Origin of the sequence: Herpetosiphon llansteffanensis, from assembly GCF_003205875.1 — a bacterium.
Classification (GTDB): domain Bacteria; phylum Chloroflexota; class Chloroflexia; order Chloroflexales; family Herpetosiphonaceae; genus Herpetosiphon; species Herpetosiphon llansteffanensis.
Genome location: NZ_PUBZ01000125.1, coordinates 1 through 56,569, shown reverse-complemented (window position 1 = coordinate 56,569; position 56,569 = coordinate 1). Strand labels below are relative to the sequence as shown.

59 protein-coding genes and 2 pseudogenes (1 of these 61 cut by a window edge) are annotated in these 56,569 nt (G+C 51.7%); 19 read left to right on the top strand and 42 right to left on the bottom strand.

Annotation, left to right across the window (positions count from 1 at the left end):
• Both C5S61_RS20125 and C5S61_RS20120 read left to right on the top strand, forming a co-directional pair.
• On the top strand, positions 1–1,006 hold the 3' portion of the coding sequence (locus C5S61_RS20125; protein ID WP_110517946.1) for an MFS transporter. Its footprint begins 236 nt before the window's first position; the window shows 1,006 of its 1,242 coding nt (coding positions 237–1,242); its start codon lies beyond the left edge, outside the window; the stop codon is at positions 1,004–1,006.
• 10 nt (positions 1,007–1,016) lie between these two features.
• Positions 1,017–2,192 carry a cysteine synthase family protein gene (locus tag C5S61_RS20120; RefSeq protein WP_110517944.1) on the top strand — a complete coding sequence of 392 codons (1,176 nt, stop codon included), beginning with the start codon at positions 1,017–1,019 and terminating at the stop codon, positions 2,190–2,192.
• Positions 2,193–2,242: 50 nt separating this feature from the next.
• On the opposite strand, the gene C5S61_RS20115 is transcribed toward C5S61_RS20120, so the two are convergent.
• From C5S61_RS20115 to C5S61_RS20090, 6 genes are all read right to left on the bottom strand, one after another.
• Positions 2,243–3,142: a manganese catalase family protein gene (locus tag C5S61_RS20115; RefSeq protein WP_110517942.1), complete on the bottom strand. Its 900-nt coding sequence runs from the start codon at positions 3,140–3,142 to the stop codon at positions 2,243–2,245.
• 107 nt (positions 3,143–3,249) lie between these two features.
• The gene (locus tag C5S61_RS20110) at positions 3,250–3,849 is read right to left on the bottom strand and encodes a cysteine hydrolase family protein (protein ID WP_110517940.1); all 600 of its coding nucleotides are present in this window, start codon (positions 3,847–3,849) and stop codon (positions 3,250–3,252) included.
• A 108-nt stretch (positions 3,850–3,957) separates the two neighbouring features.
• Entirely contained in the window at positions 3,958–4,416 is a 459-nt protein-coding gene (locus tag C5S61_RS20105) for an SRPBCC family protein (RefSeq protein ID WP_110517938.1), read from the bottom strand.
• A 56-nt stretch (positions 4,417–4,472) separates the two neighbouring features.
• Entirely contained in the window at positions 4,473–6,998 is a 2,526-nt protein-coding gene (locus C5S61_RS20100; protein WP_110517936.1) for an MGH1-like glycoside hydrolase domain-containing protein, read from the bottom strand.
• Positions 6,995–7,975 (bottom strand): TIGR03885 family FMN-dependent LLM class oxidoreductase, encoded by a 981-nt coding sequence (locus tag C5S61_RS20095; protein WP_110517934.1) that lies wholly within the window; start codon positions 7,973–7,975, stop codon positions 6,995–6,997. The genes C5S61_RS20100 and C5S61_RS20095 overlap by 4 nt, the downstream gene beginning before the upstream one ends.
• Positions 7,976–7,998: 23 nt before the next feature.
• Positions 7,999–9,165, bottom strand: a complete 1,167-nt coding sequence (locus C5S61_RS20090; protein ID WP_110517932.1) for a zinc-dependent alcohol dehydrogenase — start codon at positions 9,163–9,165, stop codon at positions 7,999–8,001.
• A gap of 552 nt (positions 9,166–9,717) precedes the next feature.
• Here C5S61_RS20090 and C5S61_RS20085 point away from each other — a divergent pair.
• A pseudogene (locus tag C5S61_RS20085) lies at positions 9,718–10,092 on the top strand (LuxR C-terminal-related transcriptional regulator); the annotation flags it as partial.
• Positions 10,093–10,329: 237 nt separating this feature from the next.
• On the opposite strand, the gene C5S61_RS20080 reads toward C5S61_RS20085, so the two are convergent.
• Genes C5S61_RS20080 through C5S61_RS27475 form a run of 5 tightly spaced genes read right to left on the bottom strand, consistent with a single transcriptional unit; the run spans position 10,330 to position 13,055 of the window.
• The gene (locus tag C5S61_RS20080) at positions 10,330–10,893 is read right to left on the bottom strand and encodes a sensor histidine kinase (RefSeq protein WP_338066660.1); all 564 of its coding nucleotides are present in this window, start codon (positions 10,891–10,893) and stop codon (positions 10,330–10,332) included.
• Positions 10,894–10,902: 9 nt separating this feature from the next.
• Positions 10,903–11,709 (bottom strand): PAS domain-containing protein, encoded by an 807-nt coding sequence (locus C5S61_RS20075; RefSeq protein WP_110517929.1) that lies wholly within the window; start codon positions 11,707–11,709, stop codon positions 10,903–10,905.
• Positions 11,710–11,716: 7 nt separating this feature from the next.
• Positions 11,717–12,331, bottom strand: coding sequence for a CheR family methyltransferase (locus tag C5S61_RS20070; protein ID WP_164689683.1), 615 nt, complete (start codon positions 12,329–12,331; stop codon positions 11,717–11,719).
• Complete coding sequence (locus C5S61_RS20065) at positions 12,325–12,885, bottom strand: chemotaxis protein CheB (protein ID WP_110517925.1); 561 nt, start codon at positions 12,883–12,885, stop codon at positions 12,325–12,327. The genes C5S61_RS20070 and C5S61_RS20065 overlap by 7 nt, the downstream gene beginning before the upstream one ends.
• A gap of 35 nt (positions 12,886–12,920) precedes the next feature.
• On the bottom strand, positions 12,921–13,055 hold the full coding sequence (locus tag C5S61_RS27475; RefSeq protein ID WP_276309114.1) for a hypothetical protein: 135 nt from the start codon (positions 13,053–13,055) through the stop codon (positions 12,921–12,923).
• 332 nt (positions 13,056–13,387) lie between these two features.
• On the opposite strand from C5S61_RS27475, the gene C5S61_RS20060 reads away from it, so the two are divergent.
• From C5S61_RS20060 to C5S61_RS20045, 4 genes are all read left to right on the top strand, one after another.
• Entirely contained in the window at positions 13,388–13,945 is a 558-nt protein-coding gene (locus C5S61_RS20060) for a dihydrofolate reductase family protein (RefSeq protein WP_110517923.1), read from the top strand.
• 29 nt (positions 13,946–13,974) lie between these two features.
• A complete protein-coding gene (locus C5S61_RS20055) occupies positions 13,975–14,628 on the top strand; it encodes a class I SAM-dependent methyltransferase (protein ID WP_110517921.1) in 654 nt (217 codons plus the stop codon).
• 24 nt (positions 14,629–14,652) lie between these two features.
• Entirely contained in the window at positions 14,653–15,669 is a 1,017-nt protein-coding gene (locus C5S61_RS20050; protein ID WP_110517919.1) for a phosphotransferase enzyme family protein, read from the top strand.
• Between the two features lie 65 nt (positions 15,670–15,734).
• Entirely contained in the window at positions 15,735–16,310 is a 576-nt protein-coding gene (locus tag C5S61_RS20045) for a cysteine hydrolase family protein (RefSeq protein ID WP_164689681.1), read from the top strand.
• Positions 16,311–16,369: 59 nt separating this feature from the next.
• Here C5S61_RS20045 and C5S61_RS20040 read toward each other — a convergent pair whose 3' ends face one another.
• Positions 16,370–16,927 (bottom strand): hypothetical protein, encoded by a 558-nt coding sequence (locus C5S61_RS20040; RefSeq protein WP_110517915.1) that lies wholly within the window; start codon positions 16,925–16,927, stop codon positions 16,370–16,372.
• A gap of 141 nt (positions 16,928–17,068) precedes the next feature.
• Between C5S61_RS20040 and C5S61_RS26935 the strand changes: the two genes are divergently transcribed.
• From C5S61_RS26935 to C5S61_RS20030, 4 genes are all read left to right on the top strand, one after another.
• On the top strand, positions 17,069–17,242 hold the full coding sequence (locus C5S61_RS26935; RefSeq protein WP_164689680.1) for a hypothetical protein: 174 nt from the start codon (positions 17,069–17,071) through the stop codon (positions 17,240–17,242).
• Between the two features lie 35 nt (positions 17,243–17,277).
• Positions 17,278–17,598: a hypothetical protein gene (locus tag C5S61_RS20035; RefSeq protein WP_124033475.1), complete on the top strand. Its 321-nt coding sequence runs from the start codon at positions 17,278–17,280 to the stop codon at positions 17,596–17,598.
• A gap of 50 nt (positions 17,599–17,648) precedes the next feature.
• The gene (locus tag C5S61_RS26930) at positions 17,649–17,822 is read left to right on the top strand and encodes a hypothetical protein (RefSeq protein ID WP_164689678.1); all 174 of its coding nucleotides are present in this window, start codon (positions 17,649–17,651) and stop codon (positions 17,820–17,822) included.
• Between the two features lie 208 nt (positions 17,823–18,030).
• The gene (locus tag C5S61_RS20030) at positions 18,031–19,179 is read left to right on the top strand and encodes a hypothetical protein (protein WP_110517910.1); all 1,149 of its coding nucleotides are present in this window, start codon (positions 18,031–18,033) and stop codon (positions 19,177–19,179) included.
• A gap of 118 nt (positions 19,180–19,297) precedes the next feature.
• Here C5S61_RS20030 and C5S61_RS20025 read toward each other — a convergent pair whose 3' ends face one another.
• The 3 genes from C5S61_RS20025 to C5S61_RS20015 form a co-directional block, all read right to left on the bottom strand.
• Complete coding sequence (locus tag C5S61_RS20025; protein ID WP_110517907.1) at positions 19,298–19,783, bottom strand: hypothetical protein; 486 nt, start codon at positions 19,781–19,783, stop codon at positions 19,298–19,300.
• A gap of 244 nt (positions 19,784–20,027) precedes the next feature.
• Positions 20,028–20,510 (bottom strand): DUF1579 domain-containing protein, encoded by a 483-nt coding sequence (locus tag C5S61_RS20020; protein ID WP_110517905.1) that lies wholly within the window; start codon positions 20,508–20,510, stop codon positions 20,028–20,030.
• Between the two features lie 158 nt (positions 20,511–20,668).
• A complete protein-coding gene (locus C5S61_RS20015) occupies positions 20,669–21,118 on the bottom strand; it encodes an SMI1/KNR4 family protein (RefSeq protein ID WP_110517903.1) in 450 nt (149 codons plus the stop codon).
• Between the two features lie 77 nt (positions 21,119–21,195).
• Between C5S61_RS20015 and C5S61_RS20010 the strand changes: the two genes are divergently transcribed.
• The gene (locus tag C5S61_RS20010; RefSeq protein ID WP_110517901.1) at positions 21,196–21,642 is read left to right on the top strand and encodes a hypothetical protein; all 447 of its coding nucleotides are present in this window, start codon (positions 21,196–21,198) and stop codon (positions 21,640–21,642) included.
• On the opposite strand, the gene C5S61_RS20005 is transcribed toward C5S61_RS20010, so the two are convergent.
• Entirely contained in the window at positions 21,643–22,554 is a 912-nt protein-coding gene (locus tag C5S61_RS20005; RefSeq protein ID WP_110517899.1) for a helix-turn-helix transcriptional regulator, read from the bottom strand.
• A 130-nt stretch (positions 22,555–22,684) separates the two neighbouring features.
• Between C5S61_RS20005 and C5S61_RS20000 the strand changes: the two genes are divergently transcribed.
• Positions 22,685–23,629: an alpha/beta fold hydrolase gene (locus tag C5S61_RS20000; protein ID WP_110517897.1), complete on the top strand. Its 945-nt coding sequence runs from the start codon at positions 22,685–22,687 to the stop codon at positions 23,627–23,629.
• A gap of 48 nt (positions 23,630–23,677) precedes the next feature.
• On the opposite strand, the gene C5S61_RS27595 is transcribed toward C5S61_RS20000, so the two are convergent.
• Together C5S61_RS27595 and C5S61_RS19995 are read right to left on the bottom strand one after the other, a co-directional pair.
• Positions 23,678–23,743 carry a hypothetical protein gene (locus C5S61_RS27595; protein WP_369128093.1) on the bottom strand — a complete coding sequence of 22 codons (66 nt, stop codon included), beginning with the start codon at positions 23,741–23,743 and terminating at the stop codon, positions 23,678–23,680.
• 115 nt (positions 23,744–23,858) lie between these two features.
• A pseudogene (locus C5S61_RS19995) lies at positions 23,859–24,245 on the bottom strand (glycoside hydrolase family 127 protein); the annotation flags it as partial.
• Positions 24,246–24,568: 323 nt separating this feature from the next.
• On the opposite strand from C5S61_RS19995, the gene C5S61_RS19990 reads away from it, so the two are divergent.
• Genes C5S61_RS19990 through C5S61_RS19980 form a run of 3 tightly spaced genes read left to right on the top strand, consistent with a single transcriptional unit; the run spans position 24,569 to position 27,297 of the window.
• A complete protein-coding gene (locus tag C5S61_RS19990) occupies positions 24,569–26,257 on the top strand; it encodes a tetratricopeptide repeat protein (RefSeq protein ID WP_164689676.1) in 1,689 nt (562 codons plus the stop codon).
• Positions 26,258–26,875: a hypothetical protein gene (locus C5S61_RS19985; RefSeq protein ID WP_110517891.1), complete on the top strand. Its 618-nt coding sequence runs from the start codon at positions 26,258–26,260 to the stop codon at positions 26,873–26,875.
• A gap of 20 nt (positions 26,876–26,895) precedes the next feature.
• Complete coding sequence (locus C5S61_RS19980; RefSeq protein ID WP_110517889.1) at positions 26,896–27,297, top strand: Imm10 family immunity protein; 402 nt, start codon at positions 26,896–26,898, stop codon at positions 27,295–27,297.
• Here the strand turns inward: C5S61_RS19980 and C5S61_RS19975 are convergent.
• The 5 genes from C5S61_RS19975 to C5S61_RS26925 form a co-directional block, all read right to left on the bottom strand.
• Complete coding sequence (locus tag C5S61_RS19975; protein WP_110517887.1) at positions 27,289–27,882, bottom strand: hypothetical protein; 594 nt, start codon at positions 27,880–27,882, stop codon at positions 27,289–27,291. The genes C5S61_RS19980 and C5S61_RS19975 overlap by 9 nt on opposite strands.
• Positions 27,883–27,965: 83 nt before the next feature.
• Positions 27,966–28,736, bottom strand: coding sequence for an MBL fold metallo-hydrolase (locus C5S61_RS19970; RefSeq protein ID WP_110517885.1), 771 nt, complete (start codon positions 28,734–28,736; stop codon positions 27,966–27,968).
• A gap of 54 nt (positions 28,737–28,790) precedes the next feature.
• A complete protein-coding gene (locus C5S61_RS19965) occupies positions 28,791–29,003 on the bottom strand; it encodes a DUF4287 domain-containing protein (protein WP_110517883.1) in 213 nt (70 codons plus the stop codon).
• Between the two features lie 44 nt (positions 29,004–29,047).
• Complete coding sequence (locus C5S61_RS19960) at positions 29,048–29,347, bottom strand: MGMT family protein (protein WP_164689674.1); 300 nt, start codon at positions 29,345–29,347, stop codon at positions 29,048–29,050.
• Positions 29,308–29,832 (bottom strand): MOSC domain-containing protein, encoded by a 525-nt coding sequence (locus tag C5S61_RS26925; RefSeq protein ID WP_164689673.1) that lies wholly within the window; start codon positions 29,830–29,832, stop codon positions 29,308–29,310. Before C5S61_RS26925 ends, C5S61_RS19960 begins: the two co-directional genes overlap by 40 nt.
• Positions 29,833–30,440: 608 nt before the next feature.
• Here C5S61_RS26925 and C5S61_RS19950 point away from each other — a divergent pair.
• Positions 30,441–31,682: a beta-propeller domain-containing protein gene (locus C5S61_RS19950; RefSeq protein WP_110517878.1), complete on the top strand. Its 1,242-nt coding sequence runs from the start codon at positions 30,441–30,443 to the stop codon at positions 31,680–31,682.
• Positions 31,683–31,774: 92 nt separating this feature from the next.
• On the opposite strand, the gene C5S61_RS19945 is transcribed toward C5S61_RS19950, so the two are convergent.
• The 3 genes from C5S61_RS19945 to C5S61_RS19935 form a co-directional block, all read right to left on the bottom strand.
• Positions 31,775–31,903 (bottom strand): helix-turn-helix domain-containing protein, encoded by a 129-nt coding sequence (locus tag C5S61_RS19945; protein ID WP_338066658.1) that lies wholly within the window; start codon positions 31,901–31,903, stop codon positions 31,775–31,777.
• Positions 31,904–32,097: 194 nt separating this feature from the next.
• Positions 32,098–32,562, bottom strand: coding sequence for a helix-turn-helix domain-containing protein (locus C5S61_RS19940; RefSeq protein WP_110517876.1), 465 nt, complete (start codon positions 32,560–32,562; stop codon positions 32,098–32,100).
• An 8-nt stretch (positions 32,563–32,570) separates the two neighbouring features.
• Complete coding sequence (locus C5S61_RS19935; RefSeq protein WP_205701439.1) at positions 32,571–32,957, bottom strand: helix-turn-helix domain-containing protein; 387 nt, start codon at positions 32,955–32,957, stop codon at positions 32,571–32,573.
• Positions 32,958–33,022: 65 nt separating this feature from the next.
• On the opposite strand from C5S61_RS19935, the gene C5S61_RS19930 reads away from it, so the two are divergent.
• Both C5S61_RS19930 and C5S61_RS19925 read left to right on the top strand, forming a co-directional pair.
• Complete coding sequence (locus C5S61_RS19930; RefSeq protein ID WP_110517874.1) at positions 33,023–33,703, top strand: hypothetical protein; 681 nt, start codon at positions 33,023–33,025, stop codon at positions 33,701–33,703.
• A 161-nt stretch (positions 33,704–33,864) separates the two neighbouring features.
• Positions 33,865–34,521, top strand: a complete 657-nt coding sequence (locus tag C5S61_RS19925) for a hypothetical protein (RefSeq protein WP_110517872.1) — start codon at positions 33,865–33,867, stop codon at positions 34,519–34,521.
• A 182-nt stretch (positions 34,522–34,703) separates the two neighbouring features.
• Here the strand turns inward: C5S61_RS19925 and C5S61_RS19920 are convergent, their stop codons facing one another.
• The 16 genes from C5S61_RS19920 to C5S61_RS19845 all read right to left on the bottom strand — a co-directional run bounded on the left by C5S61_RS19920 (position 34,704) and on the right by C5S61_RS19845 (position 56,419).
• Positions 34,704–38,609, bottom strand: coding sequence for a tetratricopeptide repeat protein (locus C5S61_RS19920; protein ID WP_110517870.1), 3,906 nt, complete (start codon positions 38,607–38,609; stop codon positions 34,704–34,706).
• 9 nt (positions 38,610–38,618) lie between these two features.
• Positions 38,619–39,092: a hypothetical protein gene (locus C5S61_RS19915; protein ID WP_110517867.1), complete on the bottom strand. Its 474-nt coding sequence runs from the start codon at positions 39,090–39,092 to the stop codon at positions 38,619–38,621.
• A gap of 109 nt (positions 39,093–39,201) precedes the next feature.
• Entirely contained in the window at positions 39,202–41,592 is a 2,391-nt protein-coding gene (locus C5S61_RS27355; protein ID WP_164689672.1) for a tetratricopeptide repeat protein, read from the bottom strand.
• 76 nt (positions 41,593–41,668) lie between these two features.
• Positions 41,669–44,335 (bottom strand): tetratricopeptide repeat protein, encoded by a 2,667-nt coding sequence (locus C5S61_RS19905; RefSeq protein ID WP_110517863.1) that lies wholly within the window; start codon positions 44,333–44,335, stop codon positions 41,669–41,671.
• A gap of 51 nt (positions 44,336–44,386) precedes the next feature.
• On the bottom strand, positions 44,387–44,818 hold the full coding sequence (locus C5S61_RS19900) for a hypothetical protein (protein WP_110517861.1): 432 nt from the start codon (positions 44,816–44,818) through the stop codon (positions 44,387–44,389).
• A gap of 245 nt (positions 44,819–45,063) precedes the next feature.
• Positions 45,064–45,519 (bottom strand): type II toxin-antitoxin system VapC family toxin, encoded by a 456-nt coding sequence (locus C5S61_RS19895; RefSeq protein WP_110517859.1) that lies wholly within the window; start codon positions 45,517–45,519, stop codon positions 45,064–45,066.
• Complete coding sequence (locus C5S61_RS19890) at positions 45,516–45,731, bottom strand: hypothetical protein (RefSeq protein ID WP_110517857.1); 216 nt, start codon at positions 45,729–45,731, stop codon at positions 45,516–45,518. Before C5S61_RS19890 ends, C5S61_RS19895 begins: the two co-directional genes overlap by 4 nt.
• 15 nt (positions 45,732–45,746) lie before the next feature.
• Positions 45,747–46,325 carry a recombinase family protein gene (locus tag C5S61_RS19885; protein WP_110517854.1) on the bottom strand — a complete coding sequence of 193 codons (579 nt, stop codon included), beginning with the start codon at positions 46,323–46,325 and terminating at the stop codon, positions 45,747–45,749.
• Positions 46,326–47,005: 680 nt separating this feature from the next.
• The gene (locus C5S61_RS19875; protein ID WP_240614544.1) at positions 47,006–49,933 is read right to left on the bottom strand and encodes a tetratricopeptide repeat protein; all 2,928 of its coding nucleotides are present in this window, start codon (positions 49,931–49,933) and stop codon (positions 47,006–47,008) included.
• Positions 49,934–50,415: 482 nt separating this feature from the next.
• Complete coding sequence (locus C5S61_RS19870; protein WP_240614543.1) at positions 50,416–51,174, bottom strand: hypothetical protein; 759 nt, start codon at positions 51,172–51,174, stop codon at positions 50,416–50,418.
• 347 nt (positions 51,175–51,521) lie between these two features.
• Positions 51,522–52,010, bottom strand: a complete 489-nt coding sequence (locus C5S61_RS19865; protein ID WP_240614542.1) for a DUF7919 family protein — start codon at positions 52,008–52,010, stop codon at positions 51,522–51,524.
• A 294-nt stretch (positions 52,011–52,304) separates the two neighbouring features.
• Positions 52,305–52,727 (bottom strand): hypothetical protein, encoded by a 423-nt coding sequence (locus C5S61_RS19860; RefSeq protein ID WP_110517848.1) that lies wholly within the window; start codon positions 52,725–52,727, stop codon positions 52,305–52,307.
• 150 nt (positions 52,728–52,877) lie between these two features.
• Positions 52,878–54,557, bottom strand: coding sequence for a leucine-rich repeat domain-containing protein (locus tag C5S61_RS19855; protein ID WP_164689670.1), 1,680 nt, complete (start codon positions 54,555–54,557; stop codon positions 52,878–52,880).
• Positions 54,554–54,874 carry a hypothetical protein gene (locus C5S61_RS26665; RefSeq protein ID WP_124033473.1) on the bottom strand — a complete coding sequence of 107 codons (321 nt, stop codon included), beginning with the start codon at positions 54,872–54,874 and terminating at the stop codon, positions 54,554–54,556. Before C5S61_RS26665 ends, C5S61_RS19855 begins: the two co-directional genes overlap by 4 nt.
• Positions 54,875–55,121: 247 nt before the next feature.
• A complete protein-coding gene (locus C5S61_RS19850) occupies positions 55,122–55,631 on the bottom strand; it encodes a hypothetical protein (RefSeq protein ID WP_110517844.1) in 510 nt (169 codons plus the stop codon).
• Positions 55,632–55,882: 251 nt separating this feature from the next.
• Positions 55,883–56,419, bottom strand: coding sequence for a transposase (locus tag C5S61_RS19845; RefSeq protein WP_110517842.1), 537 nt, complete (start codon positions 56,417–56,419; stop codon positions 55,883–55,885).
• Between the last annotated feature and the right edge of the window lie 150 nt (positions 56,420–56,569).

Here is a 56,569-nt window from a genome sequence, read left to right as displayed (position 1 = left end):
GTGTGGTGGCGTTTTGCTACGAGCGGTCGGTTTTGCGAGCTTGGCGTGGGCCAACACCATTCCGAGTCTTTTTGCTGCATTAGTGGTTTCGGCCTTGGGTGGGGCCTTGTTCGAAGTTCCCTATCAGGCCTCGATTGCCATGCTGACCACCGATGAATCGCGGCCTCGCTACTATGCGCTGAGCAACCTTGTGAGTGGCGTGGCGACGACGCTTGGCCCGCTGATCGGCGTATGGCTGCTACGCTTTGATTTTCAATGGGTTTGTTTGAGTGCTGCAGCCTGCTTTTTGGTGACGTTTGTGATTGCAGTGCTGGTGCTGCCAGCGGTGCGCACTGCCAATTCAAGCAGTAAGCTTGGGGCTGGCTATGTGCTTGTGTTGCGCGACCGACGCTTTTTGGCCTTGACGGCGCTGCTCATGGGCTATTGGTTTGTGGCAGTCCAAATTAATATCAGCCTGCCAATTATGGTCGAACGCTTGACCGGTAGCAGCGATGGCGTTGGGGTGATGTTTGCGCTCAACGCTGGCATGACTGTCTGTTTGCAATATCCAATGATTCGTCTGCTGGAGCCACGGCTCTCAGCTCGGGCAATTCTGGTTATTGGGGTTGGGCTAATGGCCTTGAGCATGGGCGCAGTTGGCTTGATCGATAACTTTAGCCTGTTACTTGGCTGTGTTGGTTTTTTTGCCTTTGGTTCGCTACTGACCCGGCCAACCCAACAAAGTTTGACGATTGCCTTGGCCGATTCGCAAGCGCTTGGTACCTATCTTGGGGTCAGTTCGTTGGCGTTGGCGATTGGTGGTGGCTTGGGCAATGGCATTGGCGGCTGGCTGATTGATTTGGCTCAAGCGCATGCGTTGCCATTGTTGCCATGGTTGGTGTTTGCAGCGGTGGGGCTGGTGAGCGCAATTGGCTTAGTGCTGTTGCCGCTGCCCACGCCAAAACTTAATTCTGCTGCCGCTACTGAAACGCATTCCGAGGGCGAAACGACTGCCGCCACAGCTTGATGGAGAACCTATGCTTACGATTGTTGATACGATTGGTCAGACTCCGCTGGTGCAACTGCAACGCCTGACCCACGCCAATGAGGCGCGAATTGGGCTGAAGTGTGAGCGCAGCAATCCAGGTGGCAGCGTCAAAGATCGTCCGGCGCGGTTTATCATCGAAACTGCTGAGCGAGCTGGCTGGCTTAGCCAAGGCGGTACGATCATTGAATCGTCGAGTGGCAATTTTGGCATTTCGCTGGCGATGCTAGGGGCAGCCAAAGGTTATCGGGTGATTATTCTGGTTGATCCAAAAATCACTCCAACCAATTTAGCCTTGCTTGAAGCTTATGGCGCTGAGGTCGAGATTGTGACCGAGCAAGATGACAGCGGCAGCTATCACAAAACCAGGATTGCTAGAGCCAACGAATTGGCCCGCCAGATTCGCGGGGCATTTCGGCCAGACCAATGCTTCAATTTGCTCAACAGCGAGGCCCATGCCAACTCAACTGCGCGCGAGATTCTGGTGCAGGGCGGCGATTCGTTGGCCATGGTGATTGCTGCAGTGAGCACTGGCGGTCAGCTTGGCGGTATCCTGCGTCAGCTCAAACTGGTTGCGCCGCATGTACAGGTCGTTGGAGTCGATGCAGTTGGCTCGGCGATTTTTGGCGGCGCGGCCCATAGCTATCTGATGCCTGGGGTTGGGCTAGGCTGGACTCCCGCCAATTTGCCGTTGGCGTTGCTCGACCATGCCTTCAATGTGCCCGATGAAGCTGCCTTCTTGGCCTGTCGCACCTTGGCACGCCATGAAGGGATTATGGTTGGCGCTTCGAGCGGAGCGGTGCTGTTGGCCGCCATGTTTTTTGCCCAGCAAATGCCTGCTGGCGCACAGATTGTGGCAATTGCTGCCGATAGTGGCGAGCGCTACCTACAAACTGTCTATAACGATGCGTGGCTCGCTGACCATGGGCTTGGCATTGATTGTAGCCCTGCGGAATTGCGCGCGCGTGCCCGTAACTTGCGCCCGTGTGCGTTCCACGAGGGTCAAGTTGGTACAGTCCAAGCCAATTTAGCCGAAACGCTGCAAGTTCCTGCCTCGACGCAGCAGATGAATCAGCTAGTGCAGGAACAGTGGCAGCAGCGCTCAGCATTACAATTAGGTTCGGCGTTTGCCACCCGCCAAGCGTTGCTGCAAGATGTTTATTGTTGAGATTTAAAAAAACGCCACTCGCTGATTGTTCAGCGAGTGGCGTTGATCGTTTATTTGCTGTCGCCCATTGCGGCGATTTGATCAACTAGTTCTTTGAGTTCTGGTGGCAAGCCTGGGCCAAACTCCTCTGGCCGTTCGGGGGCGGGCTGCATTGGGAAGCCGGTTGGTGGGCTATCGGTGGTTTCGACGGTCGCGCCATCGTTGGCTGGCGATGAGCCACTGAAAATCTTGGCCATTTCCGAGCCATCCAAGCGCCAATGATGTTGTTGCAGGTGCAAGCCTGTATCCATCAATTTGCGCACTTCGGGAAATTGGGTTGCATCAAAATTGGGAATCGGCAAGATTTTGCCCCAATTCACGCCCAACGATTCCAAGGCTTTGGCAAATACCAGCTCGTGGGCATGGTCGCGCACAATCAAATAGGAAATCGTTGAGCGGGCCGTGGCATTATCGGTCATTTCGTAAATCCGACACTTTTGCAAGCGCCCAGTCGATTCGAGCATTAAGTTATACAGCAAATCGAGGGTCAAATTGCCGCTGTTGTAGACATACGAGCCAAGCCATGGGTTGGCCGCTGCATCGACCGGCATTGCACCTTGCGCGCCAACTAAGAAATGGTGAATATTGCCCTCGGAAAGCGCATTTTTCAAGGGCGTGCCACCTTTGCCAGCGCCCATTTTAGGCAAACTCTCTGACGCACCATCAAGCAGGCGGCTAATGGTAGTCCCGATTAATTCAACATGGCTTATTTCCTCAACCGCAACCGCGTGAATTAGGTCGTGGTAGGGCTTGGCTTTGCCGCGAAAATTAATGCTCTGGAAAAGATATTGCATCATCGTGCGCATCTCGCCAAATTGACCACCCAAGCCTTCTTGCAGGGCATTGGCTGCCGCTGGATCTGGTTGATCGACCGCAATTTCGTTGATTAATTGTTGGGTATGAAAATACATGAGTTCAATCCTCTGAACATAATCCAGTAAAGGATGATGTTCCTAAACGTAATTCATCAGCCCCAAGCAACGATGGTGAGCGCAACGGCGGGGAAATAGCTACGAGTTTAGCGATTGTTAAGCTGCTTGATTAGCATTGCAGTTGTTGGCGTGGCACTTTGCAAGGTTGTGTTGCAATAATCAAGCGTTGTTTGGCTCAGCTCCTCGGTGTGAGCCGTAACCGCATCCTTAGGAATGATGATTTGAAAATCGCGCATATAGGCATCGATTGCGGTAAATAAAATGCACATATGGGTCGTCATGCCTGTCAAAATCAGGGTTTTGGCTTGCAGCGATTGCAACAACAGATCGAGTGGGGTTGCAAAAAAGGCCGAGTGTTTGGGCTTGAGCAGCATCACGCTGTCGTCCAAAGGTGCTAAGGCTTCGACAATTGGGCGACCTTTGCTCGTTGGCGCTGCGGCTTTTTCAAGCAACTCAGCGCGATCCATCGTCCATGTGCCTGCTGTATCGTTGACATACACGACCTTGCCACCAGCTTCTGCCAACCTATCGCGCAATTGCACAATCGTAGGCACAATTGCAGCACATTGTTTGGCAAGCAGGTTGCCATCTTCGAAACGAAAATCACTGATCATATCAATGATTAGCAGCACGCTGGTGGCTGGCTCAAATGCTGGTTCTGCTGAATGCTGCTGGGGTTTAGTCATGGCTGGTTCCTTCTTCAATCAGTTCATCCGTTAGATGATTCACTCACCATGGATTGGTTTCCCCCTCTCCTGTGTTCAGTGGGAGAGGGGTCAGGGGTGAGGGGCTAATTATGCTTTACCACCATGTTCGCGGCTGCTGGTGGCTTCGATATGTTGTTTGAACTGTTTGAGCACGTGTTCAAGCGCGGTGGCTGGGTTGGCAATCACATGGGCCAGTGCTTCACCAAGCGCGCCTGCTGGTGGATCGTATTGGAAGGTGACGGCGACATGAGTTTGATTGTCGGCTAATGGTGCCAACACAATTTGGCCGCTGGTGGTAAGCGCACTTTGCTGGCGGCTATTCCAGGTTACTTGGTGATATTTTTCTTGCGTACTAATATCGGTGCTGAGGTTGAGCGTTGCGCCGAGTGGCCCCTTAAGCTCCCATTGCAGTTGATCCGGCGTGCTGGTATCAACCGAAGTAATTGCAGAGAAAATGCTTGGGTAGTGGGCAAAGTTGGTCAATTCGCTATAGACGCGCTCGATTGGTGCACCAATATGAATAATTTGGGTTGTTCGCTGTGGCATAATCAAATCCTCCTAAATAAACCACTGTTTCTCATAGCCAATAGCTGTTGCAGAAACTATGCCGTGCTAGCGCTTTTTAGGTCGACGTTCCATAAGCCAGCACAGTGAATAATCGCCGCGATGCTTGCTGTCCAGCCGTGTTGGTGGCTGGCCCCAAGGCCTTTGCCTGTTTCGGCATGAAAATATTCGTGAAACCAAGGATGTTCATGCCAGGTTGATTCTTGCTGAAACAAGGCTTGGTTGCCAAGATAGGGCCGTTGGCCTTGCTCGTTGACCACAAAAATCCCAACCAAGCGCTGAATCAAGCTATCGCGGGCTTCAGTTAGATTGGCAAACGCTTCGGAATGCCATGCTTGTTGCTGCACTCCGCTTTGCAAATTGTGGACTGCTTCGAGCAGCAGTTGATTGAGCGGCAGCCAGATTGGCCCGCGCCAATTGGAATTGCCGCCAAACATGCGATCAGGCGCTTCGCCTGGCTCGTACACAACTTCATACTGTTCTTGCTCAAGCGTTAATGCTGCTGGATGTTCGGCATGCACCAATGAAACTGAGCGAATGCCATAGGGGCTGAGAAATTCAGCTTCATCGAATAATGCGTTGATCAACGGTTTCCAGTGTTGGCCAACGGCGGTCAGCAATAATTGCTCCGATTGATCGGCAGCTTGATTGAGTTTCTTCAATCGCGCCGCGACATGTGGAACCTCGCTCAGGCTGTTGCGATCGATGACTGCGGTTGCCAGCAAGGGCACAAGCCCCACCAACGAACGCACTTTGAGGCTGGTATAGGTATCATCTTCATTGACCAAGGCATCATAGAAAAAGCGATCCTTGCTATCCCAAAGCGTGTTGAGGGCCTTGCGAATCGCGAGAAATTCGTCGAGAAAATGACAAGCATCGGCATCATTGCCCAACACAATCGCCATTTTGAGCAACATCAGCGCATATTGAGCCAGCCAGCCCGTCGTATCGGCCTGCACCAACCGATAGCCTTTGGGCAGCTTTTGGCGATCGATCAGGCTGATGTTATCCATGCCCATAAAACAGCCAGTAAACAGGCCATCTGCTTGGCGATGCTCGCGCGTCCACCAGCTAAAATGACGTTTTAAGCTCGGGTAGGCTGCTGCCAAAAACGCATCATCCTGATCGCAGAGATGGTAGATTTGCCAAATTGCCCAGCCATGAATTGGCGGATGCGGGTTGGCCCACGCGCCTTCCGTCGCCGGAATTGCCCCGTTGGGATGCTGATAGCGCTCATTCAAAAGCAACAAGGCTTGCGCTTTGGCAAAGGCTGGATCAACCAAGCCCAAGGTTACAATCTGAATATCCAAATCCCACGTCGCCAAGATTGGAAATTCCCAGCGATCAGGAATCGACACCAGATCATTCGCCCGCAGATGGCCCCATTCTTTGTCTGGGTGATCTGGCATTGCGCCATGATCGCCAGTTGCGCTTGCGAGCCATTCCTCTACCTCAAAACGATAGGCCAACTTGTTCCAATTCAGGCCAGCAAATGCTGCTCGTTGCACAAGTTGCAAATCACTCTGCTGTGAAGAATGACTAATTGATGCATAAAACTCAGCAGCCTCAGCCCGCCGTTGGCGCAAACATTCGTCAGCATTCATTAGCGGATTGGCTGCTGAGCTTGGGCCAAAGCCAAGCGTGATCGACCAAGTTTCGCCTGGCTCAAGCATGTGCTGGTAATGGGCACTGGCTTGGGTTCCATTGCGCTCAGCATTAAGCAAATCAGGCTTGCCCTGAACAATGCAGCGCTGGATTGCATCTTTGGCCGAAGCTGGTTTGGCTTGGTCGTACAACGCATGCGTATTGCTCTGATAGTCGTTGAAATAGACCGTTGCTGCGTCATCAAGCCACCAGCGATATTGCTCCACGTTTGGGTGTTGCAACACAATCGTCTGATCTGCGTGTTGGCTCATGCGGGCCTGCGCAATTTCTGGATTGAATGGCAACCAGAGTTTGGGCACAATGTGCAACGGCGCTGGATCAGGGCCGCGATTGATGGCGCTAATGCGACAGAGCATCACATCGGGCGCTGGCTTGGCATATTCAATCGTGATGTCGAAAAAGCGTTGCTCGCGAAATGTTTGCGGTAAGGCATCGATCAGGCAAAATTCTGGCTCGCTTTGGCTGCGCAGTTTATTCTCTTGGCGCAGGCGTTCGTAGGGAAAAGCGACCTGCGGATAGAGATAGCGCATGCGATAATACGCGCCGCTGGGCAGCGCCTCGCTATACCAATAATATTCCTTGACATCCTCGCCGTGGTTGCCTTCTTGGTTGCTGAGGCCAAAAAAACGCTCCTTGAGCCGATCGTCCTCTTCATTCCAAAAGGCGATTGAATGACAGATTTGCTGCTGAATATCGCACCAGCCTGCAATGCCATCCTCTGTCCAGCGATAAACCCGTTGTTGGGCTTGCTCCCACGGGAAGGTTGCCCATGGATCAGCACTTGTCGGCGCGCTTTCGCGAATCGTACCCCAGGCGCGATCGCCGAGATAACAACCCCAGCGCCGCCACTGAGCTAGCTGATCGGAATCTAAACGGTGATGCTCAGCGGTTTGCTTCATACAGACGACTCCTTGCGATCAAGGGTGGGCAAAACATGCTCCCCAAAGGCATGCAGGAACGGGAGTTGTTCCTGATTAACATTGTGGATATAAATCCGTTCAAAGCCGAGGTCGATATCCTGCTGCAACCATTCGCGATGCTGGCCTAAATCTGCCGAGATGCGAATGTGCGCGGGCAGTTTTTCGCGCGGAATTAAATCGACCAATTGATCAAACTGACTGGGCATGCGCAATTCGGTGCTGATGCTGCTTGGCAAGGCTGCATTGCGCCATTGATCGGATGCGCCTGCTAGCGCGGCATCGTCGCTTGCAGCATACGACGTTTGGGCTTGCAAAAACATTGGCTTATGCTCGCCGCCATGCGTGCGAAATGCCTCGATAAAGGCTCGTTGTTGGGCAAGCGGTTTATGCACGGTAATAATGCCATCGGCCCAACTAGCGACCCACGCCGCTGTTTCGGGCGTAATGGCCGCACCCAAAAGTAGCGGCGGTTTGGCGGGCCGCGTATAGAGATAGGCCTCATCGACCTGAATTGCCGCGCCTGTATACGAAACGGTTTCGCCGGCCCAGAGCGCCCGAATGACCTCAACACATTCCAACAATCGAGCGTTGCGTTCAGCCTTGGTTGGCCAGCGTTGGCCAGTGATGTGCTCGTTCATCAGCTGGCCAGAGCCAAAGGAACACCACAAACGATCGGGAAACATCGCAGCGAGGGTTGCCGCAGCTTGGGCAATAATCACCGGATGATAGCGCTGGCCTGGGGCATTGACCATGCCAAACGAGAGTGACGTTGCTTGCATGGCTGCGCCGAGCCACGACCACACAAACCCGCTTTGGCCTTGGCGTTCGCTCCACGGGGCCAAATGATCGGAGGCCATAACGCCCGTAAATCCAGCTGTCGCAGCAACCTGCACATAATGCAATAAGGCTTGCGGGGTAAATTGTTCATGCGAAGCGTGATAGCCGATTTGAACCACAAGTCGCTCCTTCTCGCAATAGCTTAGAATGTGATCATATATTTGATACTTTGGTTTTCTTTGGTGCGAAACTGCTCGTAGGCCTCGGGCACGTCGTCAAGGCCGATGCGATGGCTGACGATGAACGAAGGATCGATCTTGCCGCTAGTAATCAGGTCGAGCAGCGGTTCGAGGTAGCGTTGGACATGGGTTTGGCCCATTTTGAAGGTCAGACCCTTGCCAAAGGCCGCGCCAATTGGCATTTTGTCGATCAAGCCACCATATACGCCAGGAATCGAGACCGTGCCACCTTTGCGACAGGCCATAATTGCTTGCCGTAATGCGGTTGGGCGATCGCTTTGTAAACGCACAAATTGCTTAGCTTTATCGTACAGCGCATCAAGGCCATAGCCATGAGCTTCCATGCCAACAGCATCAATACAGGCATCGGGGCCGCGACCGCTGGTTAGGGTTTTGAGCACTTCATCAACATCAGCATCAGCATAATTGACTGGAATTGCGCCAGCGCTGCGGGCGAGTTCGAGCCGTTCAGGAAAACGATCGATTGCAATCACCTGTTTTGCGCCAAGCAAGATGGCTGAGCGAATGGCGAATTGACCGACCGGGCCGCAGCCCCACACCGCAACCGTATCGTTCTCACCGATGTTGCAATTTTCCGCTGCCATATAACCAGTTGGGAAGATGTCGCTCAAGAACAACACTTGATCATCGCGCCAGCCGGTTGGCACTTTGAGCGGGCCAACATCGCCATAGGGAATGCGCACATATTCTGCTTGGCCGCCAGCATAGCCGCCAAACAGGTGCGAATAACCAAACAAGCCTGCTGGTGAAGCACCATAGACTGCTTTGGCTGCATCGGCGTTGGGGTTCGATTCGTCGCAGGCCGACCACAAATCGCGCTCGCAGAAGAAACAGTGGCCGCAAGAAATGGTAAATGGCACAACCACTCGCTCGCCAATTGCTAGGTTTTTAACTTCTAAGCCAACCTCGACGATCTCGCCCATAAATTCATGGCCAAGAATATCGCCCTCTTTCATCGATGGGATGTAGCCATCGTAAAGGTGCAAGTCGGAACCGCAAATTGCGCTAGCGGTGATTTTGAGAATAATATCGCGGGGGTGTTCAATCTTTGGATCAGGCACAGTATCAATTCGGACATCGTGGACTCCATGCCAACAAGCAGCTTTCATCACATACTCCTTCCGTATCTATACGATATGCTGGCAAATCGCAAGATCTGTTCCCAAATGGCTACTTCGTGTGCGACGCGAGGGGTTGGAGGTCAGGGGCTGGGGATCGGGTTCCTAGCTAATGCCACCATTTCCATCTAAACCCCGATACTCAAAAGCCAAGCGCCTAGAGCCAATTTCTCTTCGTGTGCTTCGCGGTTTCTACCCTGACACCTGCTCCCTAACAACTGACCTCTCGCCCCTCGTTTTGCCACCCTTCCGTCCCGCCGCCGGCGTATAGGTTAAAATGTTATGGTGTTTTCTCAATCCCCAACCTTCACCTGCCCCTTATCCTTGTACCCAATCCCCAACCTTCGCGATCTTCGTGGTTTCTCGGTCTAAACCCTGATATTAAAAAGCCAAGCGCCTAGAGCCAATTTCTCTGCGCGGTTTCTTGCGAGGGGTCGGGGGCTGGATCCCTTCCAATGCCACCACTTCCGCTTTTTGGGGATCGCGCTTGCGAGATACATTCCTCCTAAATTGCATTTTTCAACACTCTTGGTTAATCGGCGTGGAGCTTCAGGTTATGTGCTCAAACGCGCCGCCTCAGAAACCTTGATTCAGGCAATTCGGGCGATTGCCATGGGTGGCTTGTATTTTGACCCAGCCCTTACGCCCTATTTAACCTCAACTGAAACGAGTGCATCAATGAATCACTATCCTAGCGAAGTAAACGTATTAAGCGATCGCGAAACGGCGGTGTTGCAACTGATTGCCCAAGGCTATACTAATAAAGAGATCGCCGCTCAATTAGATCTCAGCATGAAAACTGTCGAAACCTATAAAATGCGCGGCATGGAAAAGCTCAACTTGAACAGCAGGGTCGATTTGGTTCGCTATGCGCTGCTCATCGGCTGGTTGCAAACCGACGAAACCATGTCAGGTTAATCCCGACACGCAAGCGGGGATTAACTGACAGACAACTACGAACTACGGTCGTATACTAAACATAATGATAGCAGCCAAGCCAGCGTCATCGTTCACTTGCTTTCTGCACACTCCTTCCCCTACTCGTACAAAAATCCATGTACTGGTTATTACGCCACGAGTCTGCATATTGGAACTCCGCGTTGGTGCCTTGTTCGCATGCGAATAAATTGCTAATGCTGAATTCTAGGGAACTCGCTATGCTCGCCTATCAGACTCCCATCGCCGCACCAGCCCTTGCTTTTCAGTATCGACGCTTCCACCAAGCAAAAGCACGCGCTCCTGAATGCCTTGGATACCAAGGCTTTGCTGCGGATTGGCTTGGATAAATTGCTCGTAGGCAAAGCCAGTGCCATTATCTTCGATGATTAAGCGCAGATGCTTTGGGCTATGGTGAATAACAAGGCTCACTTGGCTGGCTTGGGCATGTTTAATAATATTGGTTAAGGCCTCTTGGGTAACGCGATACATCGTGGTTTCGATCGCTGGTGAAAAGCGCGTCGATAGACCAACATTGAAATGCATTGCTAGCTTGATGTCGGTGCACTCTTGCCATTGTTCATCATAACTGCGCAGCGCCGTCAGCAACCCCAAATCATCAAGCACGCTGGGACGCAAACTCAACGCCAAATTATGGGTTTCATAGCCAAGAACATGCAAATGTTCTTGAATCGCATTCAAAATGGTGCGCGCTTCTGGCATGGCGGTCAAGCTATCGAGCCGCTGTATATCAAGCCGAATTGCCGTCAGCTGCTGGCCAATATGGTCGTGTCATTCGCGCGCTAAATGCTTGCGTTCATCTTCTTGGACGGTAACAAGTTGACGTAATACTTCTTGGCGCGCTTTTTGGGCCTCAACTCGATGATTGATCTCGGTTTGCAAGGCGGCGTTGGCAGCGACCAAGGCAGCCGTGCGCTCCTGCACGCGGGCTTCGAGAATTGTATGCGCCTTGTTGAGTTCCTCTTCGCTTTTGCGCAGCGCCACTTCGGTTAATTTGCGTTCGGTAATATCAATGAAGGTAATCACCACCCCATCAATCCGATCTTCCAATGTGCGATACGGCAGCAGGCGCATAATGTACCAATGGCCATGGCGGCTTGAGACTTCGCGGGTAACTGGAGCCAAGGTTTGAAGCACTTGCTCCACATTCTGCATCAGATCAGCATAGAGCAGTTCATGGGTTACATGGGCCAATGGGCGTTCAAGATCGGCGGGAATCAGGTTGAAAATGCTTTGGACACTGGGCGTAAAGCGTTTAATGCACAATTGGCGATTAAGGAAAATTGTGCCAATTTGGGTTGACGTAATCAGATTTTGCAGATCGTTGTGCGCTTGACTGACTTCTTCAACCTTATGTTTAAGTTCAACGTTTAAGGTCGTTAGCTCCTCGTTAACCGATTGCAGCTCCTCTTTGCTGGTAACCAACTCTTCCGACGCAGCTCGCAGTTCTTCGTTGATTGCTTGGAGCTCTTCGTTGATTGCTTTATATTCTTCCACAGCAGCCTCGTATTGATCAACGGTCGTGCGCAATTGAAAGCGCGTGTGTTCAAGTTCGGCTTCAAGTTCAGTCAGCAACATGGATGAATCACTGTGAGCAAATTCGACGAGAGCCGCCCTTCATCAAAATGCAAGAAACTGCCCATGCTCCGCCCAAGATGGATATTGAGCGCAATCGAGTTGTTGGTTGTGCCTGGCAAACGCTGAAAGATGCGATATTTTTGTCAACCGCCGTAAACAGATTCAGCGAGCCATCAAGCGATTCGGAACTGCCAAGCAGCAAATAGCCGCCAGCGCGCAAACTAAAATGAAAGGCCTGAATCACCTTGGCTTGCGCTTCATGATTGAGGTAAATCAGCAGATTGCGACATGTGAGCAAATCAACGTGCGAGAAGCGTTGCAAACGATCCTCACGAATATCGCCAGCAATCGTCGCTGGGTAAATTGCCTGCCGCGCAATCGTAATTGCATCGTCGTCAATATCGGTTGCAAAAACTTGAATTTTAAGCGGACGATCCATGGTATCGGCAAATTCGCGCAGCAACATGGCAATTGTATAGGCTTCTTCGCCCGTTGCACAGGCCGAAACCCACACCCGAATTGGAATTGTCGCTTGCTTGCGGGCAAAAATCAGCGGCAGAATCGCTTCGACCGCCCGCCAAGCTTCGTGATCGCGAAAGAAATTGGTGACACTAATTAGCAAATCTTGAAATAAGGCTTGAATTTCGTCGCTGCCCGTGGCATTTCGGGATAGTCGGCAGTTTGGGGATCTTGGGCCAGCGTTACGCCTCCTGCCTCTTTAACCCGTTTGATTCCGAGTACGCCATCACTGCCGCTGCCAGAAAGAATGATGGCCGCCGTTGCTCCATTAAAATGACCAGCCAACGCCCGAAAACCATGATCAATTGGCATGTGAATGCCATTAATCGCATCGGCTGGAATGCTATTCAGCAGATTATTGCGAATCTGAATTTGGTGCATTGGCGGCACGAGATACAGCTGATTTGGTGCAAGTGCGATTGCGCCGTGCAAACGAATGCATGGCAGCGCAATCTGATCGGAAATAACATTGTGCAGCTGTTCTTCTGACGGGCCATTGGTGCTGAGAAATAGCATAAACGCCATGGTACTATTGCTGGGAAGTTGGGCAAAAAAGGCGATCAGCGGCTCAATTCCACCGCAGCCTACGCCAATTCCTACAACCGGAAACACCACAGCCTGTTCCGTATCGCGATCAAAAAAAGCATGTGCATCCATCAACGCTGTCGATCCTTTGCTCAATAGTCCATGGATTAGGTTGGTTTACGCAGCAAGGCTAAGCGGACTAATTGTGATTGTTGCTCAACCGCGCGTGCATGCTGGCGCACCTGTTCGGCCAGCGTCAACGAGGCTTGTTCATGCATATGCTGGGCAATATGTTGCAACAAAAAGACTTTTCATCCATTGCTCGAATCGCACTCCAAAGCGAGGCTTCGATGGCCTTGGAAATTTCATCAAGCAGGGTTCTGACTGAGTAGGCATGGCCGGTATGACAGCGAAAGCGCACAATGCCATCTTGCATAATCTGAAACAACACGCCATGGCATTCAGGGCAGATATAGGGCATAGTTCACCAAACAAATAATCCGCTCTTGATCTTGCGTATTATGGCATAGCTCGCAAATTGTATGAGTTGTGCAGTACCTTTAATCATGAGAGGAGTAGAAAAACGCACAAATGTTCGTTATAATAGCCTAGGCTATTTTGAATGGAGCACATCATGGGACTTTTGACCTTCAGTATCAACATTACCTTAGACGGGTGCATCGATCACCAAGAGGGAATCGCCGATGACGAGACCCATGCCTTTTTTACCAAGCTCATGGACGAGAGCGGCGCAATGCTGTGGGGTCGCGTCACCTACGAGTTGATGGAAAGCTATTGGCCAGCGGTCGCTCGCGGTGAAACGGATGCCCCACCGGCGCTGCGCGAGTGGGCGATCAAGCTCGATGCTAAGCAGAAGTATGTGGTTTCCTCAACGCGAACCGATTTCCCGTGGACAAACAGCCATCACCTAAACGGCGACTTGCGCACCGTCATCCAGCACCTCAAGGACGCAACCCCAAATGGTGTGCTGCTCGGCAGCGGCAAGCTCGCGACCGAACTCGATCGGCTGGATCTGATCGATGAGTACAAATTCCTCGTCCAGCCGAGGATTGCTGGCCATGGCCCGACCCTATACGAGCGCGGTTTGCCAAACACCCGAAAGCTCACGTTTATCTCCGCAACACCGCTCCATTGTGGCGCAGTCGCCATGCACTACCAGCGCGCACGCTAGCCAAATTAGCATAAGAGAATGAGGAACGCATGCTAGGACGAATCGTTAATCTTGATGCCCAGTATCGGCGACCGAGCGGCTGGCTGGGGCGCTACATTGGCCGCGATATGGCCCGCGACCACCAGCCAGAGAATCGCTGGACGATCGATGTTTTGCAGGCCCGACCAAGCGACCAGATTTTGGAGATTGGTTTTGGCCCTGGGGTCGCGATTCAAACGCTCAGCACGATCGTCAGCACAGGCCAGATCATCGGCGTGGATTTCTCGCCAACAATGCTGCGAGCGGCGCGCCGTCGCAACGCTGCCGCGATTCGGGCTGGACGGGTACGGTTGCTCGGGGGTGAGGCCAACAATCTTCCTTTTGCAGCAGAGCGCTTTGATCAAGTTTTCAGCATCCACTCGATTTATTTTTGGCCTCAAGCCTCGGTGGCGCTGGCTGAGATCTGGCGGGTACTGCGGCCAAGTGGGCGCTTGGTGCTCACCATTTTGCCACGCGAGCGCTGGAACAGCGACAACCCCGATCTGCCGGTTGGCACGCCTGAGTGTCGCCCATACACTGGAGCGGAGTTGCAGACAATGCTGCACGCCGCAGGCTTCAGCGCCACCAAAATTGTTGCTGACCCCGACCCTGCCCACCGCTCCAACTATTGTGTGGTTGCGAGCAAGGATCTGGCGCAGATGTAGTTTTTTCAGGGAGTAGTGTGAGCGATGCTAGAACAACCGCAACTTGCCGAAACAGCGCTTGTGCAATGCCTTAATTTGGCCTATGGATTGCAGGTGCGCGAGCTTAGCTTTTTGCCGCTTGGAGCCGATGCGCATACAGCGGTCTATCAGGTTGTCACCAGCGATGACACCCCTTATTTTTTGAAGCTCAGACAAAACCACTTCGCTCCAGCCAGTGTGCTCATCCCAAGCTATCTGCATGATGTTGGCATGAGCCAGGTTATTCCAGCCATGCGCACCCAAACCGGAGATCTGTGGGTGTGGTTCGACCCATTTACTGTCGTTGTGTATCCGTATGTTGCTGGATTGCATGGCATTGATCGCCCGCTCTCCGATGAGCAGTGGTGCAAGTTTGGGGCTACGCTCAAAACCCTGCATACGGTGCAGTTTCCAAGCGCGATGACTGCCGACCTGCCACAAGAACAGTTCTCGCCGCGCTGGCGCGAACGGCTCACATGGTTTCTCGCACAGGCGGAAGCCCAATCAACTGCTGACCCAATCGCTGCTGAACTCGTTGCGCTGTTGACAACCAAGGCTGCCGAACTGCACGCAATCATTACGCGAACGACTGCCCTCGCCGAGCAACTTCAGCAACAGCCACCGCCATTTGTGCTCTGCCACGCCGATTGTCATGGCTGGAATCTCTTGGTTGTGGATAGTGATCGCTTCTTTCTGGTTGATTGGGACACATTACTGTTCGCTCCCAAAGAACGAGATTTAATGTTTATCGGTGCTGGCCTGTTTGGCAACGTGCATTCGCCAGCGGCAGAAGCTACGCTATTTTATGAAGGTTATGGTTCAACTCCCGTTGATCAAGCAGCGCTCAGCTACTATCGCTATGAACGTATTATTGAGGATATTGCGGTTTCTTGTGCTGAGATTTTCGATGCAGCAACTGGTGACGCTGATCGCCGCCAAGCCCTTAGCTATGTCCAATCCAATTTAGCACGATTGCGCGGGCACGCCAAGGAGATGAGCAAACAATTGGATAGAAGATATTAAATTCGTACATATGTGCTATACTACACCCAATGTTTCTCTGCTCAATTGCAATAAAGGAGCACCATATGGCAACTATTCGGGAAGGCAACAACGCAGCGCTCGTGGTCGTTGATGTTCAGGTTGGGGTCGTCAATGAGGCATGGGATGGCGCGCGGATCATCGGCAACATTGCCCGCACTGTAGAGCGTGCCCGCGCAGAAAAAATTCCTGTGCTGTGGGTTCAACACACCGATGAGGAACTGCCCACCGATAGTCCACAGTGGCAATGGGTTCCAGAGTTGGTACCAGCTGAGGGTGAGCCACGTATCCATAAGCAATTTAATTCATCGTTTGAACAGACCAGCTTAGCGGAAGAACTTGCGGCGTTGAATGTCTCGCACATTGTGCTAGCAGGCGCAGCAACCAATTGGTGTATTCGGGCTACCGCATATGGCGCGCTTGAACGCGGCTACGATCTTACCTTGGTCAGCGACGGCCATACCACTGGAACGATCGAATTGGAGAGTGGTGTCACAATCGAAGCAGCAGATATTATTAAGGAACTCAATATCGCCATGCAGTGGCTCTCCTATCCTGGCCGCACGAATAGCACGGCCCGCGCTGAGCATGTCAACTTTGCCCAACCTGGCGGCGAGCAGTAGATCTTAGCCCTCTGATCAAATGCTCCACAAAAAATTATGGAGCATTTGATCAGCAGCTGTTATTCCCATTCATGATCATACTTCTCCAGAAGCTCTGTGAGGGTTTGGAACAAGGGGAGTGTTGGATCAATCGCGACCGTACAACTGGCAATTTCTTCCAATCCATTGACCGTTACGATCGTGTAGGTAACTTCAGCCTCATAAATAGGTGCTTGGCAGATGCCGAAAAAGGGTGTGTTTTTGATCGTGGTAAAATCGGTATTCGAAACGGCTGTGGTAATGCTGGCAAGCTCGTCTGCAGATAGGATCGTCGTCTTGATCAGAGTACCATTACTGATCAACGTCAGGGTTCCATCTTTCAAGATCTCGTTTTTTCCATTGCAAATGTACGGCATACTGTCCGGATTCGTCGCAGAGATACAGCGCCCGCCGAAATACGCGATGGAGATGAGAAGCCGTGTCCTATCAACAGTGGGCTCGGCTGTTGGATAGTCGCTGACGATGGTTGGCTCGGCTGTTGGGGGTGCTTCAACAACATCAGTAGGCGTTGGGTTAATGGCACCACATCCGGCTAAGAAGATCATCACGAAGCACAACACCCGATTCAGTCTGTTCATTGTGGTATTCCTCTCTCAAAACCCCTAATGATACGATCACAATTCTAAACTCTATCCTACCATAGTACCAAGCTCAGCTTGTAACGCCAGCGTAACAGCATAGCAGCATACTGCATTCAGCATGAGTACAAGGAGCACGCGATGAATGCAGTTCGGGCAAGACGCGCTACGCCAACGATTAAGGCACTATTTCGGAGCATTGGCGAGCAATTGGTGTTATGGGGGTTGGTAGCTGGCCCAATCTATGGCGTTGTAATGGCATGGCTGTACCTCGTAGGCTTAAACCCGATTAGCCCCTCAGTTTTGGATTATTGATCCTTAGCTTCGTGGTTGGGGCTTTGATTGGTTGCTTGTTTGGAATCATCAATGCAGGCATGGTTTCATTGCTGCTTGCGCTTATTGCGCGGCTAGGGCTGGTTGATTGGCTATCAGTGCGCGCTGCGCCAAATAGGCTGCGCTGGATCTTAACCAGCATCTGTTGTGCTAGCTGGATTCTTGGTTGCTTGAGCGCTTTTTATCTCGACTATGGCTCGCTCCAAATGGCGCTGGAAGGTGTTTTGGTGGCTAGTATTGTGCCAACCGGAGCTGGCATACTTATTTTCTGCCCATGGTTGGTGCTGGCTGGGATTGTGTTTTGGCGACTGCCAAGCATTCTGAATGCGCTGCCCTAGCCATTCGTGCTTTTTTCAGCCATTTGCTACAATACAGCCAAGGAGGCATTATGCAGCTATCAGTAACGTGTGAATGTGGAACAGAGTACGATTTGAATTATGCGGAACATCAGGACGGCGAAATTAGCTTCGATGCCTGCCCCGATTGTGGTGTGCAACTGGCTAGCGAAACCGTGCTGGAGGCAGTCAATGCAGATGGCGACGAGAGCGAACAACTGTATTAATTGCCTTGCCTAGAACAAGCGGGGTTGGTTAATCAGCCCCGCCCATTAGCCAAGCCCCTACAGAGCGTTCAACAATGGAGAAAACAGAGAGTCCACGATTGTTTCTGCATGATCCCCCTAGACTGAGCGTGTTAGAATTGCTATAATGAGACAACCAACTCACCCATCACGCCCGCAGTGACATCTATTCATAAAGAAAAAAGGTCCCATGTTCATCGGCCTCAATACCGTCCGTTGGAAACACCTAGAAAGCGCCTATGGTCATGCCGCGCACTTTCCGCAGTTTCTCCCCGATCTCATCTCCCCCGATCCCATGATCTTTGAACGTGGGATCAAGAAGGTCTATCTCCATAGCATCCACCAATACACGATTTATTCGGTCACGCCCGTTGTCATCCCATTTTTCCTCCAGGCCGCCGCACAGCAGTCCAACGCGGACCATTGCGCAACGTTGCTAGAATGTGCAGCGACGCTCGCATCTTACGGGGCAATGCCAACCGACCCAGCGTGGAAATGGACCAATCCAGAGCCATTAACCCACATCAACCAGCTCTGGGAGGCGTGTCATGCGACGGGTCGGGAGCAGGTGGATAGCGTTTGTACTTTTCTCACCCATCCAGCCGCCAAAGTCCGTGCGGCAGCGTATACCATGCTCGCGTTATTCCCCGAGGAGAGTGACCGATTTCTCGCAGTGGTTGTCGCGGGTATTCAGGCCGAGTCTGATCCGCTGATCGTGGTCGATGCGATCAACAATTTGGCTTGGCTCTGTTTGCGCCGAAAACGCCAAGGACACCAGCTCGTCCACGCAGACCGTGATCTGTTCATGCCCTGGAAAACGCATCCCGACCTCCGCGTGCAGTGGGCAGCAGACAAGGCGCTGCTGTTGCTCAGCGACGGTGCGCCTGCCAACTCCGCACTGCTTGAGCGACTCCTAGAACCGTTGCCAACCTTAAATACCCATCCTGACGATGCTGTGCGCACGCAGGTGTGGGATGCGTGGACAACGATCCTCTTCCTGCCCAGCGATCAATGCACCACGCTGCTGTTGGCCTACCTCCGCCAGCTGTCAGATCCATATTGGGCCTATATGATCGCGCAATGGCTGCTTAGTCAGGTGTTTGCGGCTACGCACTACGATACGAGCAGTCCCATGATATCCCGCGATGACGATGGAAAGCTCATGTATACGCATACGAAGTTTAGCGATCAGCGCTGCCAAGATGCCTTTGCCGCAGCGGCTATACAGCCCATGGATCTCCAGCGGCACGTGGTTCGTGAGGTTCAGGCGGCCATTACGCGCCATGGCATCCAGACCAACCTGTTGGCCTTCTATGGATTGAATACGCTGCTTGATTAACTGACCCGTGGTTAGTATAGCCACACCATGGATTTCTATGTGTTGATCATGGTGTGGCTACGTGTGAACCTCGCTTGTTTACCCACCACCAGCAGCAAAAAATGTGTGATGATGAACCTCATAGTAAATACAACAACCCCAAACCCGCCAAACTATAGACAAGCGTCGAGAGCATAATCCACTTGAGCGGACTATAGCACGCTGGTAGTGCGGTCGCTTGGACGAACCCAAGCAGCAAGCCCCAGAAACCATAGGTAAGTACGTCTTGAAGGATAAATCTCCCTTTATCACCAAATTGTGGCATATATGTCTGTGAGACAGATCTAAATAATGGTTCTAGCCAAAAAGTGGTTATCAACAAGCACAGCGTAAAGACCCCAATACTACCAATGATCCAGCGCAAGCCATCGGGATGGGGCACAAGCAGCCACCATTGCAGCGTAAACAGCAACCCTGTGCTAACCAAATAGAGTGGCCACAACCCATAGCCAAAAATTCTTGTTAGCAGCCAATCGCTGAAGCTGAAATAGCCAAAACTTGTTAAGAGCACAAGCCAATAGCGACAGTGGATGCCACGTTGGGGTGCTGTGATCGAGCTGAACATGGATTCTCCCTTTCGGGCAGCAATGAATCATCGATAGGCGCTGCCTAGATTGAGCATAGCCCTGCGCTGTTACAACGCTGTTACAACGCGTGGCTTGTCAATCCGATTTTCAGCTCCTATCCTTGCCCCAAAGAGATCCATCCTCACTTCCTATCTCTTGTTTTACATAATGATGGTATACGTTGGTGGGAAATGGTGATTAATAGCCGCCGAACATCTCCATTGATGGGTGGCGGCTCTAGAGTTAGCGCGAGAAATCCATAATCCAGTTGGTTTCCCACGTGGCTCCGTCATCGGCGGAGAAAGCTTGTTCCCAGCGCAGTTGATCTGGCGTTACTGCAAACCAGAGGAAGCGGATTTTGATTGGCTTGCCGCGCAGCGTATCGTTAGCATAGAAGGTGCCAACTCCGTCGATAAACTGCCCAACCACTGGCACATCAAGCTGGTCGGGCATGCGCCCATCGAGCCACCAGATCGACCAACTCATGGTTTGAGGATTGAACGAGCGGATCGCAATGGCGCGATACGGCCCTTCTGGGAGATTCAAGAGGTTGTCTTCGACATTGCCATACCCGCCAAGCACGGGCTGAGTGGACATGTGCCCGCTGAATTCAATCCATTCGGTATTGCCAACCAGGCGATCTTTGAGCCGTCGGTGGCGAACATTCCAGTCGCCATGCACAAAATCAAAGTCGGTTGGTGCAGCATCCAGTCGTTCAAGTGCCATTGCAAAAACTCCTCACAGTATATGCAATCCATAGCGGGCAAGCGCCCAGCGTTATCACGATACCAGCACCCGCAGCTTTGGTTAACCGCTTGTGGGCTGAGTTTTCATCGTCGACAAGGCGCTTGACATCCTAAATATGCCTGTTTGCCTGCACCAGCTTAGACATCGAGATTTTCTGGAGCCAGGTTGGCAAGAAACGTTGGGAGGTCAGGGGCGCACCATGAAAAGGGATCGTCGTCCTCGGACGTGTCATGATCCCAAAAAAAGATCTGCTCAGTTGTCTGGCCTGCTAGTGAGATACAGATTACATTCCCGCCTGGGTCACTCCCAATTGGCAACATCGTTGCGGGGATCTCATCGCCGAAAATATCTAGATCGCGGTGAATATAATGGTGCGGATCAGCGGGATCAACCGACGAAAAGACATCTACATGTCCTTCGGTAAACCAATCATCCTTGATGCTAAAGACAATAGGATTTGGTATTCCCCCATTCGTGGTGTGCAAAAACGTGCGATAGGCTTCGGGCAACGGGTAGCCGATTCGTGCTTCTAGTGCTGCAAGTTGCTGATCGGTGGCTGGCGGTCGTACCTGCGAAAACGTTGGCATCAAGACTGAACCTTTCACTCATAACACGAACTATACTATTTCCTTACCAAGCAAGCCTGCTTAAATTAGGAGTAGCCATGATACACCGACTCAAACAATGGTGGCAGCGGCAGCGGATGATTCGGAGTATGACTGCAACCCTCAACAATCATCAAGGCTTTGGTGCACGGGGCTGGGAGGCTAGCTCGACCCTGAGTTTTGCGGCACGAACGGTCTTAGCTGATGAAGTTCTGGCATGGCTGCGCGCCCAATTACCCTATACTGCTAGGCCGTATGGCATGAATCGCTACCAACTGCACCTTTGTTTTGCGCAGATGGCTGGCCAACAACGCACCTTCCTTGCTGATGGCGAGGGTTTTCTTGCCTTCAATCGCTTAGAGAGTGTCGCTATTTTTGAGCAGCTGCATCAGCGCTTAACAACCAGCGACTGGACTGCAATGCCCAGCCTCACGACCCTTGAAGTCTATCTGTTTAGCTATGGTGATCTGCTCAAGCCCATGATCGATACTGATGCCAACCGCTAATCAAGCATAGTTTTGCAGCATTTGCGTGAGATAGCTGCGAAATTCGTCAACATAACTTTGCGGTTCGATCACTTTAATCTGCGTGCCAAAGCTGGCTAAAAGCTGAAAGCCCTGCGGATTCTGCGGCACATACATCGTCGCCAGCCCATAATCAGCAGTGTAGGCTTCAATGTTGCTACGGCCATAGCGTTCGATAATTTGGTCGTGGATGCTCGCTGCGATCAAGGCCTTAATCGTCACGAACTGCGGATGATCGTGGGCGGCATTGGCGTGGGCTGGCCAATCAGCGCGCTGTTCAAACCCGCGTCCATCCATCCTCAATTGGCCCATTCTGGCCAGCTTGAAGCTCCGATAGCCCTGCCGATCAAGGCAGAAGCCTTGCAAATACCAACTTGATTCGCTGAAATGCAACGCATATGGCTCGACGATGCGTTGGCTTACTGCTCCAGCTTTATCGGTGTATTCAAATGCCACAAGCCGCTGCTTTACTAGCGCTGCTTGGCAAATTTTTAATGGTTCACGCAGCTCAGCCCGCCCTTCCCACGCATAAAATGACAGTTGCATGGAACGATTGAGCGCTAATGAACCGACCATGGCTTCGATTTTTTTGATTGTTCGGGCAACCTCTTCGGTGATCAACAGTTGTTGCAATCCAGCCAGCGCAGTTAATATATGCTCTAAATCGGCGCTACTTAACAGGCGTTTATCAACTTTGTAGGTATCCATAATCCCATAGCCACCGTTGACCCCAGTCAGCGCATAGATCGGGATATTCGCAAAGCTCAACGTTTGCATATCGCGCAGGATTGTGCGCTTGGAAACATTGAAGAGCTGGGCAAATTCGCTTGCAGAAACCAGCTCTTTTTGCAGCAAGATCATGGTAATCGCAATCAAGCGCTCGACTTTTTCCATGAGTTCCTTCTTTACCTCATCAAAAACAGTGACATATAGCTGTCATCGTTTGGCTATTATACTCGCGCTATGAGCAGCACGACGTGTTGATTTCCATCAAACACGCTCACTTAGCACCGAAGGAACCCTGATGTTTAATCCAAGCGATTTTCCGAAGCCCAGTTTTATTACAATTAATGGAATTAGCCTTGAAGTTTTTGAGGCAGGCGACCCGCATGGCGGCAAGCCAATTGTGCTTTGTCACGGCTGGCCAGAGCATGCCTTCTCGTGGCGCTATCAGATGGCAGCTTTGGCCGATGCAGGCTATCATGTCATCGTTCCCAATCAGCGCGGCTATGGCAACTCAGCGCGGCCAGCAGATGTAGCTGCTTACTCGATCGCCCATTTAGCCGGTGATCTGATTGGATTGCTCGATCATTATGGCTACGCCGATGCGACGTTTATTGGCCACGATTGGGGCGCAATGGTTGTCTGGGGCTTGACGTTATTACATCCAACACGGGTCAACAAACTGATTAACCTCAGCGTGCCCTACATGGATCGCGGCACAATGCCGTGGCTCGAATTTTTAGAGGCAATTCTTGGCAGCGATTCTTATTTCGTCCACTTTCATCGCCAGCCAGGTGTTGCCGATGCGATCTTCGAAGCGCATACACTACAATTTTTGCGCAATCTCTACCGCAAGAATGTGCCGCCCAGCGAGCCGCAACCAGGCATGGCCTTGATTAATTTGGCCAAAGCTGCAACACCACAGGGCGAGCCGATTATGCATGATGACGAGTTGGCCGTTTTCGTCGCCGCGTTCGAAGCATCAGGCTTTACTGGCGGCATTAATTGGTATCGCAATCTTGACCGCAATTGGCATCTTTTGGCCAATGTAGAGCCTATTATCCAGCAACCAGCGCTGATGATTTACGGCAACCACGATTCTGTCCAGCGTTCGCCAAATCTGACAACCTTCGTGCCCAACGTGGAAGTGCTCAGCCTTGATTGTGGGCATTGGATTCAGCAAGAAAAGCCAGACGAAACCAATCAAGCAATGTTGGGCTGGCTCAAACGCCACGATCCTGCGTAGGCTTTAATAATAATGTGCCCGCCGACCTAATCGGCGGGCACATAAACTTCAGGCCTCAGTTATCCAGACTTGCATTTCACATTCACCACGATTTGCCCATTGGTAATAGGGAATCCAGCGTAGTTGCTTCTGCTGGTAGACTAAAGCGTGATCTGAGCTGAATCCGATCTGCCAAGCTATCTTTGGCTTCCAACAAGAGTTCTGCTTCGCGGGGGAGCGACAGCAAATGCAGGTTATTGCCGTTATCTACTTCTTCAAGACAATAGACAATCGGCCCACGCATCAGCGCGATTTTACCGATGGTTTCGCGTACGAATGGATTGGCTGTGATGCGTTTGATTTCCATGGCAAACGAGCAGGCAATGGTTTCATCAGGGTTCCAGCGCTTGCTGATGTAAAGATAGCCTTGTTTGAACTCAGTAACAGCATCTGCAACCGTGATCGTATAGGTTTTGGCCCATTCAGGGATTCTGAGGGCGAGGGTAAATTGTTGTGGCGCTGGCATCCGTAGGCGAATACTAGCCTCGCCCGCTTGCGGAAAGTGTGATTCAATTTCAATAGCGACTGCATGGCCGTTCATGGTTGTTTGAATCGTCGCGCCGAGATAGAGATGCACAAAGGCTGTATATTGCTAGTGAAGCAAAAAAGTATGTGGTGCAGAAAAACGAATATTTATTAACGATTTGGGATTGGTATGAATTAGCCTATCGCTATACCCAGCAACATGAGCGTGATTCGTAGAAGTACGCTACCTCGATTCAAGCGATTTTGAACTGGCTCAAAGGCCACGATTCTGTTTAGGCTCGAAAGCGGGTAGTATGAAGCTCGAAAGCGGCAGGTCCATGCAGGCTCACTCAAGTTGCAACGGATCTGCCATATATAAAGGAGGATAGGATACCTTTGGATAGCATGCAGATTGACCCCGGTGATTCTCTTTCTATGAAGCAGGCTGTTGTTCACCCAACATCGTTTATTCCGTTTGAGCCAAGCCCTACTTTTATAGGCCGTGCGCTGGAATTAAAAGCCATGGCCGCTGCGCTGATTCCAGCCCAAGCTGCGCTTGTTCTAGTTGGGCCAAGCGGAATTGGGAAAACCAGCCTTGTGACTGCGTTCATCACTCATTATAGCTACTCTTTTCCTGGTGGGATCGTTTGGATCAACTGTGCCAACTCTAATTCGATTGAGCTTCAACTTGCAGGCTCTGCGCAGGAATTATCGATTGATAGGACTGGTTTGGACGGAGACCAACTGATTGAGCAGGTGATTAAGGTTTGGCAATTACCCATTCCACGCCTGCTGATTTTTGATAATTGTGCTGATCCTCGTTTGTTAGCGCAATGGCAACCGCTGATTGGTGGCTGTCGGGTCTTGGTGACATCGCGCTCCGATCAGTGGTCAACCCTAAGCACGCTTCAGCTTGCCATGCTAGTGCCGAACGAAAGTCGTGAACTTTTGCAGCAAGCCTGCCCACGATTAAGCGCTGTAGAAGCTACGACGCTTGCAGCGCATTTGGGCCATTTCCCGTTAACGTTACATGTGGCAGCGAGCTATCTCCAAGTCATTTCTTCACATAACGTACAACGCTATCAACATGGGTTAAGCTTGCTCAAGCAGCAAGAAAGCGTAGTTGCATCGCAGCCATTAGATTGCTGTATAGCCAGCGTACGCTTGACTATTAATCAGCTTGATAGCTTGGCCTTGGGCATGCTCGATTATGTTGCATGGTGTGCCCATGGAGTGCCGCTACCGCGTGCGTTTGTGCTAACGTTTATCGCTGCTGAAACTCCAGTTGATACCGCCGTTGCGACTTTACAACGCTTGCTGGACGTAGGGCTACTGAGCGGAACAAATGCGATCATCATTCATCAAGTAGTGGGAGAGATCGTCCATGCACAGGTAGGCGATCAAGCGAATGCCTTTCACGTTGTAGATCAGTGGCAGACCCAGCTTAATGCTTTAGATGGATCAGCTTATTTTGCCGCAATGCGTTGGGCGGCTCCCCATTTGCAGCAGCTTGCTAGCCGTATGCAGGGCTGGGGCGATCGGGCGGTTGCGATCTGTGCCAATCAACTGGCTGCTTATGCAGACGATTTGAACTGGGATTCGCTTGCAGAGCATTGGTATCGGCAGGCGATACAGGCAGAAGAACGCTCATTGGGCGTTCTGCATGAGCAGCTTGCTACCAGCTTTAATAATTTGGCCGAAAGTTGTATACGCCAAGGCAAAACGCTGGCCGCAATCGACTATGCCCAACGCGCCTATCAGATCAATTGCCAGCTCTTTGGCGAAATTCATGAGACCACGATGTTTCACTCGCTTAGAGTGGGCCAAATGCTCAGCACCCATGGCTCGTATCATTCGGCTCAAGCTTGGTATCGCCAAACCTTAGCGATTTTAGCGCAGCTTGATCCTGCAGAACACATCAGCACTATCCTTGAAGCGAACCTTGCTCTGATTGGGCTTTTGCAATCTGATGGACAGACAGAAGATGCCCACCATATCTATCAACAAGCTATGCATATGCTCCATCCCTTCCCAATTACCAAAGATATGGATGCCTATTGGGATCAATTTCAAGCGTTACAAGCAACGCATCCCAATCAGACCGATCAAAGAATGGATTCTTAATTGCCAAATACCACGCTCCCATTGATCAATCAAACCCAACTTCATCAGGAGCTAGCGCTCCGTCAAAAGCAGCTTGCAGAACGCCGAAATTATGGTCGCATCGAGCAGGTTGCGCGCTGTCTCCACCTCTTAAATGATGAATCTGCAAAGCCTTTATTTTGTGAGGCAGCGGCCTTGCACGAAACCGTATTCCGTGAACCGACCAGTTTTGATACTTTAACCAGAGCAAATCTCTATCGTTTAGGTGGCGAAAAGCACCGAGCACAGCGCTGGTTTCAAGCAACAACCCAGTATGTAGCGACGCGGCTTGTGCGCTACCCGCGCAATACGACTGAGCTTACAAAAGCAGCGATTGGCTGGTATTTTCTCGGCGACTATGATCGGGTTCAGGAATGTATTGATCAGATTCGCAACGACCCTGATGGTGCTGGCGGAATAGAAGAATGGTTGACAACGCTGATGCAGCTTGCTACTGCGCCTAATCAGCAGCAGGCACAACAATTTGTTACAACAATCGAAGACTATATTCAACGGCATCAGGTTAGTTTTTCCGATACTGGGTCGGTAACGATTTGGGATTGGTATGAATTAGCCTATCGCTATACTCAGCAACATTAGCGTGGATAGGAATCGCATTCATGGAGAAAATTCATTTTTTGGCGCAAGCAGTTGGTATCGATTGGATTGATGATGACATTTTAGCAATTGTTTTTGCTGATGACCCTGAGCAGCCTTCAGAATATCTCGAATTGCAACGCAGCTTTGAAGAGCCTGATGCACAGGACATAGCGCTGGGGATGGATACCTATTGCCTCAGTACCGCAGCGGGGGCTACGACCTATGGCGGGATTACGAGGTTTGTTATTCGTGGCAACCAATGCAGCATCGATCTAGCGCCTAGTGCAGCAGCAGAAATTGGCATAGCGCAGTATCAAATTGAGCTAAACCTTGCAGCCGACGATAGATCGATGCTTTATGAGCATATCCGCCAACTTTTTCAGGCTGCGCCTTCGGCTCCACAGACGCTGCTTCTAGACTAAAGGATCTGGATCGTGCTCCCATGGCCATGGCTCGTCAACCAACTGTTGCGCCCATGGGGTCATGGGAATGATAATAAACACCAATGTTCCCTCAAGTGCCTCATGCACCATTTTCACCCCATACCAACGCAGATCAATCAGGATCTGATAGAGCACAAAGCTCTCTGCTAGCTTCTTGAATGGAACCTCCCAATGCTGCTGCGTTTCGTCCCAGAATCCTCGTCGCAGCAGGATTCCTTTGATAAACGAGCGGCGTGGGCCAACGACCACTGGGTCAAACTGCCAGCCGTCTGGGAACATTGTATAATCTAGGAGCGCATGATCACCATACCAGCTTGCGACATGCGCTGCCAGATCGGCAGAACACCAGGCCCAATCGCGCTCAACCAGCAGAGCATGACAGCCAAGGTGTTGATGTAAAGCCGTTAGTGCTTGGACAAAGATCGCTCCCATCCGAGCTTTTTCGGTTGGCCAAAGCATATCGACAGCATCGCCGTATTTGCTATCGTTGGATTGTGGACGACCAGAGAGCATCCCCAAGATGCAATAGTGCATTGACAACGGGCCTTGGAGCAGCGGTACCATCTTCATTTCTCCTGCAAAAAATGTGCTATGCAACCACGCTCCGAGCATTTTGCGACGATGGCTGAATTGCTCACTGGTGATGATCAGCTGGGTGTTGATTCACCCTCGAATACCAGCACCGCTCCATCGTTGGGAATAAGCAGTTGAGTCTCAGAAATTCCGGCAGCATTGGCAGCAATTCGGAGATCGGCGCGCGATACCTGCCCATGATCAAGCGAATCCAGATGAACGGCAACAACCGTACTTGCAGTCGCCGTCTGACACAGCGTGATGGTTTGCTGGGCATCCATCACAATCGGAGTTCCCGCCTCCCAAATCGCCCCAGAAGAATGGGTTACAATGACGCTTGGCTGAAATTGCTCAATCGTTGTTGCAACATCGGCATACCATACACTATCGCCAACCCAATATAGCGTTGGCTCATGGGGAGCCGACAATACAAAACCAGATACCTGACCCATGCTTGCGAGATCAGCGCCAAACCCATGCTGGCCCGCCACCAGCGTAATCCGCATACCCTGCCATTCAACGACTTGATCAACCGGAATAACGTTGTGAAACCCATAGCTTTGAATACGTTCAGCATCAACTGGTTGACAGAAAATAGGAATGTCCTTGGGCAGCAGCTGTTGCGCTTCAGCGTCAAAGTGATCCGCATGCAGGTGGGTCACCAACACCGCCTCGATGCCCTCCACAATCGCTTCTTTTGGCAACGGCAAATCAACCATCGGATTGCGTGAACGCCCAGTAAACGAATCACGCGCATGGCGTGGCGCAAAATCAGGATCAGCAAGCAATGTGTGCTGGGCATAGCGAAGGCGCATAGTAGCATTGCGCAGCAAATGAATTTCCATCGACGTTCCTCATGAGTGATACAGGAGCGCAAGACCGCCCCCTAAAGGTTCGGTTTATTGCTGTTGCGCCCGATAATAGGCAACCAGTGCATTCGCATGGCCATGGCCCATTCCATGGTCGGTCTTCAGCGCAGCAACCATCTGCATATGGGTTTTGTCTGCCATCGCAGCGAGAATCGTCATCCAATGATCGATCGGGTGGCCATAGGTTTTCTCGATTGATGGAAAATACGATGCTGGGCCTTTGACTGCTGGTTCCTTCGTCATATATGTCCTTTCTGAATCGCTATTCGTGAAGTATCGCCGATGGTTTAGCTATTTCCACGCCACCCATAACGCTGAAGATCGAGTTGATACGAATGCGGTTCAATGCTATCAACCAGAACCACCGCAATACCCTCAGCACGTAAGGCATCTATTTGGCTGGGAATATAGTGCGGCAGCAGCTGACCTTTGGTATCGACGACCCGATGAATTGGATACTGCTCAGGATTAGTTTTTTGCAGATACTGTGGAATAACTCGCATAAAGCTGTTCGCTACTCCCATCCCTATTACAATTTCTTTGTAGCTTACAACCTTACCATAGGGAACCGCAGAAATAAAGTGCAAAAATCGGTTATACGGTATAGGCGAAAGCGGCAGCGTCTGCGCGCCAACAACAACCGAATCGCCACAACGCAATCGCCACAACGCAGCGCGCCACCGACAACAACAGTGCCTAAAATCCCGCGTTTGCCGACAATCTGCTTAAGCGGCGTGCCAAGCACATGGGCGATGCGCTTACAAGGTTCACAATGAAAGCTAAGCCGAATTTGCACGCTCTTACCTAGATGCAGGACTGCGCCAGGTACAAATTCAGTTTCTGCCAGCCCTGCGAGCACGATATTTTCCCGCAAATCGCCTGGGTGCAACTTGAAAGCATCAAGATCTTCGCGCCGTACGAGGAGAACTTGACGGGGACTCAAGGGATGGCCTTGGCAATCACCAGCAATGCCATAGCCTTGCTGCATTGTCATGCCTAAAGCGCTTCCATCAACCAACGCTTGCCCCTTGGCTGGTTTGAGAAAGAGCGCCTGAATCGTTGCTTGCGCCATCGCACTAATCCTTTGGAATAATCAACCGAGATTATAGAATTGATTGCTACGCTATAAGCGTGGTTATTGAATCCAGCAGGTATCATATTCGTGCATGCCACAATTCCCTGCGAGCGGCTGTGGCATCCAATAGCAAGGCCCAGTTGCAAGCTCACGAAGCTCGCAATTCTCAATGGAATATTTCTGCAGAGTATGCTGTAGTTGCAGTAGTGGAATGATCTCTTGTAGCACTGGTTGTAGGTCAATTCTAACTAACCCATGTGATTAGTATCTTTGATAAATTTCATAACGTCGGTTACGGGTGCTAGGTTTCACTTGGGCATCGGCGAGCAAGGTTTCAATGTCATCGACGGTGTACCATAGCGGCCAAAAATAGGTCAAGCTGTTCACAAATGGTTGTCATTGTGACTCCTTGATTGCCAGATTGTATGATAATTCCATAGAAGTTATAGTAACAAGGAGTATACCAGAGAAGATAATGCGGCTTATCTCCACGCGGGCGAAATACTGCTATCCTAAGCGTCTTCAATGAAGAGGGAAACGGATGCGTGCCTGCTTTAGTAAGGCATCACGTGATCTCATCCTAACGATTTTATAAGGAGTTGGTTATGTGCCGAATGTTCATTCTCGGAAGTATTGTGCTGCTGCTCGTTGCATGTGGACATGCGGATATCGTCCCAGCGACCTCCTCACCTGCGGTTCAGTCGGCACAAAATCCCTATCCCACGCCGGTTCTGGCGACAGCCATACCGACGGTCATTCCCTCCACGGTGACAAGTGTACCAACAGGAATTGTGCCAAGTTCGACGCTATCAAATACCCAACAAATCATCCCGCTTGAACTGACGCTTAATCCACCATCATGGGGAACGTGGAAACTTGAGACCACAACCAGTATCACAACCAGCCAACCAAATCTTCAGCTCTGGGGATGGTCAAGCGATGGCACTCGGTTATTATATACTCAAGATCAAACCCTCAGAATTATGACTGTGGCATCACAGGACATTGCTATTCTTGCACAAAATATCCAAGCAGCAGTATGGTCACCTCAGGATGATCATATACTTGCCTATGTCATCCACGATACCACCCGTCCCCAATCAGCGATCAGCACGGTATGGCTCTACGATAGTGTATCTCAATCGACAACAAAGATTGGGGAATTACCGCTCCCACCAAATTCGTCACTGAATATACGCTGGAATCTCGAGCAAGGGCTTGTGATTGCGACAGATAAGCGCATTATCGTAGTACCCCCTCAAGCTAATGGTATAATCAAGACGCTCTTTGATGATGCACTTCCAAGTTCACGTCCATCCATGCAACTCTCACCAAATGGCCACCATGCAGTGCTGACCAAACCCACGAAGCAATACCCGATCAGTAAACACCCGATCAATCTTCAATGGCTGACGGATGGGAATGTTACTGCTGCCATCAGTATTACTGAGGAATATCCTCGGATTATATGGTCTCAGGATTCTCGCTATGTTGCATTTAATGATGCGACCGATACCATTGTTATCGCCGATGCGAACGGTGTCGTGCGCTACAAAACCAATATCACGCGCAGCAATCAAGCGCCATTGGCATGGTCGCCTGACAACCAGTATTTTGTATACCAGTTTAATACGAGTGGACAATCTCCCCATAATGCATACATTGCGAAACTCGGTGAAGATGGCAGTATTCGGCTTAATGAACAGTCTATGGAGCGTAAGGGTGGCGCGGTTTTAGAAGTTATGTGGTCACCAAATAATGACTATATTGCTTATACACTACTAAGCCATGAAAATCCGTCGAATTATGGAGAATTTGTATTAACTATTCGTAGAATTGTTCGATAAAGAGGAGGAAAATGCAATCTATAAAAAATACGCTCTATATTGCTGCATTACATCTATGTATACAGACTACTCTAAAGTCGGGGGCATGCGCCTCAGGGGTTGGTGGTTCCCGCCGCAGGTGCATCGGCGAGGTATTTATAGAGCGTCGGCTTCGAAATCCCGAGCATCCGGCAGATCTGCGCGATCGAGTGCTGCTTTTCAGTATAGAGCTTCACCGCCAACGACTGCTGTTGGCAAACAATTCAACACAATCATTAAATTTATCAGCTACGCGATTGGCCATAGGTGTGCCAATGACAATATCAGATTGATTGGTATAACAGGAATAATAGATGGCTAAATCGCGCTGAGCTGCGGAATGTGTCAAGCACGGTGAAACAGATGACAACGGAATAAACGGACTATTAAAGAAGGATTATTCACGCAATACTACCGCGATCGGCGGATCAGCTGGCCCAACGGGGCGGTTAATCCACCAGGTGGTTGGGCCTTTGAATTTGGTGATATCCCAACTCCAGAGCTGGTTTGGCCCCGTGGCCAATAATTCCGGCGCGGCATAGGTCGGGTGGCGCAGCTGGTTGCGGCGTTCACGGACTTCCCGATGGGCGGCCAAAATACGATACATCGTGCGCCAATGGCACAGGTACGTTCCCTCGTTGAGCAAGGCGGCGTAGATCTGGCGTGGCGTGCAGTCGGCAAAGCGGTCACTGTTGAGCACGGCGCGGATGTGGGCGATCTCATCGGGCGTGAGCGCACGGGCGGGCCGACGACGCGGAACCGCTGTGGGAGCAGGCTGGGCGGCTTGATAGACGGCACTGCGCGGGACACCGAGTGCCCGACAGGCGGCGGCAATGCCCACCGTGGGAGCGAGATCGGCCACCGCCGTGATTAATCCTGTGCGTCGGGTGGTGGCGCTGGGAGCGTGATCCCCAACAGGGTTGCAAGCTTTCTTTGCACATCGATAATCACCTCCGCTTGGGCCAGTTTGGCCTGGAGCCGCTGGTTTTCGCGGCGGAGGCGGGCCAGTTCGGCGGTCTGGCGCTGGGCTTCGGGCGTGGGTGCGGCTTTGCGTTTGGGGGTGAGTGCGGCCAGTTCACCCTCGGCGCGTTGTCGTCGCCAGCGGGCGAGGTGCGAGGAGTACATGCCTTCGCGGCGCAGCAAGGCACCAAGTTCGCCGGGGGCGCAGGCATCGGCAGCGGCCAGAATGCGCAGACGGTCGCGGCCACTCCAGGGGTCATAGGTGGTCTGGTCGGGTGTTGGTTTTTTACTGGCCATGGAAGCTCCTTGCGGCCCTCGACTTAAGAGTACAGTACCAGAACAGTACCAGATCTGTTTCACCTATGTTAGCACAGAGGGTTGCCGGAAAGGCAGGATGCAAAACAATTACCTTTGAGGGTACAGAACAATTTAATAATGTAACCACTCAGCAATTATATACCTATCTGCATGGCGCTCCATGTACCACAATTCATAAATTTGGCAACATTATTGGTTATGAATCTGTGGCTGCTATATTACCACAGCTAGGCATTCCACTCATGCGCGAACTGCTGCCAGCTGCTGCGGCAGGGAAATATCTCACACTGGGGAACGGGAGTAATGCTGCTGGACCAGCCAACCCAGTCGTTGATGATCTCCATGCCCTAGTCAATACCTTTATTAATGAGGTTTCGGCGCATGGAAATGTGTACAGCATGTTTTCGTATCAAAAGGATACGGTCGTTGGCTATACAACCAATGCCCAACCTGCACTTGCGCCACTCTGGGAAAATGGGACGCGAGTTCCGCGTGGTTGGTCGGAGAATGCTTCATCAGACAATCGTCTCAATACCTATACACGCACGAAGGATTATGCATACATCCTACTTCAATCTAGAGGTAGGTTTAGAGATCATTGTTGGTCATCTGATCAAGCCGACGGCAACGAAGGCGGATATTGCGGCATTACCGCGCAGCACCCCAGCTCAGCCTTCTTGCGGATCTGTGGGACGGAGCCGGGAATGCCAGCCCACGGATGCTGACGGCCCATCCAGCCGGAATTTTCATGATTATGGATAATGGGGTCTTTGGCCTTGAACCATGGTTTCTCCTAGATACAAAGAAACCATAGCATTCATTGAAGGTCTGGTGTATCGCAGTATACTGCGATACACCAGACCTTCACCAACTAAAAAGGAGGAATATGCGCTGGTACGTGTTTAGTGTGGGATTGCTCTTGCTGCTCAGTGGCTGTGCATCAGAACGGGATCGCGTTGCACCGATTGTCCTGCCTAATGTGGTGGTAACCGTCTGTGCCCTTTCGCCATCGCATCGCTATCTGATCGCCTATACGGCTGATCCAGGACAGGATCCGTATCAAGGTCGGTATCATTCCCAAGTCTTCGATCTCACCACTACGCTGGCGATTACCCTTCCTATTGATCGTGATGCGACAGAACAGCCTGAATTGCGCTGGTATCCCGATGATGTGCTTTGGGTGGATCAACGGTGGTTGTATGACATCCCCAATGGTATCGTGACGGATACGGCAACCTTGATGCATCCACTCCCACCGAGTACCTATAATGGGGAAGTCCCGCAATGGTATCCATCGCCCGACGGGCGGTATGTTGCCAATGGCGCACAGATTTGGGAACGCGATCCGGTGACAGGAGATCGCGGAACCCTTATCATCGATCTTCCATCGACGATCTATACCGATGGGTGTAGTCATGGATGGAGTGCGGATAGTCGCAGCTATTATTTCGTGGATTGGGAAATAGTGGGGCCACGCCACGCGGAACCGGGCCAATTCGTAAAATTACCCTGCCATAAGAGAAGCTGTATTATCTATCTCTAGAGTACGAATCATTCCTACTCCACGCTCATTGAATAATGGGAGCCGCAATTGCGGCTCCCACCGTTGCTGTATTTAAACCGAAATAGTGGTAAAAAATGGTCAATATGAGGGTACTGATTTGTATAGTAAATCAGCCCTTATAGTTAACAGATTTTTACCATATCTTCCTACTCTTTACATGCTCATTCTTGGCTCGTTTCCGCTGCTTTTATAGCGTCATTTAAAGCATCAAAACTCTCCTGAATTTTCTGAGTATCCGGATGCTGTGGCCCCAACACCGCCTCATGGATAGCCAACGCCCGCTCATACAATCCCCGCGCCTTCTCATACCGCCCTTGCCGTGCTAAAACTAATCCCAGATTGTTCACAGTCATTGCCGTGACCGGATGATTTCCTCCCAATACGGCCTCATGAATGGCTAATGCCCGTTCAAATAATCCTTGCGCCTCCGTATATTGCCCTTGCCGATACAACACTAAAGCCAGATTATTTATACTTGTTGCCGTATCCGGATGATCTGCCCCCAATACCTCTTCCCGCATTATTAATGCCCGTTCAAACAATTCCTGTGACTTCGTATACCACCCTTGCCGATACAACACTAAAGCCAGATTATTCACACTCGTGGCCGTATCTGGATGCTGTGGTCCCAACACAACCTCATGAATAGTTAATGCCCGTTCAAATAACCTCTGCGCCTCCGTATACTGTCCTTGGCGCTCCAACACTGAAGCCAGATTGTTTACACTCCGCGCCATTGCCGGATGCTCCCGACCTAACATCCGTTCATTGATCGTCAATGCCCGTTCATATAACTTCTGCGCCTCTGAATAGCGCCCTTGATTCTCAAAAATCCCTGCCAGATTGTTCATACTCGTGGCCGTCGCTAGATGATCTCTTCCTACTACGGCTTCATAAATGGCCAACGCCCGTTCATATAACTTCTGCGCCTCTGAATAGCGCCCTTGATTCTCAAAAATCCCTGCCAGATTGTTCATACTCGTGGCCGTCGCTAGATGATCTCTTCCCACTACGGCTTCATGAATGGCCAACGCCCGTTCATATAACTTCTGTGCCTCTTGATAGGCTCCCCGCAGGTTTTCAAAAAAACCAAGATTGCTGGCTAAGAGGGCTGCTCGTTCATCGTCGCGATCAAACGCCCGCAGAGTTGCATGGCGGAGATGCGGTTCAAGAGGCAGCATGAGGCTTGGTATCCCTAACGTATTGATATGGGATGCCTCAGTATTAATTCGATCTTCTACCAATGCCAACATTTCTGATAATCCAAGCCGTAACTGGATAACCTGTGCCACCAAACGATGCAACATTACTGAATCACTTCCATCCAGCAATCCTGACTGATGCAAGCGCCGCAACGCATCAACCACATCATCACGATCCGTCTCATCTGGCACAAACATGAGTATCAAATCACGTGGAATCGATACACCATGTGCACACCATGCTGCACCATCAAGCATCCGCAAGGCTAACAGATCAACATCATTGAAGGGATCAAGCTGGTTAAAACTGAGCATGATGGTGGCTTCTATATTCAATCCATGCTGTGTCGGTGATGGCAAGGCCCCCCGCCCCTTTAGTGACCGATGCGCAATCGATACATCATTAAGATACTCAATCACAGACTGATGCGGATAAGAATGAAGATAACTGCCCGCTAAATGCAGGGCCAATGGCAAATATCCTAAATCCTCAGCAATCGCATCCGACTCAGTATCGGTCAATCGCACACACAATCGTTGCAATAATGAACGACTTTCAGATGGTGAGAGCAACCCAAGACGGATCTGCGTCAACGTTGACCACTGATCGGATCGCGACGTTACCACCACTCGACACCCACCCATAGCCGGTTTCCATTGGTTCAGAATCGTTCGATCCTCACAGTTATCAAAAATCAGCAAGCGTGGCATCGGGGATTGCCATGCGACCATAACTCTTTGTACCTGCTCGTCGAGCGCTAAACCCATGGTATCAATGTTCAATCCAGTCGCACAGGCCGCGATTTGGCTGGCCACCTGATCAGGGTCAGCACAGTTCAGCCAAAACACCCCGCCATGAAAATAGACCCCATAACGATATACAAACTCTATCACCAGGCTCGTTTTCCCAATGCCACCAAGGCCCGTAACAACCGCAGGCATGACGGCCGCCTTCTGGGTCTTGCCAATTGCACCAGCCAGTGTTTTCAATTCGGTCTCGCGACCCACAAAGTCTGTATTAGGCATAAAGGGTAAGCGCGATGATACGACTATATCACTTCTTAGAGGAGGAACAAAATCAAGAGGTATTGACTCAAATACCGCAATAGCATCTATCAAAGGATCAGAATGACCTAAATCTGCATTATTTGGGCGATAGACCGTTATACGAAATTTTGTAAATGTCTTCTCGATTATTTCTTCAAAGTGAGCTGGTTTAAGCTGTGCTTTCTTCAATTCTTCCTGTATCCGTGAAATTCCCCCACCTAATCGCTCAGCATATCCACGAATATAAAAAATACGCGCAATAGTAGAATTTCGTAGTGGACCAGAGTTCTCATACTCGAGGTCAGTCACCTGCAACGGCTCAATTAGATGCCCAGGACTCGTTATCTCGATTCTATCGATAAAGATCTCAATACGAACATCATCAGGGCGATTTAAGTATACCCGATGAATAAGTGCATTTGCCACGGCCTCCCGCAGCACAATAAAAGGAATCTCCCAAGTATCATTTTCCTCATTTTCTTGTATTGTGCGAGAAAGACGAAGAAATTGTTGCAAAAACGTGATGGTATCACTATATTGAACAAGTAAATTTCTTGTAAGTTCTCTGTCTTCGAGTGGGGTAGATCGACGATCAAGACCGGGCCAAAGAATACAACGCGTACTTGCGCCGTCTACCCACTGGGTAGGCGAATCAGTAAAACAAAGCACAAGAGCATAATTAAGATAGCCATTTCGGAGCCATCCGAATTGATTGAGCAATTCCTCACGTAATAAACTGGATTGAAATTCCTGTTGCTTAGGGAGTCGCTCACTATGAAGAAATTGATTAAACGTCTCATCATTGATATCATCCATATGTGCAGTACGACAAAACGATCGGTCAAATGGAGAATGAATATCTTGCAAATGTTCAAATAACCGAGCTGTTTTTAAGCTGTCAGAAACTTCATCCAATTTTGTTTCAACCCGATCAAGCCGTCCATCCAATCCTGCACGTTGCTCGTCTGCAAATCGTTGCTGTCGAGCTTCTTTCGTGAGATTCTCATGATATGCAAATCGAAAAATCTGCCCTGCCGGATCGCCTGGTAAACTTGGCTTTTGATGCATGAGATCATGATGTTGATTAAGGTATTCCCAAAGATCATGTAACAGAATCATACCTTGATCATTCGCAATCGTTTCAGGCTCTGATCCTTCTCCACGTAAAATAGGTAGCATTATACGAGTCATACTCTTTCCATCTACTTCCGTCGCTAGAGCATCATGACCAGTTGCCGTTAATGCAATCCGTAATCCTCCAATTCTGGCTGGAGTTGTTCGTGATGGTTCGCGGAATGAGTGATTTAGGGTATCCCTTAATGTATCGGGAGCAACACGCCCATACTCTCCCGCAAAACAACAATCCAAGATAATGACAACCTGATGGGCCTGCGAACGTAAGTAAAGTAGCTTCCGAATATACGACAACGATATATGAATATTTTCATCAAGGAGAACATCTTCACGAAGAAAGTCACTGGTAACAAGATAAATTTCTGTTTCTATAGAACCATTACGTTGTACTTCAATAGGAATTGCATGACCTGCAAAATAAAAAATAAGTACATCATCAGTTCGATAATCTTTTGCCAAACGCACAATACCCTTACGAATGGTATCGGTCGTTGCATCACGTCCAACATGTTGCCCGGTTATAGTAAATCCACAATGTGACTCGAGTGCTAATGCAAAATCTATAGCATCTTCTTCTGCATGTTTTAATGCGGGGGGCTTTGAATCGGAGGAAGATTGATTAACGCCAATAATCAACGCGTGTCGTCGTCCAGAACCAAATGGAAATGTAGATTCATTACTCATATAGATGGCTCATGCTTGTATGTTCGTAGGAACCGCAATTTCAACCGTAACGTGAATATCTTCATCTTTATCATGACTATTTTCCGGATCAAGTTCAAGCAGTAATTGAAGTAGTTCGTCCTCAGAAAGATTTTTTAGAATTGGAACTGATTTTTGCTGTTTGGATGTGGTAATCCTGTATGTTATGACAGGGTGTTGCGGCTTATTTGGAAATTTACGAAGAAGATATGCCACAATAGGGGTAGAAAGATTAGCCAATGTTCTTAGCATTTCTTGATTATCTTGAACTGCTTGAACCAACTCCAATAAACCACTACTTCGCGATCCATTATATCTTTGATCCGTTTTGTAACCATTGTTCTCTAATGTTGTATCAATATCTTGGATAAGGGTTGCTGTTTGCATCGCTCCAAGTGTATTATCCTCAACATCCGTCACATGAATATCGACCTTCAGATGTTTATTCATCATTGATGTAGACATGATATTCTTGCTCCTACAATTATATGGCTTTGTGGAATGGTATATATTGATGCTTATCCTATCATAGAATTAATGCATCTTCATCCTTTCCTACCCAATCCATACCTCATTATGGACTCATTTTGATTGAGTCAAGTACCATTTTCAATGAATTCAGATTCTTACGTGTCTGCTCAGTATCCGGATGATCTGTACCAAACACCGCCTCATATATTTTTAGTGCTTCTTCATATAAGGGCTGTGCTTCAGCATATTTCCCTTGTCGTTCCGATACTGAGGCTAATCCAATCATACTCACTGCTATATCCGGATGATCTGCACCAAACACCGCCTCATATATTTTTAGTGCTTCTTCATATAAGGGCTGTGCTTCAGCATATTTCCCTTGTCGTTCCAATACTGAGGCTAATCCAATCATACTTGTAGCGGTAGAAGGATGCTTTTTTCCTAACCTTGTTTCTCGAGCTATTAGCGCCTCTTCATATAAGGGCTGTGCTTCCGTATATCGTCCTTGTTTTTCCAGTACTGAAGCCAGATTATTCACACTTCGAGCCGTTGCTGGATGTTCTATTCCTAAGGTTGCCGTTCGTATTGCCAAGGCTTGTTCATATAAGGGCTGTGCTTCTCGATAGAAGTCTTGCTTCAATAGTAGTCCAGCCAAATTATTCATACTCGTTGCGGTAGCAGGATGGTTTATCCCCAACGTTACCGTTCGTATCGCCAAGGCTTGTTCATATAAGGGCTGTGCTTCTCGATACTTCCCTTGCCGAGATAATACAAATGCCAAATTATTCACGCTTTCCGCCGTTGCTGAATGGTCTATCCCCAACGTTGCCGTTCGTATCGCCAAAGCTTGTTCATATAAGGGCTGTGCCTCTCGATACTTCCCTTGGCGCGATAATACACCTGCTACCCCATCTATACTTTCAGCTGTAGCAGGATGATCTATACCCAATAAATCCTTTCGTAATGCCCATGCATACTCAAATAGTTGCTGCGCAAATCGATATGATCCACACAAATCTTCAAAAAATCCAAGACTGTGGATTAAGTGTGCGGTTCGTTGATCACCCCGATTCCATGCTCGCATCGTCACAAACCGCAGATGTGGTTCAAGAGGTTGCATCTTTTTTGGCAGATACGTCGAATTTATGTGTGTGGCCATATCCACAATACGATCTTCAATCACGACCAGCATTTCCGTTAATCCAATCCGCAACTGGACAACCTGTGCAAGCAAGCGATGCAGAACTACGGCATCCATCCCATCCAGCAACCCAAGCTGCTGCAAGCGCCGCAACGCATCAACGCCATCATCCGCATCCGTCCCTTCAGGCCGGAATGCCAGCACCAACTCCCGCGGGATTGGCACACCAGGCGCACACCACGCCGCGCCAGCGAGCATGCCCAACGCTAACGCATCAAGCATATGGTTCGGATTAAGCCGGTTAAAGCTGAGCATGAAGGTGGCTTCGACATCCGGTTCATGCCGTGTGGGCGAGGGCAACGCGCCACGGCCTTTGAGCGAGCGGTGGGAAATCGTTAAATCCTTGCGGTATTGTTCGACCGTATGATGGGGATAGGCAGCAAGATAACTACCTGCCAGATGCAAGGCCAGCGGCAAATAACCGACATCCTCGGCAATCGCATTGGCTTCAGTATTAGTCAGCCGCGTACACAATCGCTGCAATAATGAGCGACTTTCGGCAGGTGACAACACCCCTAAACGAATCTGCGTCAGCGTTGGCCACTGACCCGACCGCGCCGTGATGAGCACCCGACAGCCGCCGACCGTGGGCTTCCATTGTGCAAGAATTGCTGGATCTTCGCAATTGTCGAAAATCAGCAAGCGAGGCATCGGCGATTTCCATGCGTTCAGCACCCGCTGCACCTGCTCATCAAACGCCATTCCGGTCGGGTTAATGCAGAGATCAACCGCACAGGCCGCAATCTGGTTCGCCACCTGATCAGGGTCGGCACAGTTGAGCCAAAACACCCCGCCATGAAAATAGACCCCATAGCGATAGGCAAATTCCGTCACGAGGCTCGTTTTGCCGATGCCACCAAGGCCCGAGGCCACTGCTGGCATGACAACCGCTGGCTGCGCCGTGCCAATTGCCTGTGCGAGCGCTTTCAAATCGGCCAGGCGACCGACAAAATAGGGACTGGCTTCAAAGGGCAGGCGTGAGGCTTGGGGGAGATCCGAACGGGGCGTGGGGACATCGTTCAACGGGATCGAGGTGAGGGCAGCGAGGGCAGCAGGCAGCGGGTCAAGCGGTTCTGGCAACATCTGGATAATCGACAGCATGGTGCCGAAATTAATGCTCGCGACTGGCGCATTGATCACGCTATTGGTGATCGTCACTGTACCATTGGATGCAAAGGAGATACCCCGATTGCAAAGGGCGTGAAACAAGACCACCTGTTCCTCACGACTGAGCGTTGGACAGCAGTGTTGAAAGTGGACAAACTGAGGATCGGATACGCTGGGCTGTTCCATTGCCATGTCTCCATAACCATGAGCAATCTGCTATCAACCGAAACTATCACAACTCATCTCAGGAAATGGTATGTCATCATTTCCGCTTTTTCTTTTTGGTATTCTGATAGAGGCGTTGGACTCGTCCTACGTCTCGTTGGAGAGATTGCATATCAGGATGGTTTGAGTCCAAGACGCGTTTACTAATAGCCAAAGCTTGTTCATAGAGAGATTGGGCTTTCCCATACTGCCGTTGCCTTTCAAGAACAGATGCCAAGTTGCTCATCGTTATTATGGTATCTCGATGCTCACGACCTAATACCGCCTTGTTGATGACTAAGGCCCGTTCATATAACCTTTGTGCATCGCCATATCGCCCTTGACTCGCCAAGACCCTTGCCAGTCCGTTCATACTCCACGCCGTATCCGGATGCTCGGCCCCCAACACCGCTTCCCGCACCGCCAACGCCCGTTCATATAACCTTTGTGCATCGCCATACCGCCCTTGCCGCGCCAAGACCCCTGCCAGATTGTTCACACTTGAAGCCGTCTCGGGATGATCCGTCCCCAACACCGCTTCTCGTACTGTCAACGCCTGTTCATACAATTCCTGCGCCTCGGCATAGCGCCCTTGGCTCGACAAGATCACCGCTAGGTTATTCACGCTCCGCGCGGTATCGGGATGATCTACACCCAACACTGCTTCATTAATTGTCAACGCCCGTTCAAACAACTCCTGCGCCTTGGCATACCGTCCTTGCCGATCTAAGACCCCCGCCAGATTGTTCAGACTTGAAGCCGTCTCGGGATGCTCCGCCCCCAACATCGCTTCTCGTACTGCCAACGCCCGTTCAAACAACTCCTGCGCCTCGGCATACCGTCCTTGCCGATCTAAGACCCCCGCCAGATTGTTCAGACTTGAAGCCGTCTCGGGATGCTCCGCCCCCAACACCGCTTCCCGTACTGCCAACGCCCGTTCATACAATTCCTGCGCCTTGGCATACCTCCCTTGACTCTGCAAGACAAATGCCAGATTGTTCACACTCGTTGCTGTATCTGGATGCTCCGTCCCCAACACCGCTTCTCGTACTGCCAACGCCTGTTCATACAATTCCTGCGCCTCGGCATACCTCCCTTGACTCTCCAAGACCCCCGCCAGATTGTTCACACTCCGCGCGGTATCCGGATGCTCGGTCCCTAACAACGCTTCCCGCACCACCAATGTCCGTTCAAATAATTCCCGTGCGTCCCTATATCGCCCTTGTTCATGCAACGCTTCTGCGAGATTATTCATGCTCATTGCGGTATCCGGATGGTTTTCACCGACGAGTGCTTTTCGTACCACCAGTGCTCGTTCATGGAGTGTTTGCGCCTCCGCATAGCGTCCCTGGTGTTGTGCAAACAGTCCAAGGTTCGTCGCAAGTTGTGCCCCTTGTTCCGTATCGCGAGCCAACGCCCGAAGCGTTAAATCCCGCAGATGCGGCTCAAGCGGATTCATCTGCTTCGGAATCCCCGTCTTATGCGCTTTCTCCGCCGCAGTGGCCATCCGCTGCTCTACGAGTGCCAATGTCGTAGACCATCCCATATGGGAATGAATGACTTGAGCAAGCAAGCGATGTAAAACCACTGTCTCGATACCATCCAACAAGCCGAGTATTTGCAAGCGCCGCAGCGCATCCACGGCATCATCATCATCCGTTCCATCGGGAACGAACGATAGTATTACATCGCGCGGGATGGGAACACTTGGCGCACACCACGCTGCACCGTCGAGCATGTTCAACGCCAAGCTATCGATTGGCGTATTGGGATCAAGCTGCTTCACGCTTACCATGAAGGTGGCTTCCACATCCAGTTCATGCTGGGTCGGTGACGGTAAGGCTCCTCGCCCCTTCAGTGACCGATGGGCAATGGTTAAGTCATCACGATACTGGAGCACGGACTGATGCGGATAGGAATGCAGATAGCTCCCCGCCAAATGCAGCGCTAAGGGGAGATGTCCCAAGTCCGCAGCAATCTGGTCGGCTTCTTGATTCGTCAAACGTGGGTAGAGCGTTTGTAATAAGGACCGACTCTCGTGAGTCTCCAACAGACCAAGCCGAACGTGCGTCACTGCTGACCACTGATCCGACCGCGATGTCACCAACATCCGACAGCCACCGAATTTTGGCTTCCAGCGGTCGAGAATCGTGCGATCCTCACAATTATCAAAAATCAGCAAGCGTGGCATCGGAGATTGCCATGCGACCATGACCCGTTGTACTTGATCGTCGAGCGACAATCCTGTTGGATTCATCTGCAATGCCAGCGCACATGCCGCAATCTGACTAGCGACCTGATCCGCAATGGAACAATCGATCCAAAAGACCCCACCCTGAAAATGCACGCCATAGCGATAGGCAAACTCGGTTACGAGGCTCGTTTTGCCAATCCCGCCAAGACCCGTCGTCACTGCAGGCACAACAACGGTTGGTTGAGTGTTGCCAATCGCGCGGGCCAAGGCTTTCAATTCGGATTCGCGCCCAACGAAATAGGAACTCGATTCAAAGGGGATACGTGAGGTTTGAGAGAGATCAACACGTGGAGCAGGAACTGTATCAAGCGGAATAGCGGCAAGGGCCGCAAGCGCAGTAGGCAGCGGATCAGTGACCGGAGACGTAGTAAAGATATTATTGATCGTGCCATGATTCACTCCTGTATTGGAGCCAGACGCATTACTCCCCTGGATATTTACCGTTCCAGCGCTTACACCAGGCAGTTCCATTCCTACGCCTCCTTTGCCACACTATCAGCAAAAAATCTGGACAAGACAAGTCTATCGCGGCTCGTCTCGATAGCTTGTACTGTTGACCATCCCGGTATTCACACCGATAACGGGCGCATTCACGGTACTGTTATCAATCGTCACTGCACCATAATTCGTTGTCGCTGCTGCTGGGGCCGTCGCAAGAAGAGCTTGGAGTTCCGTTAATAATGCGGGGTTGGCCTCCATTAATTCGCGGACTGCACGGCGCAACTGGTCTTGATTCCGGCTCGGATTGCGCTCGAAGTTGATGAGATCCTGGCGCTGATCTTCCGTTCCTTGGGTCGCTGCGTGCTGCACCAGCGCTAAGGCACGTTCGCCTGTGGCGGCTTCTGCTGGCGGTGCTGGGTGGGGGTCATCTTTCGCCTTAGCGGTTGCGACAACGCCGCGATAGGTCATATAGGCACTCACGAGGCTCACAATTCCGGTAATAACGGCATCCATGGGCGACTCCTTCTGCGATGGTTGATTGAACAGTGCTTCGTCTCATCGTGTGGATGTTCTATGCTCGCCTATCGGTTCACTGATTGCGAGATGGCGAGCAATGCACACAGACTTAACTTAATGTGGGGATTCTTATACTCTTAAGAGATCCATTCCGTCGCAATTTCTGGCATCCAGGAACAAAAATCACCCTTATGGGTGATCAGTTAACTAGCGGTCACGTAAGCATACGAATGACCCATCATTTAAGGAGCACGCGTTGCCAGGTCAGCAACCACCAGTACCGCAATCTCTGTGACGCGCTGCAACGCAATATCATTGGTCAAAAAGGCATCACACCCCGCATCGATCGCGGTTGCTATCTGCAATGCATCGGGAGTCCGCAACCGATACTGCGCGCGCAGGGTGGCAGCCAACTCGGCAATGGGAGCGGTAATCGGCACCGTCGTCAGCGCCGCAGTGTGATAAAACAGCGTGCGATATTGCTGGAAAAGCGTCATCTGCTGCTGCTGGAGCGGCTTCATTAGGGTTTCGGTGAGTGTTAAGACCGACGTAATCGCATGGATCCGATCGGGTGCAATCTGACTCATGATCACATGCAGCGTCGGCAGGTACTCGGAATGCCCTTCCGTATAATAAATGAGTGGTGCTGTATCGAAATATAATCGCCGAATCGTGGTCAGTGTCGCCAATAAACTCATGCAGGCCGCTCCCATGCATCCCGTAATCCATCCACGTAGGTTTGCGCATCGTCACCCGTGGCCAGCGATGCGGCAAAGCCGGCCATATCCGCCAGCTGGAGCAGCGGTTGCGGTGGAGACACCTCGAACGAATCAACTAAGAATTTTACGAGGTCTTTGCGTTCTTGGACACTCAAGGTTTGGACTTGTTCAAGAATAGCAACAAGGCTCATCACATCCTCCGGGTATTAAAGAATCGGTTCGGTCGCCCGATGTTGGCGCAAATACTGATAGAGGGTTTCGCGGCTAATGCCAACTTCACGGGCTAAGGCCGTTTTGGATTCCCCAGCGGCAGCCCGATTAACGATCTGGGCGATGGTTGCAGAATTCAGGGCTTTCTTGCGACCTTTGTACACACCGCGCTGCTTGGCCAGAGCGATGCCTTCACGCTGCCGTTCGCGGATCAAGGCGCGCTCAAACTCGGCCACAGCTCCCAGCATCGAGAGAATCAAGGTTGCCATGGGGGAATCATTGCCCGTAAAGGTCAAGTGCTCGGCGACAAAGTGGATCGTCACACTGCGTTGGGTCAGGGTCTGTACGATCTCACGGAGATCATCAAGATTCCGAGCAAGGCGATCCATACTATGAACGACGACGGTATCACCGGAACGCACAAAGGCAAACAACGCCGCTAATTGCGGGCGATTTCTATCTTTTCCCGATGCGTGCTCGGTAAAGACCCGATCAAGGGTCTGGCCGTCGAGCTGCCGATCGGGATGCTGATCGCTGGTGCTGATCCGAATATAGCCAACCCGTTGTCCTGCCATCCGCTGCTCCTTGGGTAGCAAACTGTCAGGATAGAGTCTAAGACCATTACGAAGAATTGTCAAGAAAGCACAAAAAGAACGCTAGTCTGACAATAATTAATTGGGAATCTGACATCAGGATAGGGTATACTCCAAACTGACACTACTGAGACAATGGCACGCATCGTCGCTCCACGATTACTACAAACAAGAATTATTATGTCAATAAAAGTCGCTTCACGATAGAACATAGAAGTGTATCGTTTCACTCATGGTCTGACACGGGTCGCAATTCGGCCCCTGGAAATCCTCCTTTTTTACCATCATTTTCATGATTTCCACGCTCATTGGAACTGGGCTTAAACGCGCGGCCCCCCGAAACATGGCAGCGAACACGTGTTCGCTTTTACCCATGCGATGGAGCCTGACGAATCCTGTGATAAGAGTTTTTATCACAGGATTCATGTGCGACGATCCGTTAAGCTGAGCATAAAACAGATCGTCTCTATCGATGAACATTGATCGTTATCACAGGAATAGGCGGAACAACCCATACCACCAGCCATATCCAACGGGTCTCTAGGCCACAAAGCTGTCCTGGGTATTCGTCACGCGAACATCCCAATGCTGCTGTCATCTCCGGAGCACGCTGGTGCTATTAATGATGCCGATCTGCTGTGGCGGCGAAAGAAACAACACGGTTAATCAACGGGTTCGCCATCGTTCGTATACGCACATACGTTTGCTGCCATGTTTCGGGGGGTCGCGCGTTTAAGCCCGAACTGGATAGATTCCTTCAATTCGGCACCATACACCCGTAGTCGATTGGTCATTTCACGATCTCGCCCAATACTCTGTTCATACAGCATGCATGCGCGTTCGATTAATCCAACCGCTTCAATTGATCGATCTTGAAGCATAAGCAGGCATCCCATATTCTCAATAACGGTTGTCATATCGGAATGGTGGAGGCGGAGTAACGGCTCATAAAGAGCCAGCGCCTGTTCAAACAGATATTGGGCATCCTTAAAACAGCCTTGGGACGCGAACAAAACCGCAAAATTATTAAGGAGTACGGCTCGGAGACCATACCCTTTAGCCGTACTCAGACTGTTCAGATTACTTCTTGTTGTCGCCGTATCGGGATGCTCCGGCCCCAACACCGCTTCCCGCACCGCCAATGCCCGTTCATAGCACTGCTCCGCATCGCCATACCGCCCTTGATGCGCGAGGACTCCTCCCAAATTACTGACAACTGCTGCGATCTCGGGATGCCGTGGCCCTACGACCTGCTCATAGATCCCAATCGCCTGCTCCAAGATGGGCTGCGCCTCCGCATAGCGTTCTTGGTGAATCAACGCAAGACCAAGATGGTGCATGCATAGTGCGGTCGCCCGATGCTCCCTTCCATGAACTCGTTCATTAATCCCAATCGCCCGTTCCATGAGGGACTGCGCCTGGGCTGCTTGCCCTTGGTTGATTAACGCGAAGGCCCAATTATGGAGGCTCATCGCGGTATCCGGATGCTCCGCACCCAAGACGGTTTCGATGATCTCAACAACCGTTTCATGAATGCGTGCAGCAGCAGCATATTCTCCTTGCCGCTCCAACACCAGCGCAATATTACTCCGATACTTTGCCGTTGTCGGATGGCGATCTCCCACGAGGGCGGTCGTGATCGCCACCGCCTGTTCATAGCAGTGCTGCGCCTCGCGATATCGTCCTTGGTGTTCGAGAACGACTCCACGATTATTCAAGGACATCGCGGTGTCGGGATGATCGGCTCCTAACACCCTATCCCGAATTGCTATGCTTCGTTCGATTAATGGTAGGGCTTCAGCATACGCGCCCTGGTGATCCAAAACGACCCCCAAATTCGACAGAATCCCCCCAGTATCCGGATGATCCGCACCCACTACCTGCTCCGTTATAACCAATGCGTGTTCATACCATGCTTGGGCTTCCTTATACCGCCCTTGATGGGCGAGAGTAACCCCTAAATTATGGAGGATTCCTGCGGTTACGACATGCCCCATACCAAGGTGTGCCCCACAAATGACGAGTGCTCGTTCATAGACGATCTGTGCGGCGGCATAGGCACCGTGCAATTGCTCAAACGCGCCAAGCTGATCGGCTAACGGAATCGCCATCAGATCGCCACGGTCTAATGCCCGTAGGGTCACATACCGCATATGGGCAATAAGGGGTGTCAACCGTTGCGGGTTCCCGCTCGCCGTTGCCGTCGCCGTTACCCATGCAAGACACGATTCAACCTCGGCCAACATGTCGAACGATCCCAACCGCGACTGGACAACTTGCGCCAGCAACCGATGCAGCACGACGAGTTCAGTGCCATCGAGCAATCCAAGCTGCTGCAAACGACGCAGGGCATCAACCGCATCATCACGATCCGTCGTTCGATTCGGAGGCCCATCGTCACCAGCCTCGGCAAGCACTAACGCCAGCACCAGATCACGCGGGATTGGCACACCTGGCGCACACCATGCCGTCCCATCGAGCATACCCAACGCCAACGTATCACGCGCATCGGTCGGATCAAGCTGATTAAAACTCAGCATAAAGGTGGCTTCTACATCCAGTTCATGGCGCGTGGGTGAGGGTAACGCGCCACGGCCCTTGAGCGACTGATGGGCAATGGTTAAATCCGTGCGGTATTGCTCGACGGTATGATGGGAATAAGTCGCGAGATAACTGCCCGCCAAATGCAAAGCCAACGGCAAATGCCCCAGATCCTCGGCAATCGCATCAGCCTCGGCATCGCTCAACCGCGCACAGAGGCGCTGCAATAACAAGCGACTTTCTGCTGGCGAGAGCAGCCCAAGCCGAATCTGCGTCAGCATTGGCCACTGATCCGACCGCGCCGTGATGAGCACCCGACAGCCGCCGACCGTGGGCTTCCACTGCTCCAGAATCGCTGGATTTTCGCAGTTATCAAAAATCAACAAGCGCGGTATGGGCGATTTCCAGGCATTGAGCACCCGCTGCACCTGCTCATCGAGCGCCATTCCGGCTGGGTCGATCCCGACATCAATCGCACACGCTGCGATTTGACTGGCCACTTGATCGGGGTCGGCACAGTTCAACCAAAAGACCCCACCATGAAAATAGACCCCATAGCGATAGGCAAACTCGGTCACCAGGCTCGTTTTGCCAATCCCGCCAAGGCCCGTGGCCACTGCTGGCATGACGACCGCAGGCTGGGCTGTGCCAATCGCCTGCGCGAGCGCTTTTAATTCTTCTTCGCGACCAACAAAGTGCGAACTGGATTCAAAGGGTAGGCGTGAGGCTTTAGGGAGATCAGAACGAGGCGTGGGCACATCGTTCAGCGGAATCGAGGCCAGGGCCGCAAGGGCAGCGGGCAGCGGGTCTATCGGCTGCGGGAGTTGCACCGTGATGGTATGCCCTGCATGCACACTGCCAATCGTAATCGTGGCATTCGTAAAATCGTTGTTCTGGCCCAACAGCATCGAAATGGAATTACCACCCAGCAGTGTGGGCTGACCCGCAAAGACTGATTCGAGCGCAACCGTCACGCTCGCCCGATCATACTCTGGACATTTGATGAGAATCGCATCGACCAGAACGGCAATGAGGGCTGGCAATTCCATGGGGCACTCCTCACATAGCGCTTAAGTTGGGGTTCTGCTTTTAATAGATACATTTCTCGTGCATTTCTGGCATGCAGGGCTAAAAAATCACCTGCATGGGGGAGTATTCATCCATTGCGAACCCGTTATGGCCTTGGCGTGGGCTGGTTTGGGGACGACTGGATAGAGGGCATTTCGCGGCCTGCAAATCGCCGTGGCTTGACCGCATCAACAGTCGCCCCCTCAGCTATACTGGCGTTCGTATGTATTGCAATAAAGGAAGTCCTATGCAGCTTCACGACCAGCTTGATTCGCTCATCGCTATCCAAATCATCCACGCGCTGAGAACAGATCGCCCACGCAAAACAGCCTGACTGACATCCACGATGGGAACACCATGGGTCGGCGGTCGTAGTCCTGTCCCTGATGTAGACACGCCTATGGACGGATCAACCAGAACCGCATGGCCATTGCGCGATCATCGCTGGTATCCCGCTCGCGCGTCAACGGTTCTCTTTTTTATCACCAAACACCCGCTGTACTTCCTTAAGGATACGCGCTTTGGCCCAATCAGTCACGACATACCGCGATGAACGCGCGTTCCCCACGCGCATTTCTTTTTTTGCGATGATCCTTAAATCACATAATGTTTGGAATATCGTCGCATTCCCAAATGGTACGTGCGAAACATCTCGGTCATGATCCATTAAATCAAGCATGGTATAGAGGTCTCGGCTACTTAACCTATTAATAAACGCAATGCCCTGCTTTTTCTTCACGAGTCGTTGGATGCCATACGTGAGTAGCCGATACACGCTCTTCACAACGACAACGACCGTTAAACCACCCGCAAGCAACAGCCCCCACAGGATCGTCGCGTGCTTCCTATCCAGCACAGGATCGGCATAGAGGATAGTCCCACAGCTGATGATACTGAAAAGACTGATCTTCAGTGACCGTCCATGGGTGTGCATGAATGCTGCCACAAACGGTATCCGACTCTGAACGAGGCGGGTTTCGACCGCGCGGAGGAGCCGATACACGATCGTGAAACCGACAACGACCGTTACCCCAATCGCACTCGAGAGTCCCCAGAGCATACTCGCGTGATAGCTATCCAGCGCAGGGTGTCCATACAGGATACACCCAGCGATGATAATCGTGAAAAGACTGACGTTCAGTGACCATCTATGGGTGCGCATGAACGCCGCCACACACGGTATCCGATCACGCATCGCTGCTCCTCCCGTTCCGTCATTCATGCCATGCTCCTTCCATTATGCACGACCGTCATCCGCTCCATCGGCTTGGGCTGGGGGCGAGCTGGGTTGGTGCGCTCACATCCCCTGCATGGCCAATGCCCTGATTGATTCCTCGCCGAATCAATCATGCACGCGCATACCATGGATCGCCTGCGTACAACGCCGCCAATCGTCGATTGATCATCACATACCTGCGCCACCGCTGGCCACCATGCGCTCGTCAGGCGCTTTTTCTTTCGCTTGCAACCAATCATTCCATGGTCTTGTACGACTTAAGCGTGATTGTTGATGCAATCGACCTGCACCGTTTCGGGGCGAACTGGATTCCTGCGCTCATTATTCAGCCACTATTGCACGTTTCTCGGAGTCTCGCGAACCCACTTGGCGAACGTCGCCGGGCCATTCCTGCTGATTGCTTGCAAATAGTCCTCCGATCCCATGGGGGGACATGTCAGCACGGCTGCGCAGAAGGCGGGTGGCGGCTGATAGCCATGGACTGCAATGAAGTGCACGATGAGTGATGGTGCGACATAGAGCAGGCCGTGACCGGGGACAAAGAGATTTTCGCTGCCCATCGGAACGGTCATCCCATCCGCATGCACTGCGTCAGGCCGCTCTGTCGGCAGACAGTGATCACACGCGTGCCAGCCGAGAAACGTATAGGGTTCCCACGGGTTTTCACAGAGCGAGATGAGTTTGGTCTGGACGGCACTGGCAATGCTGCCTTTCGGATAGAGGTGGCCGCGCTCCAGCCAGCCGACCGCGAGGAGTTTCTCTCCATGGGGCTGGTCAAGGTCGAAATAGGTACACGGGGTGAGATCGTCATACCATGGCATCATTCATCTCCGTTTCTCCATTAATTCCTCGCCCAATCAATCACGCGCTCGCATACCACAGATCGCCTGCCCAGAACGCCGCCAATCGTCGATTGATCATCACTTGGCTGAATGTCCGCACACTCGTCGCGCGCTTTTTCTTGGACTTGCTGGTTCCTCCGGCGTTGTTTGTGCGCTTCTTCGCCGCCGCCTTGGCCCGCCGTGATCGTGCCAGTTTTTGCGAATAGGCGTAGGCTCCGCCAGAATCTTCTTCGGGTCTAGGCAGGGCAGCAGAAGGCGTGTGAATCGCGCGGTTCAGTCCTTCATGCGGTTACGGCTGGTGATTAATTCCTCGCAACGATCAGCCACCTCGGGGAAATGCTGAGCAATGCCTTCCAGCACCTGAACCATTTCAGCGCGATCGTGAAACGGATAGGCTTCCCCATGAAGGGCAATCTGAATACGACGCAGGTTCGTGCCCTCACGCAACCAGTCATCGGTTGTGTCGGACAGGGCTGCCCCATTGTCGGTCGTTTGCCAGGTAAGCAACCCAAATAAATCCGCCACGACTTCCCATGGCCAGGTGTCACCAATAGCGGCATCGAGTCGCTCGGCTAGCTGCTCCTCGCCTGCATCAGCGACCAGCCGATCAACCCACGCACTGCTTGTATTGAAACCGCCATGGATGCGTTCCGCCTGAATTACCAGCAGGGTTTGCGCAAGAATCTCCTGATTCATCCATCACCTCCATCATCCCTCGGTTGGGCCTGATGATACGCCATGGCGGCCTGTTTCGACAAGGGGTGGATTGGTTTCCATGCTTGTGAAGGATACTGGACACAAGAAAACCAGTACCGTCGTGAGCGCTGGTTTCGTTTGGCGCATCGCTTAAGCTTTCCGTGGTCGCGGTGAACGGACATTGCAGCGCACTCCGGCTGCCAGAAATTGTGCTTGTTGCTCATGCAGGGCGAGGTCATCGGGTGGAAATTGAAACTCGATAGCGTGCAGCTGTGGCATGCGATGCAGCCAATCAGGAAAGCTCCGCAGCGGATTCGCCGTGATATCGAGCGTATGCAGCTGCGAAAGCTCCCGCACGGCGGGCGGGAGTTGTGCAAGATCATTATAGGCGAGGGTGAGCGATTCGAGCTGTTCCAATTCGCTGATCCAACGTGGTAGCTCACGCAACCCATTATGACCCATATTCAGTGTTTGGAGACGGGTACATGATCGCAGCCCCTCCGGTACCGTCCCTGAACAGTTTAAGATGGCAAGATTCTTCACCTGACCGACTTGCTGAAGCACGGCGGTTAGGTCTGCGTCCCAACAGTTGGCGATGGTCCACCGTTGCAGCATGGGAACGACGAGCTGTGGGAGCAGCGGCGCGATCGCATCGCCTTGAAGATCGAGCGTTCCTAATCGGGGAAGCACACACGGCGATGGACAGGTGGCATCGACGATCCGCGTTTCCGACAAATCGAGTGTCCGCAGGTGTGGTGTATGGTCAAGGAGCGTCGGCCACGATGGTAGACGGCCAGCCGTGATGATCAGGTGTTCTAAGGGAATGGGCTGCGCGACCGGGGCCATCGCGGTGATGTGGGTGTTGATCAGTTCTAGCGTTTTTAATGGGCACTCCTCCAGGAGCCAAGCAGGAATAGCCAGGGAGGCATTGTTGTCAAACCGGAGCGTTTCAAGATGCTGGAGGTTGCGAACTATGGGAGGGATTGCGGTTAATGCCGTGTCGTACAGCTTCAGGCTTGCCAAGGATGCGGGAAATGCCCCCGCAAAGACGGCAGGATCATGGGTCATTCCGCTGAGGTTCAGGTCACGCAGCATCGTCCATGCCTCCCAATCGGGACGGTGCTGAAGTCGCGTCTGGGCAAGATGGAGCGTCGTGAGCGGCAGATCGCCAACCCACGCGGGAAGCTCAGTGATCGGATTGTCCGAGAGATCCAGCTGCTGTAATCGGGGTAATCCCTGAATCCAGTCGGGAACCTGGGTCAAGCCCAAGTGTCCGAGATCAAGGTATTCAAGCGTCGAACATGTCCGCACCCTGCTTAAATCGCATGCCGCCAATGACCGGAGCAATAGCATGCGGAGCGAACACGCGTCGAGCCACGGCGACAGGGCGGCAAGGGGAAGCCCGGAAAGACTGAGCACCTGGAGGGACGGCAGCGAACGCAAGACCTCAGGAACCATGGTGAGGCGCGTATGCGACAGATCAAGCACGCGCAGATGGGGAAGTTCGCTGAGCCACGACGGCAGCCATTCCAGTGGACATCCTGACAGATACAGTTCTTCCAGCTGCGTACACGCGCGAAGATGATCGGGAAGCTGAGTGATCGCGGTATGGGCAAGATTTAATCGGGTGAGGGATGGCAATGCAGCGCTTTCGCTCGGCCATGTGACCAACGGATTATGGGAAAGATCAAGATAAGTAATCGGACGCTGCGGGTACAGCGGCGATGGCACAGCCGCAAGATCTAAATGCTGATAATCAAGCATGGTCTGGGATGGAGTACGCCGTGGATATAGGCGGCCACCGAACGGATCGAACGAAGACTGCATCATCGTGGGCCTTCTTCCTTCGCCCATCTTGCCGTTACGTCCCTCATGGCAAGAGTGGAGCATGAATGACTCGCAGCATCAATCGGTAGCGTGGCGTGAAACGCCAGCATCTCGCGGTGGGCTTCCTCAATCAGCATCGCAATCACCTGTTCTTGACTGATGCTGTCGTCCTTCGAAACGTCGCGCTCGTGGCGGGTCACAGCGGCCAACTTGGCTTGAAGGTCGGGATCTCGCAGGCGCACCGTTGCCAATGGGTTCAAACTGGGCTTGCGGCCTGCTCCACTGCGTTTCCCGCCGTTGTTTTGTCTGCCATCGGCCATGCTGTTGTCCTCGTCGTGTGCTGCTGCCGCGCTGATGATACGCCATAGCGCATGGTTTCGACAAGCGATGAATTATTTCCACTATCGTGAGGGATACGGGATAAAAGAAAACCAGCGTTGTGGTGAACGCTGGTTCATCGTGGGTATCCTATCCATCACCATAGATCTGCGTTCGAACGACCTGCCCGTGGAACGCGACCCATGCCAGACAGGCGCATGCATCCATGCACCCCGTGTCCTGGCAAGCCTAGGCAATAATGGTGTAATCCCCGAAACAATTCGTGGTGCTCGTGGTGCCCCAACTGGCCCCGTCGCGCACGTCGATGACCAAATCATATTCGACCGCATACGCATGCCGTGGTGACCCGCTCAAAAACCGTGCGCTGTTGACCGTCACAATCGTAAATGCTGCGTTGGGCCGCATATTGAGCGCGCCATCCGCGCTCGTGACTACATCGATCCCGTCAATCAAGACACGACCAAGGTGGGTGCGGCGGCTTGATGCCTCAGCACGAATCAGCACGTGGAGCGTCGTGGTGGTCGGAGCCGTGGTTAGCTCATCCGTGATTGCCCCATAGCGTCGGAGGATGGCGCGCGCCTGCGCCTCGCCTTCGGCTGGAATTTCCCAGTAGGTGGTCGTTGGATTCCAACGCCGACCTGACAACGTCTTAATCTCGTTGACGAGACTGGTATTAAAGCCAGCCTTAATCGCAATGGTCAAGCCGTCCGCGCTTTTAATCAATGCTGCTGGCTGCATGGTCGCCCCACCTTATGATTTAAATGTTATGTCAACATTATAGAATACGGGCACAGTCCTGTCAAGCGAGAATTTCCCGAATCAATTCCCGTATCCTGAGCGATAGGGGACAAAAGAAAAACCAATACCGTTATCGGTACTGGTTAAGGTGTCGGCAATCCCCGCCAGAGGATTGGCCTATTCTACCGCCACGCTAAGCCACGACATGGTGGCTCTGGAACATTCTCGGTGCAACGGCGCTTGAGGGCACGTTATGGCGGTGATGTCGCTGGAGGCTGAGCGATGAGGCGGATGCGCAGCAGTGCGAGGCTGGCACGGCCATAGGCCTGCCGTTTCAGCAGCTTCAACCGATGAATTTGCCCTTCGACTGGCCCATTGCTCCATGGCCCCGCAATCCCGGCGCGAACCGCTGCTTCATCTTGGCGCAACCGCTGCGCAAAGCGCTGGATATGCCCCGTTGTGGTGACCGCCGCCGTGATCCACGCCGTGAGCGCAGCGGCTTCATGGCCGCGAATCATGGACAGAAACTGCTCGCTGAGCCTGATCAGCGTGGAACAGTCGGGGTCTGCCGCCGCAACCGCATCCAAAAATGCCTGTTGGCTGGCCGTGCGGCGTGCGGGCGCGAGCAGCACCCATTGGGCGGTTTGTCCGGCTGAGGGAATCCGTCCATTACTCAAGGCGTGGGTTGGATGAATGATCGTCCGTGGTTTGGTTTTTTGACAGCCCATCAACGCCAGATACCGCCGCACCGCGACCTCGGCTCCGGTGAAGCCTTGGGCACGAATCATGCGCCACAAGGGTTAAACCCAAGATTGACTCTGCTGGCGAACCCTCAACCTGATGCCACGAGCCGCGACAGGGCGCTCCGACGCGGCGGTGTTTGGCGCGGCTGATCGAGCCACGCGCCGATGCGAATGACATTTAATGCCACCGCACTC

Bases quoted from the DNA above. Each gene is read 5' to 3' on its own strand.
- C5S61_RS19860 (WP_110517848.1), bottom strand. From the start codon at position 52,727: ATGAATCAGGAGATTCTTGCGCAAACCCTGCTGGTAATTCAGGCGGAA.
- C5S61_RS19900 (WP_110517861.1), bottom strand. From the start codon at position 44,818: ATGGATGCCGTTATTACCGGAATTGTGAGCCTCGTGAGTGCCTATATG.
- C5S61_RS19885 (WP_110517854.1), bottom strand. From the start codon at position 46,325: ATGGCAGGACAACGGGTTGGCTATATTCGGATCAGCACCAGCGATCAG.
- C5S61_RS19930 (WP_110517874.1), top strand. From the start codon at position 33,023: ATGTTAGCACAGAGGGTTGCCGGAAAGGCAGGATGCAAAACAATTACC.
- C5S61_RS20045 (WP_164689681.1), top strand. From the start codon at position 15,735: ATGGCAACTATTCGGGAAGGCAACAACGCAGCGCTCGTGGTCGTTGAT.
- C5S61_RS27355 (WP_164689672.1), bottom strand. From the start codon at position 41,592: ATGGAACAGCCCAGCGTATCCGATCCTCAGTTTGTCCACTTTCAACAC.
- C5S61_RS20055 (WP_110517921.1), top strand. From the start codon at position 13,975: ATGCTAGGACGAATCGTTAATCTTGATGCCCAGTATCGGCGACCGAGC.
- C5S61_RS20025 (WP_110517907.1), bottom strand. From the start codon at position 19,783: ATGTTCAGCTCGATCACAGCACCCCAACGTGGCATCCACTGTCGCTAT.
- C5S61_RS19965 (WP_110517883.1), bottom strand. From the start codon at position 29,003: ATGACGAAGGAACCAGCAGTCAAAGGCCCAGCATCGTATTTTCCATCA.
- C5S61_RS20030 (WP_110517910.1), top strand. From the start codon at position 18,031: ATGTTCATCGGCCTCAATACCGTCCGTTGGAAACACCTAGAAAGCGCC.
- C5S61_RS20015 (WP_110517903.1), bottom strand. From the start codon at position 21,118: ATGCCAACGTTTTCGCAGGTACGACCGCCAGCCACCGATCAGCAACTT.
- C5S61_RS20075 (WP_110517929.1), bottom strand. From the start codon at position 11,709: ATGTTGCTGACTGAACTTGAAGCCGAACTTGAACACACGCGCTTTCAA.
- C5S61_RS19925 (WP_110517872.1), top strand. From the start codon at position 33,865: ATGCGCTGGTACGTGTTTAGTGTGGGATTGCTCTTGCTGCTCAGTGGC.
- C5S61_RS19855 (WP_164689670.1), bottom strand. From the start codon at position 54,557: ATGATGCAGTCTTCGTTCGATCCGTTCGGTGGCCGCCTATATCCACGG.
- C5S61_RS19895 (WP_110517859.1), bottom strand. From the start codon at position 45,519: ATGAGTTTATTGGCGACACTGACCACGATTCGGCGATTATATTTCGAT.
- C5S61_RS20090 (WP_110517932.1), bottom strand. From the start codon at position 9,165: ATGAAAGCTGCTTGTTGGCATGGAGTCCACGATGTCCGAATTGATACT.
- C5S61_RS20005 (WP_110517899.1), bottom strand. From the start codon at position 22,554: ATGGAAAAAGTCGAGCGCTTGATTGCGATTACCATGATCTTGCTGCAA.
- C5S61_RS26665 (WP_124033473.1), bottom strand. From the start codon at position 54,874: ATGGCCGATGGCAGACAAAACAACGGCGGGAAACGCAGTGGAGCAGGC.
- C5S61_RS20120 (WP_110517944.1), top strand. From the start codon at position 1,017: ATGCTTACGATTGTTGATACGATTGGTCAGACTCCGCTGGTGCAACTG.
- C5S61_RS20020 (WP_110517905.1), bottom strand. From the start codon at position 20,510: ATGGCACTTGAACGACTGGATGCTGCACCAACCGACTTTGATTTTGTG.
- C5S61_RS19990 (WP_164689676.1), top strand. From the start codon at position 24,569: ATGAAGCAGGCTGTTGTTCACCCAACATCGTTTATTCCGTTTGAGCCA.
- C5S61_RS26930 (WP_164689678.1), top strand. From the start codon at position 17,649: ATGCAGCTATCAGTAACGTGTGAATGTGGAACAGAGTACGATTTGAAT.
- C5S61_RS19920 (WP_110517870.1), bottom strand. From the start codon at position 38,609: ATGAGTAATGAATCTACATTTCCATTTGGTTCTGGACGACGACACGCG.
- C5S61_RS19905 (WP_110517863.1), bottom strand. From the start codon at position 44,335: ATGGAACTGCCTGGTGTAAGCGCTGGAACGGTAAATATCCAGGGGAGT.
- C5S61_RS19915 (WP_110517867.1), bottom strand. From the start codon at position 39,092: ATGTCTACATCAATGATGAATAAACATCTGAAGGTCGATATTCATGTG.
- C5S61_RS20115 (WP_110517942.1), bottom strand. From the start codon at position 3,142: ATGTATTTTCATACCCAACAATTAATCAACGAAATTGCGGTCGATCAA.
- C5S61_RS19845 (WP_110517842.1), bottom strand. From the start codon at position 56,419: ATGATTCGTGCCCAAGGCTTCACCGGAGCCGAGGTCGCGGTGCGGCGG.
- C5S61_RS26925 (WP_164689673.1), bottom strand. From the start codon at position 29,832: ATGGCGCAAGCAACGATTCAGGCGCTCTTTCTCAAACCAGCCAAGGGG.
- C5S61_RS20100 (WP_110517936.1), bottom strand. From the start codon at position 6,998: ATGAAGCAAACCGCTGAGCATCACCGTTTAGATTCCGATCAGCTAGCT.
- C5S61_RS20105 (WP_110517938.1), bottom strand. From the start codon at position 4,416: ATGCCACAGCGAACAACCCAAATTATTCATATTGGTGCACCAATCGAG.
- C5S61_RS20040 (WP_110517915.1), bottom strand. From the start codon at position 16,927: ATGAACAGACTGAATCGGGTGTTGTGCTTCGTGATGATCTTCTTAGCC.
- C5S61_RS19935 (WP_205701439.1), bottom strand. From the start codon at position 32,957: ATGGCCAGTAAAAAACCAACACCCGACCAGACCACCTATGACCCCTGG.
- C5S61_RS19890 (WP_110517857.1), bottom strand. From the start codon at position 45,731: ATGAGCCTTGTTGCTATTCTTGAACAAGTCCAAACCTTGAGTGTCCAA.
- C5S61_RS20060 (WP_110517923.1), top strand. From the start codon at position 13,388: ATGGGACTTTTGACCTTCAGTATCAACATTACCTTAGACGGGTGCATC.
- C5S61_RS19950 (WP_110517878.1), top strand. From the start codon at position 30,441: ATGTGCCGAATGTTCATTCTCGGAAGTATTGTGCTGCTGCTCGTTGCA.
- C5S61_RS19865 (WP_240614542.1), bottom strand. From the start codon at position 52,010: ATGCCATGGTATGACGATCTCACCCCGTGTACCTATTTCGACCTTGAC.
- C5S61_RS20000 (WP_110517897.1), top strand. From the start codon at position 22,685: ATGTTTAATCCAAGCGATTTTCCGAAGCCCAGTTTTATTACAATTAAT.
- C5S61_RS20065 (WP_110517925.1), bottom strand. From the start codon at position 12,885: ATGGATGCACATGCTTTTTTTGATCGCGATACGGAACAGGCTGTGGTG.
- C5S61_RS19975 (WP_110517887.1), bottom strand. From the start codon at position 27,882: ATGGTACCGCTGCTCCAAGGCCCGTTGTCAATGCACTATTGCATCTTG.
- C5S61_RS26935 (WP_164689680.1), top strand. From the start codon at position 17,069: ATGAATGCAGTTCGGGCAAGACGCGCTACGCCAACGATTAAGGCACTA.
- C5S61_RS19970 (WP_110517885.1), bottom strand. From the start codon at position 28,736: ATGGAAATTCATTTGCTGCGCAATGCTACTATGCGCCTTCGCTATGCC.
- C5S61_RS20110 (WP_110517940.1), bottom strand. From the start codon at position 3,849: ATGACTAAACCCCAGCAGCATTCAGCAGAACCAGCATTTGAGCCAGCC.
- C5S61_RS20050 (WP_110517919.1), top strand. From the start codon at position 14,653: ATGCTAGAACAACCGCAACTTGCCGAAACAGCGCTTGTGCAATGCCTT.
- C5S61_RS19870 (WP_240614543.1), bottom strand. From the start codon at position 51,174: ATGAATGACGGAACGGGAGGAGCAGCGATGCGTGATCGGATACCGTGT.
- C5S61_RS19980 (WP_110517889.1), top strand. From the start codon at position 26,896: ATGGAGAAAATTCATTTTTTGGCGCAAGCAGTTGGTATCGATTGGATT.
- C5S61_RS19850 (WP_110517844.1), bottom strand. From the start codon at position 55,631: ATGCAGCCAGCAGCATTGATTAAAAGCGCGGACGGCTTGACCATTGCG.
- C5S61_RS19875 (WP_240614544.1), bottom strand. From the start codon at position 49,933: ATGGAATTGCCAGCCCTCATTGCCGTTCTGGTCGATGCGATTCTCATC.
- C5S61_RS20010 (WP_110517901.1), top strand. From the start codon at position 21,196: ATGATACACCGACTCAAACAATGGTGGCAGCGGCAGCGGATGATTCGG.